The organism is uncultured Caulobacter sp., from assembly GCF_937900395.1.
Classification (GTDB): domain Bacteria; phylum Pseudomonadota; class Alphaproteobacteria; order Caulobacterales; family Caulobacteraceae; genus Caulobacter.
Window position 1 is genome coordinate 1 of sequence record NZ_CALCDX010000062.1, and the last position, 54,154, is coordinate 54,154.

General features: G+C 68.2%; 46 protein-coding genes and 4 pseudogenes. 28 read left to right on the top strand and 22 right to left on the bottom strand.

The window, feature by feature from the left end; translation table 11 throughout:
* From Q0379_RS05545 to Q0379_RS05560, 4 genes are all read left to right on the top strand, one after another.
* Window positions 1-475, top strand: a 475-nt coding sequence (locus Q0379_RS05545; RefSeq protein WP_299005409.1) for a carboxyl transferase domain-containing protein, incomplete at its 5' end; no start/stop codon positions are given.
* Window positions 476-492: 17 nt separating this feature from the next.
* Window positions 493-1,770 carry an MgtC/SapB family protein gene (locus tag Q0379_RS05550; RefSeq protein ID WP_299005412.1) on the top strand — a complete coding sequence of 426 codons (1,278 nt, stop codon included), beginning with the start codon at window positions 493-495 and terminating at the stop codon, window positions 1,768-1,770.
* Between the two features lie 773 nt (window positions 1,771-2,543).
* Entirely contained in the window at window positions 2,544-4,253 is a 1,710-nt protein-coding gene (gene metG / locus Q0379_RS05555) for a methionine--tRNA ligase (RefSeq protein ID WP_299005415.1), read from the top strand.
* A 1-nt stretch (window position 4,254) separates the two neighbouring features.
* Complete coding sequence (locus tag Q0379_RS05560) at window positions 4,255-5,472, top strand: major facilitator superfamily domain-containing protein 6 (RefSeq protein ID WP_299005418.1); 1,218 nt, start codon at window positions 4,255-4,257, stop codon at window positions 5,470-5,472.
* Window positions 5,473-5,531: 59 nt separating this feature from the next.
* Here Q0379_RS05560 and cysN read toward each other — a convergent pair whose 3' ends face one another.
* Together cysN and cysD are read right to left on the bottom strand one after the other, a co-directional pair.
* Window positions 5,532-7,439, bottom strand: a complete 1,908-nt coding sequence (cysN, locus tag Q0379_RS05565) for a sulfate adenylyltransferase subunit CysN (protein ID WP_299005423.1) — start codon at window positions 7,437-7,439, stop codon at window positions 5,532-5,534.
* Window positions 7,439-8,407, bottom strand: a complete 969-nt coding sequence (gene cysD, locus Q0379_RS05570) for a sulfate adenylyltransferase subunit CysD (protein ID WP_299005427.1) — start codon at window positions 8,405-8,407, stop codon at window positions 7,439-7,441. Before cysD ends, cysN begins: the two co-directional genes overlap by 1 nt.
* A 232-nt stretch (window positions 8,408-8,639) precedes the next feature.
* Here cysD and Q0379_RS05575 point away from each other — a divergent pair, with 232 nt between their 5' ends.
* The 3 genes from Q0379_RS05575 (at window position 8,640) to Q0379_RS05585 (ending at window position 12,236) form a co-directional block, all read left to right on the top strand.
* Window positions 8,640-8,849 carry a hypothetical protein gene (locus tag Q0379_RS05575; RefSeq protein WP_299005430.1) on the top strand — a complete coding sequence of 70 codons (210 nt, stop codon included), beginning with the start codon at window positions 8,640-8,642 and terminating at the stop codon, window positions 8,847-8,849.
* Between the two features lie 153 nt (window positions 8,850-9,002).
* Entirely contained in the window at window positions 9,003-11,660 is a 2,658-nt protein-coding gene (locus tag Q0379_RS05580; RefSeq protein WP_299005433.1) for a polar localization protein TipN, read from the top strand.
* A gap of 15 nt (window positions 11,661-11,675) precedes the next feature.
* Window positions 11,676-12,236: a sugar transferase gene (locus tag Q0379_RS05585; protein WP_299005436.1), complete on the top strand. Its 561-nt coding sequence runs from the start codon at window positions 11,676-11,678 to the stop codon at window positions 12,234-12,236.
* Here Q0379_RS05585 and Q0379_RS05590 read toward each other — a convergent pair.
* Together Q0379_RS05590 and Q0379_RS05595 are read right to left on the bottom strand one after the other, a co-directional pair.
* On the bottom strand, window positions 12,233-13,681 hold the full coding sequence (locus Q0379_RS05590; protein WP_299005439.1) for a mannitol dehydrogenase family protein: 1,449 nt from the start codon (window positions 13,679-13,681) through the stop codon (window positions 12,233-12,235). The two genes, Q0379_RS05585 and Q0379_RS05590, sit on opposite strands and share 4 nt — an antisense overlap.
* A gap of 83 nt (window positions 13,682-13,764) precedes the next feature.
* On the bottom strand, window positions 13,765-15,273 hold the full coding sequence (locus tag Q0379_RS05595; RefSeq protein WP_299005442.1) for an altronate dehydratase family protein: 1,509 nt from the start codon (window positions 15,271-15,273) through the stop codon (window positions 13,765-13,767).
* 159 nt (window positions 15,274-15,432) lie between these two features.
* Here Q0379_RS05595 and Q0379_RS05600 point away from each other — a divergent pair, with 159 nt between their 5' ends.
* The 3 genes from Q0379_RS05600 (at window position 15,433) to kduI (ending at window position 18,942) form a co-directional block, all read left to right on the top strand.
* Complete coding sequence (locus Q0379_RS05600; protein WP_299005445.1) at window positions 15,433-16,506, top strand: LacI family DNA-binding transcriptional regulator; 1,074 nt, start codon at window positions 15,433-15,435, stop codon at window positions 16,504-16,506.
* A gap of 108 nt (window positions 16,507-16,614) precedes the next feature.
* Window positions 16,615-18,078: a glucuronate isomerase gene (uxaC, locus tag Q0379_RS05605; RefSeq protein WP_299005448.1), complete on the top strand. Its 1,464-nt coding sequence runs from the start codon at window positions 16,615-16,617 to the stop codon at window positions 18,076-18,078.
* Between the two features lie 24 nt (window positions 18,079-18,102).
* Complete coding sequence (kduI, locus tag Q0379_RS05610) at window positions 18,103-18,942, top strand: 5-dehydro-4-deoxy-D-glucuronate isomerase (RefSeq protein WP_299005451.1); 840 nt, start codon at window positions 18,103-18,105, stop codon at window positions 18,940-18,942.
* A gap of 47 nt (window positions 18,943-18,989) precedes the next feature.
* Here kduI and Q0379_RS05615 read toward each other — a convergent pair.
* Window positions 18,990-19,070: pseudogene (locus tag Q0379_RS05615) on the bottom strand (hypothetical protein); the annotation flags it as partial.
* Window positions 19,071-19,092: 22 nt separating this feature from the next.
* Between Q0379_RS05615 and kduD the strand changes: the two are divergent.
* The 4 genes from kduD to Q0379_RS05635 all read left to right on the top strand — a co-directional run bounded on the left by kduD (window position 19,093) and on the right by Q0379_RS05635 (window position 25,225).
* Window positions 19,093-19,848: a 2-dehydro-3-deoxy-D-gluconate 5-dehydrogenase KduD gene (kduD, locus tag Q0379_RS05620; RefSeq protein WP_299005454.1), complete on the top strand. Its 756-nt coding sequence runs from the start codon at window positions 19,093-19,095 to the stop codon at window positions 19,846-19,848.
* Between the two features lie 174 nt (window positions 19,849-20,022).
* On the top strand, window positions 20,023-22,752 hold the full coding sequence (gene ppc / locus Q0379_RS05625) for a phosphoenolpyruvate carboxylase (protein ID WP_299005458.1): 2,730 nt from the start codon (window positions 20,023-20,025) through the stop codon (window positions 22,750-22,752).
* A gap of 685 nt (window positions 22,753-23,437) precedes the next feature.
* The gene (locus Q0379_RS05630) at window positions 23,438-24,112 is read left to right on the top strand and encodes a bifunctional 4-hydroxy-2-oxoglutarate aldolase/2-dehydro-3-deoxy-phosphogluconate aldolase (protein ID WP_299005460.1); all 675 of its coding nucleotides are present in this window, start codon (window positions 23,438-23,440) and stop codon (window positions 24,110-24,112) included.
* Window positions 24,113-24,118: 6 nt separating this feature from the next.
* Window positions 24,119-25,225, top strand: coding sequence for a sugar kinase (locus tag Q0379_RS05635; RefSeq protein ID WP_099538940.1), 1,107 nt, complete (start codon window positions 24,119-24,121; stop codon window positions 25,223-25,225).
* On the opposite strand, the gene Q0379_RS05640 is transcribed toward Q0379_RS05635, so the two are convergent.
* The 3 genes and pseudogenes from Q0379_RS05640 to Q0379_RS05650 form a co-directional block, all read right to left on the bottom strand.
* Window positions 25,215-25,460 (bottom strand): hypothetical protein, encoded by a 246-nt coding sequence (locus Q0379_RS05640; protein WP_299005466.1) that lies wholly within the window; start codon window positions 25,458-25,460, stop codon window positions 25,215-25,217. The two genes, Q0379_RS05635 and Q0379_RS05640, sit on opposite strands and share 11 nt — an antisense overlap.
* Before the next feature lie 392 nt (window positions 25,461-25,852).
* Window positions 25,853-26,001 (bottom strand): annotated as a pseudogene (locus tag Q0379_RS05645) (hypothetical protein); the annotation flags it as partial.
* Window positions 26,002-26,251: 250 nt separating this feature from the next.
* A complete protein-coding gene (locus tag Q0379_RS05650; RefSeq protein WP_299005469.1) occupies window positions 26,252-26,563 on the bottom strand; it encodes a DUF1244 domain-containing protein in 312 nt (103 codons plus the stop codon).
* Between the two features lie 71 nt (window positions 26,564-26,634).
* Between Q0379_RS05650 and Q0379_RS05655 the strand changes: the two are divergent.
* The 3 genes and pseudogenes from Q0379_RS05655 to Q0379_RS05665 all read left to right on the top strand — a co-directional run.
* Window positions 26,635-26,711: pseudogene (locus Q0379_RS05655) on the top strand (hypothetical protein); the annotation flags it as partial.
* Window positions 26,712-26,816: 105 nt separating this feature from the next.
* Entirely contained in the window at window positions 26,817-27,902 is a 1,086-nt protein-coding gene (pip, locus tag Q0379_RS05660) for a prolyl aminopeptidase (protein WP_299005472.1), read from the top strand.
* 82 nt (window positions 27,903-27,984) lie between these two features.
* Window positions 27,985-28,707, top strand: coding sequence for a hypothetical protein (locus tag Q0379_RS05665; protein WP_299005475.1), 723 nt, complete (start codon window positions 27,985-27,987; stop codon window positions 28,705-28,707).
* 3 nt (window positions 28,708-28,710) lie between these two features.
* Here Q0379_RS05665 and Q0379_RS05670 read toward each other — a convergent pair whose 3' ends face one another.
* Together Q0379_RS05670 and Q0379_RS05675 are read right to left on the bottom strand one after the other, a co-directional pair.
* On the bottom strand, window positions 28,711-29,211 hold the full coding sequence (locus Q0379_RS05670) for a PIN domain-containing protein (RefSeq protein ID WP_299005477.1): 501 nt from the start codon (window positions 29,209-29,211) through the stop codon (window positions 28,711-28,713).
* The gene (locus Q0379_RS05675; protein WP_299005479.1) at window positions 29,211-29,444 is read right to left on the bottom strand and encodes a type II toxin-antitoxin system Phd/YefM family antitoxin; all 234 of its coding nucleotides are present in this window, start codon (window positions 29,442-29,444) and stop codon (window positions 29,211-29,213) included. The genes Q0379_RS05670 and Q0379_RS05675 overlap by 1 nt, the downstream gene beginning before the upstream one ends.
* A gap of 206 nt (window positions 29,445-29,650) precedes the next feature.
* Between Q0379_RS05675 and Q0379_RS05680 the strand changes: the two genes are divergently transcribed.
* Complete coding sequence (locus Q0379_RS05680; RefSeq protein ID WP_299005482.1) at window positions 29,651-31,015, top strand: cation:proton antiporter; 1,365 nt, start codon at window positions 29,651-29,653, stop codon at window positions 31,013-31,015.
* 9 nt (window positions 31,016-31,024) lie between these two features.
* Here Q0379_RS05680 and Q0379_RS05685 read toward each other — a convergent pair whose 3' ends face one another.
* Window positions 31,025-31,252, bottom strand: coding sequence for a CsbD family protein (locus tag Q0379_RS05685; RefSeq protein ID WP_299005485.1), 228 nt, complete (start codon window positions 31,250-31,252; stop codon window positions 31,025-31,027).
* Window positions 31,253-31,317: 65 nt separating this feature from the next.
* Window positions 31,318-32,865, bottom strand: coding sequence for a tryptophan halogenase family protein (locus Q0379_RS05690; protein ID WP_299005490.1), 1,548 nt, complete (start codon window positions 32,863-32,865; stop codon window positions 31,318-31,320).
* A 181-nt stretch (window positions 32,866-33,046) separates the two neighbouring features.
* Between Q0379_RS05690 and Q0379_RS05695 the strand changes: the two genes are divergently transcribed.
* The gene (locus tag Q0379_RS05695; protein ID WP_299005493.1) at window positions 33,047-34,300 is read left to right on the top strand and encodes a Xaa-Pro peptidase family protein; all 1,254 of its coding nucleotides are present in this window, start codon (window positions 33,047-33,049) and stop codon (window positions 34,298-34,300) included.
* Window positions 34,301-34,309: 9 nt separating this feature from the next.
* Here Q0379_RS05695 and Q0379_RS05700 read toward each other — a convergent pair whose 3' ends face one another.
* Window positions 34,310-35,536, bottom strand: a complete 1,227-nt coding sequence (locus Q0379_RS05700; protein ID WP_299005496.1) for a PQQ-dependent sugar dehydrogenase — start codon at window positions 35,534-35,536, stop codon at window positions 34,310-34,312.
* A 97-nt stretch (window positions 35,537-35,633) separates the two neighbouring features.
* On the opposite strand from Q0379_RS05700, the gene Q0379_RS05705 reads away from it, so the two are divergent.
* Window positions 35,634-35,930, top strand: a complete 297-nt coding sequence (locus Q0379_RS05705) for a GIY-YIG nuclease family protein (RefSeq protein WP_299005499.1) — start codon at window positions 35,634-35,636, stop codon at window positions 35,928-35,930.
* Between the two features lie 170 nt (window positions 35,931-36,100).
* On the opposite strand, the gene Q0379_RS05710 is transcribed toward Q0379_RS05705, so the two are convergent.
* The 3 genes from Q0379_RS05710 to Q0379_RS05720 all read right to left on the bottom strand — a co-directional run bounded on the left by Q0379_RS05710 (window position 36,101) and on the right by Q0379_RS05720 (window position 39,345).
* A complete protein-coding gene (locus Q0379_RS05710) occupies window positions 36,101-37,144 on the bottom strand; it encodes an oxidoreductase (RefSeq protein WP_299005502.1) in 1,044 nt (347 codons plus the stop codon).
* A 71-nt stretch (window positions 37,145-37,215) separates the two neighbouring features.
* Window positions 37,216-38,490 carry an MFS transporter gene (locus Q0379_RS05715; RefSeq protein WP_299005506.1) on the bottom strand — a complete coding sequence of 425 codons (1,275 nt, stop codon included), beginning with the start codon at window positions 38,488-38,490 and terminating at the stop codon, window positions 37,216-37,218.
* Between the two features lie 30 nt (window positions 38,491-38,520).
* Complete coding sequence (locus Q0379_RS05720) at window positions 38,521-39,345, bottom strand: fumarylacetoacetate hydrolase family protein (protein WP_299005509.1); 825 nt, start codon at window positions 39,343-39,345, stop codon at window positions 38,521-38,523.
* A gap of 185 nt (window positions 39,346-39,530) precedes the next feature.
* On the opposite strand from Q0379_RS05720, the gene Q0379_RS05725 reads away from it, so the two are divergent.
* Window positions 39,531-39,902 (top strand): BlaI/MecI/CopY family transcriptional regulator, encoded by a 372-nt coding sequence (locus Q0379_RS05725; RefSeq protein ID WP_066680601.1) that lies wholly within the window; start codon window positions 39,531-39,533, stop codon window positions 39,900-39,902.
* Between the two features lie 4 nt (window positions 39,903-39,906).
* Here the strand turns inward: Q0379_RS05725 and Q0379_RS05730 are convergent, their stop codons facing one another.
* On the bottom strand, window positions 39,907-40,728 hold the full coding sequence (locus Q0379_RS05730; protein ID WP_299005513.1) for a DUF2306 domain-containing protein: 822 nt from the start codon (window positions 40,726-40,728) through the stop codon (window positions 39,907-39,909).
* Window positions 40,729-40,899: 171 nt separating this feature from the next.
* Here Q0379_RS05730 and Q0379_RS05735 point away from each other — a divergent pair, with 171 nt between their 5' ends.
* On the top strand, window positions 40,900-41,913 hold the full coding sequence (locus Q0379_RS05735) for an AraC family transcriptional regulator (protein WP_299005516.1): 1,014 nt from the start codon (window positions 40,900-40,902) through the stop codon (window positions 41,911-41,913).
* Here Q0379_RS05735 and otsA read toward each other — a convergent pair.
* From otsA to Q0379_RS05755, 4 genes are all read right to left on the bottom strand, one after another.
* The gene (gene otsA / locus Q0379_RS05740) at window positions 41,910-43,400 is read right to left on the bottom strand and encodes an alpha,alpha-trehalose-phosphate synthase (UDP-forming) (protein ID WP_299005519.1); all 1,491 of its coding nucleotides are present in this window, start codon (window positions 43,398-43,400) and stop codon (window positions 41,910-41,912) included. The two genes, Q0379_RS05735 and otsA, sit on opposite strands and share 4 nt — an antisense overlap.
* Window positions 43,397-44,182, bottom strand: coding sequence for a trehalose-phosphatase (otsB, locus tag Q0379_RS05745; RefSeq protein ID WP_299005523.1), 786 nt, complete (start codon window positions 44,180-44,182; stop codon window positions 43,397-43,399). The genes otsA and otsB overlap by 4 nt, the downstream gene beginning before the upstream one ends.
* 272 nt (window positions 44,183-44,454) lie before the next feature.
* Complete coding sequence (locus Q0379_RS05750) at window positions 44,455-47,322, bottom strand: TonB-dependent receptor (protein WP_299005525.1); 2,868 nt, start codon at window positions 47,320-47,322, stop codon at window positions 44,455-44,457.
* Window positions 47,323-47,427: 105 nt separating this feature from the next.
* On the bottom strand, window positions 47,428-49,227 hold the full coding sequence (locus Q0379_RS05755; RefSeq protein WP_299005528.1) for a glycoside hydrolase family 15 protein: 1,800 nt from the start codon (window positions 49,225-49,227) through the stop codon (window positions 47,428-47,430).
* A gap of 205 nt (window positions 49,228-49,432) precedes the next feature.
* Between Q0379_RS05755 and Q0379_RS05760 the strand changes: the two genes are divergently transcribed.
* The 4 genes from Q0379_RS05760 to Q0379_RS05775 all read left to right on the top strand — a co-directional run bounded on the left by Q0379_RS05760 (window position 49,433) and on the right by Q0379_RS05775 (window position 52,478).
* Window positions 49,433-50,932 carry a L,D-transpeptidase family protein gene (locus Q0379_RS05760; RefSeq protein ID WP_299005546.1) on the top strand — a complete coding sequence of 500 codons (1,500 nt, stop codon included), beginning with the start codon at window positions 49,433-49,435 and terminating at the stop codon, window positions 50,930-50,932.
* Window positions 50,933-51,006: 74 nt separating this feature from the next.
* The gene (locus Q0379_RS05765; RefSeq protein WP_299005531.1) at window positions 51,007-51,645 is read left to right on the top strand and encodes a DUF882 domain-containing protein; all 639 of its coding nucleotides are present in this window, start codon (window positions 51,007-51,009) and stop codon (window positions 51,643-51,645) included.
* 15 nt (window positions 51,646-51,660) lie between these two features.
* Window positions 51,661-51,999, top strand: a complete 339-nt coding sequence (locus tag Q0379_RS05770; protein WP_299005534.1) for a hypothetical protein — start codon at window positions 51,661-51,663, stop codon at window positions 51,997-51,999.
* A gap of 89 nt (window positions 52,000-52,088) precedes the next feature.
* Complete coding sequence (locus Q0379_RS05775) at window positions 52,089-52,478, top strand: GFA family protein (protein WP_299005537.1); 390 nt, start codon at window positions 52,089-52,091, stop codon at window positions 52,476-52,478.
* A 55-nt stretch (window positions 52,479-52,533) separates the two neighbouring features.
* On the opposite strand, the pseudogene Q0379_RS05780 reads toward Q0379_RS05775, so the two are convergent.
* Window positions 52,534-52,956: pseudogene (locus tag Q0379_RS05780) on the bottom strand (substrate-binding domain-containing protein); the annotation flags it as partial.
* 67 nt (window positions 52,957-53,023) lie between these two features.
* Here Q0379_RS05780 and Q0379_RS05785 point away from each other — a divergent pair.
* Window positions 53,024-53,764 carry a DnaB-like helicase C-terminal domain-containing protein gene (locus tag Q0379_RS05785; RefSeq protein WP_299005540.1) on the top strand — a complete coding sequence of 247 codons (741 nt, stop codon included), beginning with the start codon at window positions 53,024-53,026 and terminating at the stop codon, window positions 53,762-53,764.
* On the top strand, window positions 53,761-54,154 hold a 394-nt coding region (locus tag Q0379_RS05790), incomplete at its 3' end, for a LacI family DNA-binding transcriptional regulator (protein ID WP_299005543.1). The genes Q0379_RS05785 and Q0379_RS05790, both read left to right, overlap by 4 nt.

The window sequence follows — 54,154 nt, forward strand, 5'->3', positions numbered from 1 at the left end:
CCCGATCATCACCTTCGTCGACGTGCCGGGCTTCATGCCGGGCACCAAGCAGGAGTACGGCGGGCTGATCAAGCACGGCGCCAAGCTCTTGTTCGCCTACGCCGAGGCCACCGTGCCGAAGATCACCGTCATCACCCGCAAGGCCTATGGCGGCGCCTATGACGTGATGAGCTCCAAGCACCTGCGCGGCGACCTGAACTACGCCTGGCCGACCGCCGAGATCGCGGTGATGGGCGCCAAGGGGGCGGTGGAGATTATCTTCCGCCAGGAGGCCAAGGACCCAGAGGCCCTGGCCGCCCGCGAGGCCGAGTACAAGAACGCCTTCGCCAACCCGTTCGTCGCCGCCCAGCGCGGCTATATCGACGACGTGATCATGCCCCACGGCACCCGCCGCCGGATCGTGCGCGGCCTCAAGAGCCTTAAGGGCAAGGAACTCTCCAACCCCTGGAAAAAGCACGATAACATCCCGCTGTAGCAGCGGAGGCGACGCCCTTGTCGGAATGGATTCAGGCCCTGTCGCCCTTCGCCGGCGTGGGCCTGGCGTTCGCGCTGGGGCTGCTGATCGGCGTCGAGCGCGGCTGGTCGCACCGGGCGGAACCAGACGGCGCGCGCGTCGCGGGCATTCGCACCTTCGCGCTGTTGGGCCTAGCCGGCGGCGTAGCAGGGGAGGCGACGGCGCGGGTCTCGCCGCTGATCGGGTCGGCGATCCTGATCGCGGCGGCCGCGGCCCTGCTGATCGGCTATGCGCGCGCGGCCGCCAAGGACGACCTCAGCGCCACCACCACGGTCGTGGGCATCATCACCCTGGGCCTCGGCGCCCTGGCCGCCGCCGGCCAATGGACCCTGGCGTGTGTCCTGGCGGCGTTGACCACCTTGATCCTGGCGCAGCGCAAGCGGCTGCATGAGTGGGTCGAAGGGCTTAGTGAGCTCGAACTCCAGGCCATCGTCCGCTTCGCCCTGATCTCGCTGGCGATCCTGCCGCTGCTGCCCAACCACGCGTTCGGGCCGATGGACGCCTGGAACCCTCGCGAAATCTGGATGGTGGTCGTGCTGGTCTCGGGCCTGTCGCTGATCGGCTATGCGGCCAGTCGCAGGCTGGGCGCCGAGAAGGGCGTCTTGGCGACCGCTGCGGTCGGGGCGGTGGTCTCCTCGACCGCCGTCACCGCCACCATGGCCGCGCGCATTCGCAAGTCGGACGGCGAGACCACGGTGCTGGTCGCCGGGATCGCCCTGGCCTCGACAGTCATGATCGTGCGGGTGCTGGTCCTTGTCGCCGTGCTCGCGCCGTTCGCCTTGTCGGCCTTCGCGCTGGTGGCGGTTCCAGCGGGTCTGGTGGGCGCGGCCTATGTCGGCTGGGCGCTACGAATGAAGTCAGCGTCTACGAGCGATGGCCCCGCGCCATCGGTTCGCAACCCCTTCGACTTGGGGCCCGCCTTGCTGCTGGCGGGCCTGGTGATGGTGATCACGCTAGCTGGCCGCTGGGCTATGCAGGCTTTTGGCGGCGCGGGCCTCGCGACCGTTCTGGGGATTTCAGGCATGGTCGATGTCGACGCGGCCATCATCGCCATGAGCCGCCTGCCCGCGGGAAGCCTGACCCCCAAGCTCGCCGGCCTGATCCTGGCCGCCCCGATCCTGGCCAACACCCTGGTCAAGGCGGGCCTGGCCTTCACGATCGCGCGCGGCTCGGCGGGCGCGAAGGCGGCCGGGCCGCTCCTGGTGACTTTCGTCGCCGGCCTGGCGGGCGTCGCGGCGCTGGCGGTGGTGTTCTAAGCCGGCCGCCGCCGCAGGCCCCCACCTGACCTGCTTCGCAGGTCGTCCGCCCCCCGGAAGGGGCGGAAGGGAACGCGAGCCTTCTTCCCCCTCCGGGGGAGGAGCGCCGTAGGCGCGGAGGGGGCGAGTACGAGCGTTCGCGGCGCTCCATGATCCGCGTAGACGAAATCGAACCCAGCGATTTCAACGGCTTGTCACTTTTACGCGCCGCTCTGTGATCCGCGTTGAAACTGCCGCCATACTCAGAGCTGTCCCCGTCGCGGGGGAGGGCGTTTGGATCCGGCCCAATACGGCGGCGGGGATAGGCTGAGCGGGGCCGTTTTTGGTCCCCGTCCGTTTCGGCAGGTCGCGTGGCTTACTCTTTAGGAGCGCGCGCGGGTGGCGGGGCGAGGCGGGACAAGGCCGAGAGCGGAGCGACAGGGCGGTGATCGATAAAGCCGCCTATCGTGGATCGCCGAGCTGGAGACGGTAGAGCCGATCCAGTTGGTCCATGCCCGTCCGGGGGGAACGGAGGCCCGAGCAGATAACGCTCACGCCCGCCGTCCTCATGGAAACAACAGCCTGGCGGAGCGGTCGACGAGCCGAAACGCAAATCAAACCATACGGTCTCCGGGTTCGCCCGGCCGCTCCGTCGCCTCCCCAACACCTTCAGCGAGCGATCGCGTGAAGCGGCGAAGGCATGCGCCGTCGCCAAACCTTTCCCTCGCGGCCCGACCCTTCTATATGCGGACGCTTCTTTGCTTCGTCCGACTTGCCCGAAAGGCCGCGCCCGCATGGCTCGCATCCTGATCACCTCGGCCCTGCCGTACATCAACGGCATCAAGCACCTGGGGAATCTGGCGGGGTCGATGCTGCCGGCCGACGTCTATGCGCGCTTTCAGCGGGCGCGCGGCCATGAGACGCTCTACATCTGCGCCACCGACGAGCATGGCACGCCGGCTGAGCTGGCGGCGGCGGCCGCCAACCAGGACGTCGCCACCTACTGCGCCGAGCAGCACGTGCTGCAGCATGACGTTGGCCGCGCCTTTGGACTGTCGTGGGACTGGTTCGGCCGCTCCTCGTCGCCGCAGAACCATCGCCTGACCCAGCACTTCTGCCAGGCCCTGGAGGATCATGGTCTGATCGAGGAGCGGGTCGACCAGATGGTCTATTCGGTCGACGACAAGCGCTTCCTGCCCGACCGCTACGTCGAGGGGACCTGCCCCCACTGCGGCTTCGAGAAGGCGCGCGGCGACCAGTGCGACAACTGCGGCAACCTGCTGGACCCCACCGACCTGATCAATCCGTACTCGGTGATCTCGGGCTCGCGGAACATCGAGGTGCGTGACACCAAGCACCTCTACCTGCTGCAGACCAAGATGCAGGACAAGATCCGCGCCTGGGTCGACAGCCACGCCGACTGGCCGCAACTGGCGCGTTCGATCGCCTACAAGCATTTGGACGAGGGCTTGATCGATCGGGGCATTACCCGCGACCTGGCCTGGGGCATTCCCGTTGCCAAGGACGGCGTCCCGCGCCCCGGCTTCGAGGACAAGGTCTTCTACGTCTGGTTCGACGCCCCGATCGAATACATCGCCGCGACCCAGGAGTGGGCGGAAGCTCAGCCCGATCGCGACTGGAAGCGCTGGTGGCGCACCGACGAGGGCGCGGATGACGTCCGCTACGTCCAGTTCATGGGCAAGGACAATGTCGCGTTCCACACGGTCAGCTTCCCGGCGACCATCCTCGGCTCGGAAGAGCCGTGGAAGAGCGTCGACATGCTGAAAGCCTTCAACTGGCTGAACTGGTACGGCGGCAAGTTCTCGACCTCGAACAAGCGCGGCGTCTTCATGGACGCGGCTCTGGACATCCTGCCGCCCGACCTGTGGCGCTGGTACCTGACCGCCAACTCGCCCGAAGGCAGCGACACGGCCTTCACCTGGGAGCAGTTCGCCAGCGCCGTGAACCGCGACCTGGCCGACGTGCTGGGCAACTTCGTCAACCGCATCCTGAAGTTCACCGAAAGCAAGTTCGAGGGCGTCGTGCCCGAGGGCGGTCAGCCGGGCCCGCTGGAAGAGAAGCTGTTCGCCGACGTCTCGGCGCGCCTGGCGGACCTCGCCGAGCAGATGGACGCGATCGAGATCCGCAAGAGCGCCCAGGCGCTGCGGGCGCTGTGGGTGGTCGGCAACGAGTACCTGCAGGAGGCCGCGCCGTGGACCGCGATCAAGACTGATCGCGACCGCGCCGCCCTCATTGTCCGCACGGCCCTGAACCTGGCGGCGCTGTACGCCAAGATCTCGGCCCCCTTCATCCCGTTCGCGGCCGAGAAGATCAGCGAGGCGTTCAGCCTGGACTTCCCGGCGGCGTGGCCGTCGAACGACGCCGCCGCCGAGCTTTCCAAGCTGACCGTCGGCCAGGCGATCACGGTGCCCGATGTCCTCTTTAAGAAGATCGACGACGACCAGATCGCCGAGTGGACGGCCCGCTTCGGCGGCGCGGAATAGGGTGACGGCGGGGGCGGACAACACGACCGAGGGGAGGGGCCTCCCGACCCTGGTCCGGCTCTGCCTGTTCTACGCCTCGCTGTTCCTGGTCTCGGGCGTCAGCCTGCCTTACGCCGGGACCTTCCTGCGCGATCGCGGCATGAGCGGCGGCGCGATCGGCTTGATCCTGGCCGTGCCGCTGCTGCTGAAGCCCTTCACGGGTCCGGCGCTGGCGGTCTGGGCCGACGGCTTCAAGCTGCGGCGCACGCCGATGATCCTGCTGCTGATCGGCGCGGGCCTTGGCTATGCGGGTCTGCTGGCGGGCCATAACCTCTTGTGGCTGGTCCTGGCCTGGTTCGTCGGCCAGACCCTGATGTCCACGGTCTCGCCGCTCATCGATGTGATCACCCTGCGACGGGCGCGGGTCGAGGGCTTCAACTACGGCCTGGCGCGCGGCACGGGCTCCAGCGCCTTCATCGCCGCCAACCTGCTGATGGGCGCGATCCTGACCTTCGCCGCGCCGACGATCATCGCCCTCTGGATCGTCGCCACCTGCTTCATCGGCGCGTTGGCGGCCGCCTGGATGGTGCCGCCAGAGCGGGTTCACGCCGAGGGGGCCAAGCCGGGCCGGGCCGAGCGCTGGAAGGGGCTGGGCGACCTGATGCGCAACCGCACCTTCGTGCTGGCGGTTGTGACGGCGGGCCTGATCCAGGGCGCGCACGCCTTCTACTACGGCTTCTCGGCCATCCTCTGGCGCAAGCAGGGGATCAGCGAGCCGATGATCGGCGTGCTCTGGGGCGTCGGCGTCGCCGTCGAGGTGGGCTTCATGTTCTTCCTCGAACCCCTGCGCCGTCGCTGGGGCCCCGAGCGGTTCCTGGTCCTCGGCGCCCTGGCGGCGGTGGTCCGCTGGACCGCCTATGCGTTCCAGCCGCCCCTGTGGGCGCTGTTCCCCCTACAAGCCCTGCACGCCTTGACGTTCGCGGCCTCGTTCCTGGCCTCGTTGCGCCTGATCGAGAAGCTGGCGCCGCCATCGGCGGCTTCGCCGGCCCAGGCGATCAACTCGGCCCTGTCGTCAGGCTTCACGCTCGGCATCGCGACCCTGGCGTCGGGGCCGTTGTTCGACGCGTTTGGGCCCTTTGGCTATCTGGCCACGGCAGGCATGGCGGGTCTGGGACTGATCGGCGCGATCGTCCTGGCCCGCCAGTCCCGTAGCCTGTCTAACGACAGGCTACGATTCTGAGCTGCGAGCGTGATAGTCGCCGAAACCGGCATCCACTTTCGGCTATCACGCTCGGGGCGTCAGATCGTGTAGTCGATCTCGCGGCCTTCCAGCCACGCCACGATCCGCTCCGCCGCCTCGACGGGATCGATCGCGGTGGTGTCGATCCGCAGCTCGGGGCTTTCTGGCGCCTCATAGGGGCTATCGACGCCGGTGAAGTTCTTCAGCTGGCCCGAGCGGGCCTTCTTGTAGAGGCCCTTGACGTCCCGCGCCTCGGCCACGGCCAGGGGCGTGTCGACGAAGACCTCGATGAACTCGCCCGGCTCCAGGATGTCGCGCGCCAGCTGGCGCTCGGCCCGAAACGGCGAGATGAAGGCGGTCAGCACGATCAGGCCCGCGTCGACCATCAGCTTGGCGACCTCGGCCACCCGGCGGATGTTCTCGACGCGGTCCTCCTCGGTGAAGCCGAGGTCTTTATTCAGCCCGTGGCGGACGTTGTCGCCGTCCAGCAGATAGGTGTGGCGGCCCAGGGCGTGCAGGCGCTTCTCGACCAGATTGGCGATGGTCGACTTGCCCGCGCCCGACAGACCCGTCAGCCAGACCACCTGGCCGCGCTGGGACTTCAGGGCCGCGCGCGAGACCTTGGTGACGTCGGTGTGCTGCCAGTGAATATTGTCGGCCCGCCGCAGGGCGAAGTTGATCATGCCCGCGCCGACCGTGCGGTTGGACAGGCGGTCGATCAGGATGAAGCCGCCCATCTGGCGGTTGTCGGCATAGGCCTCGAACGGGATGGCCTGGTCGAGCGAGAGATTGCAGACTCCGATCTCGTTCAGCTCCAGCCGCTTGGCGGCCGTGTGCTCCAGCGTGTTGACGTTCACCCGGTGCTTGATGTCGGTGACGCTGGCGCCGACCGTGCGCGCGCCCAGCTTCAGAAGATAGGCGCGGCCCGGCGGCAAGGGCTCGTCGTCCATCCAGACAAGCGTGGCCTCGAACTGGTTGGCGACCGGAGCGGGGGCGGCGGCGGCGGCGATGACGTCGCCGCGCGAGATGTCGATCTCGTCCTCCAGCGTCAGGGTCACGGACTGGCCGGCCACCGCCCGATCGAGGTCGCCGGGCAGGGTGACGATCCGCGACACGCGGCTCTCACGGCCCGAGGGCAGGGCGCGGATGCGGTCGCCGGGCTTGATCGTCCCCGAGGCAATCAGGCCCGAGAAGCCGCGGAAGTCGAGGTTCGGGCGGTTGACCCACTGCACGGGCATGCGGAAGGCCTTGGCCTGAAGGTCGTCCTCGACCTCGACGCCTTCCAGCCAGTCCATCAGGATCGGCCCCTCGAACCACGGTGTCGCGTCGCTGCGGGTCGCGATATTGTCGCCGCCCAGGCCCGAGATCGGGATCGGCGTGAAGACCGTCAGGCCGATCTGGTCGGCGAAGGCGCGGTAGTCGGCGACGATGGTCTCGAAGACCTCCTGGTCCCAGCCGACCAGGTCCATCTTGTTCACCGCCAGCACCACGTTGCGGATGCCCAGCAGGCTGACGAGGTAACTGTGGCGACGGGTCTGGGTCAGCACGCCCTTGCGGGCGTCGATCAGGATCACGGCCGCGTCGGCGGTCGAGGCGCCGGTGACCATGTTGCGCGTGTACTGCTCGTGGCCGGGGGTGTCGGCGACGATGAACTTGCGCTTCTCGGTCGAGAAGAAGCGGTAGGCGACATCGATGGTGATGCCTTGCTCGCGCTCGGCGGCCAGGCCGTCGACCAGCAGGGCGAAGTCGATCGCGCCGCCTTGAGTGCCGACCTTCTTGCTATCGGCTTCGAGGGCCGCCAGCTGGTCCTCGAAGATCATCTTGCTATCGTACAGCAGACGGCCGATCAGCGTGGACTTTCCGTCGTCGACGCTGCCGCAGGTGATGAAGCGCAGCAGCGACTTGTGCTGATGCTGGTGCAAATAGGCTTCGATATCCTCGGCGATCAGGGCGGACTGGTGCGCCATCAGAAGTAGCCCTCCTGCTTCTTCTTCTCCATCGAGGCGGACTGGTCATGGTCGATGACCCGGCCCTGGCGCTCGCTGGTGGTGGTAAGCAGCATTTCCTGGATGACCTGCGGGAGGGTGGCGGCCGCGCTCTCGACCGCGCCGGTCAGCGGGTAGCAGCCGAGGGTGCGGAAGCGGACGCTCTTCATCTGCGGGACTTCGCCGTCGCGCAGGCGGAAGCGGTCGTCGTCGACCATGATCAGCGCGCCGTCGCGCTCGACCACCGGTCGCTCGGCCGCGAAGTAAAGCGGCACGATCGGAATGTTCTCCAGGTGGATGTATTGCCAGACGTCCAGCTCGGTCCAATTGGAGATTGGGAAGACGCGCAGGCTTTCGCCCGGATGCTTGCGGGTGTTGTAGAGGTTCCAGAGCTCAGGACGCTGGTTCTTCGGGTCCCAGCGGTGCTCGGCCGAGCGGAACGAGAAGACCCGCTCCTTGGCCCGGCTCTTCTCCTCGTCGCGGCGGGCGCCGCCGAAGGCCGCGTCGAAGCCGTATTTGGTCAGCGCCTGCTTGAGGCCCTCGGTCTTCCAGAGGTCGGTGTGCAGGGCGCTGCCGTGGTCGAACGGGTTGATCCCGCGGGCCTCGGCGTCGGGGTTCTTGTAGACGATCAGGTCGAAGCCCAACTCGGAGGCGATCCGGTCGCGCAGGGCGTACATGTCCCGGAACTTCCAGGTCGTGTCGACGTGCAGCAGCGGGAAGGGCGGCTTGCTGGGATAGAAGGCCTTGGCGGCCAGGTGCAGCATCACCGCGCTGTCCTTGCCGATCGAGTAGAGCATGACGGGGCGTTCGCACTCGGCCGCCACTTCCCGAAGGATGTGGATGCTCTCGGCCTCCAAGCGCTGGAGGTGCGTCAGGCGGGCCGGCGAGATCTCAATCGTCTTCATCGGTTCCGGCGGGAGCGCTGCGGGTGCGAATTCGGTAAGGGCCAAGGCGAGGTTCCGCAAAGGGAAAAATGTCCGGAGCCCTTCTGGTCGAGAAGAGCGGCGAACCTATGGTGGGACCTAGGCCTCGCCGACACGGGCGGCAACGCCGGAAATCTGGAGGCGCTGTCAGTTGGATTGGCGCCACACCTTCGCAAGCTTTGGCGTTCATGACGGAATTTTCACTCGCGCGACGCGCGAGAGTCTCGCATAACGCCGCTATCGGGTTTTGAGGCGGGTCATGGCCTTCTTGGCTGAAATGTTGGCGGTGGCGGTCGTTTGGCTGTCCTCTTTCGCGCTGTGCCAGTTTGGCGTGGCGACGGAGACGCACGCCCGCAAAGCCAACCATACCCACGCAGTGAAGACCGTGGCGCGCTCGCCGCGCGCGGAAGCCGCCAAGCCGCAGCCGGTCCCGACCGCCGCGCCCTCGACCACGCCCAAGGCCGCTTAAGCCGCGATTAGGCGTCGCACCTGTGCGAACGCAACCAAAGCCGCTTTTCGTCAAGGCTTTTCACCGTTAGGTTCATCCGACACGCGAAGGAGGGGCCGGCGCGCGAAGGCTGTCTCAGCGCCCCCCGCCGACGCCCTGGGACTCCGGCTGTGTATGAAGCCTAAGAAGCGACAACCGTTCGATTTCTCCGCGACGCCGACGGCTCCTCCCGTGGAAGAGAGCAGCGTCGCGCCCGAGCTTCCCGAATCGACGTCGTTTTCCGATCCTGTGATCGAACCAGCCTCCGCCGAGCCGCTGACCCTGAACGACGATCTGGATGTTCCGCCGCCGACGACCGTGCGGTCGCGACGCCGACGGGAGGCCGAGCCCGAACAGCCCAAGAATTTCGCCGAACCGGAGCTGAAGCCCGCGCCGTCGCTGTCGGTCTCTCAGCCCTTGGCGCCGATCGCCGAGCCCGAGCGCGCCGCGCCCGCCAAGGCGGAGAAGCGCGACGCTGCGCTTGATCTTCGCCTGCCGCCGGGCTCCACGCCGGTGACGCTCGAGACCGAAGATTCGCCGCGTCGCATGTCTGGCGCGCTGTTCTGGACCTTGGCCTCGGCGATCGCCGCCCTCTGGGCTTTGGCGCCGATCGCTTTTGCGTTCGGCTATGCTCGAGGCGTGCCGGCCTTTCAGGTCGAGGGTTTCGCCTTCACGGTCTTCGCCAGCCTGGCGATCGGCCCGGCTCTGATGACCTTGCTGGGCGCCTATCTGTTGCGGCAAGCGACGGGGATCTCCGACGAGTTGCGCCGGACGCGGACCGCGACGGACCGCATTGTAACGCCCGCCGCCCTGGCCGCCGTCGGCGCCTCCAGCGCCGTGGACGCCATGCGCCAAGGCGTCGATGAAGCCGCCGCCGCCGCCGAGCGCGCCCGCGAGCACATCATCTCCCTCCGCGAGGCCCTGGCCGAGGAGACCGCGCGTCTCGCCGAGGCGGCCGCCGAGTCGGCCCGAATGGCCAATCAGCTCGCGCAGGGGCTCGGCCACGAACGCACGGCGATGGAGACTCTTTCGCAGTCGCTGGACGCGCGTTCCACGGCGGTGGTCGACGCCATCGGCAGCCAAGCCCGCATGGTCGCCGAGGCCTCCGATCTGGCGGAGACCCAGTTGCGCGAAGCCGAGGCGGCCCTGGCCGCTCGCGCCGCCGACCTCGCCGCCGCCGCGGCGGAAGCTTCCGACGCGGCGCGCGTCGGGGCCGAGGACCTGTCGCGTCAGGTCGCTCGCCTGGAGAGCGCCGGCTTGGGCGTCAGCGACCAGGTCGCGGCCGTCGAGAAGACCCTGGCCGCCCAGCGCGCCGCCCTGCTTGAAGTCAGCCAGGCCCTGCGCTCCGAGCAGGAGGATTTCGCCGCCGAGGCCGAGACCCGCACCGCGCAGCTCACCGAGTTTGTCGCCTATACCCGCGTGGGCGCCACCGAGCTCTCCGACCAAGCCGCGATGGGCGCGGAAATCCTGCGCGGGCTGATCAGCTCCGCCGCCGACCAGTTCCGCGAGATGGCCGACAGCGCCAAGGCGCGTCAGGACGCCCTGGCGGAAGAGACCAAGAAGACGCTCGAGATGATTGGCGACGTCGCCGAGAACCAGCGAACCTTGCTTGAGGAAGAGCTGAAGGCAGCGATGGAGGCGATGGCCGACGCGGCCCTCAAGGCGGCTCAAGGCGTCGAAGCGCGGGTCGAGGCGGCTCGCAGCCGCGTCGACCAACTGAACGAGATCGCCTTCGCCGCCGGTCAGAAGGCCGATGCGGTCTTCGAGTCCCGGATGGAAGAGGCGCGCGACATCATCGAGCACTCGGCGCAGATGGTCGAACAGGCCGGCGCGCGGACGTCCCAGAAGCTGGCGGATTCGGTGCAAGCGGCGCGCGGCACGCTGGACGAACTGGAGGCGATGCTGTCGGAGATCGGCAAGCGCACCGCCGAACTGCCGTCGGAAGCCCTGATGAAGGCCGCCGAGGTTCGCGTCTCGATCGAGCAGGGCGTCGAGCAGCTGATGAACGCCGTGCGGCGTACGGCCGACGAGACCGCCGCCATCGATCAGGCGTTCCAGGAGCGCGTGCGCCGCAATTACGAGATGCTCAGCGAGGCGGCGGGCGCTGTCACCGCCGCGGGCGTGTCGACGGTCGCGGCCCGGGCGGCTTCGTCGTCAGCCGCCAAGGGCCGCGCCGCGCCTCCGCCGCCCCCAGCGGCCGCCAAGCCGTCCCAGCCCCAGCCTCTGCCGATGGCGGAATTCGATGACGAAGGAGACGCCCCGAACGATCGCCGCCGCCTGCGCCTGACGCCGACCGCGACGGACGAGGAGTTCCGATCGGTCTTCGAGAAAGCCAGCAGCCGTAAGGCCGCGCCCCCCGCCGACGACGGCGAAGGGCAGGGCGGCTGGAGCTGGCGCAACCTGCTGTCGGGCATCGAGAGCAGTTCGCCGGGCGACGCCGCCCTGGGCGAGAAGCTGGCGGCCGAGATCACGGCCATGGGCATCGATCCGCACGCCCTTCTGCCGCGTCCGCGCATCGACGAGATCGCCGCCGCCTTGCAGACGGGCGACGCCGGCGGCGCTCGCGAAGTGGTCAAGCGTTTAGCGCCGGCCGCCATTCGTCGCCTGGTTCGCCGCCTGTTCTCCGACTCGACCCTCAAGGGCAACGCCGAGCGCTTCATCAAGCGCTATGCCGGGATGGTCGAGGAGGCAGCCGGGCAGGATCGCGAAGGCTTCCTGATGGCGGCGCTGTTGTCCTCGGACGCTGGGCGGGCCTATCTGCTGCTCGACGCCGCCAGCGGCGACCTCGGCTAATTTCGGACGTTCGACTTGAAGCGCGCGTTTGACCTGCTGGCCTCGGCGGTCGGCCTGATCGTGCTGGGCGCGCCGATGCTGGCGCTATGGCTGCTGGTGCGGCTGACGTCGCCTGGTCCGGGCCTTTACTGGTCGCAGCGGGTGGGGAAGGGCTCGTCCCTGTTTCCGATGCCCAAGTTCCGCACCATGCGGATCGACACGCCCGAGGTCGCGACCCATCTGCTCGACGATCCCGATCGCTGGCTGACGCCGGTCGGGCCGTTGATGCGCAAGCTGAGCCTGGACGAGCTACCCCAGCTGTGGAGCGTGCTGGTCGGTCACATGAGCCTGGTTGGCCCGCGTCCGGCGCTGTTCAATCAGCACGACCTGATCGCGGCGCGCAGGGCGGCCGGCGTCGATGTCTTGCGGCCGGGGGTGACCGGCTGGGCGCAGATCAACGGCCGTGACGAGCTGGCCATTCCGGACAAGGTGGCGCTCGACGCCGAATACCTGCGCCGGCGCTCGTTCCTGTTCGACCTGAAGATCCTGGTCAGCACCGTCGTGCCGGTGCTGACCGCCAGAGGCGTCACCCGCTAGCCGAGGTCGGCGTAAGCCTTCTCGAGCGCCGCGACGAAGGTCGGGTTGCCCACGAGCGCCGCCGGGAAGACGGTGTCCAGCGCCAGGAAGGCCGCCACGTCGGTCTTGGCCTCCCCGGTCGCGGCGACGCCGAGCGCGGTCAGCGCCTCGGCCAGGGGATCGGTGATCGCTTCGCCGGCCTTGGCGCGCAGGGCCACGAACCGCATCCAGGCCGCCAGCGGGATCGCCAGGCGTTCGATCGAACGGCCGGCGTCCAGCGCCTCGGTCAGCGTGCCGAGGATGCGGAAGGGCAGTTTCTGCGAGCCGTCCCAGGCGATCTGCGACAAGTAATGGCGGATCTCGGGATTGCGGAAGCGCGCCAGGATGGCCTCGGCGTACTGGGCCAGATCCAGGCCGCGAGGCGCGGTCAGGGTCGGAATGATGTCCTTGACCATCATGTCGCGCGCCAGGGCTTCCAGCACGGGATCGCTGACCGCCTCGAACACCGTCTCGTGGCCGCGCAGGATGCCGGCATAGGCGAGGGTGGAGTGCACGCCGTTCAGCAGCCGCAGCTTGGCGCGTTCGAAGCCGCGGACGTCATCGGTCAGGATGACGCCAACGCTGGCGAGGTCCGGGGCGTCAGCCGGCAGAACATCCTCGACCACCCACTGGGTGAAGGCCTCGCGCTGGATCGGCCAGGCGTCCTCCAGGCCGGTCGCGGCGAGCACCCGGGCGCGCAAGGCGTCGTCCGTGGCCGGCGTGATGCTGTCGACCATCGTTCGCGGGAAGCTGCCCTCGCGCTCGATCCAGGCGGCGAGGTCGGCGTCCAGCTTGGCGGCGAACGCGACTACGGCCGCCTTCAGGCGCCAGCCGTTGTCGGCGAGGTTGTCGCAAGCGACCACGGCGTAGGGCGCCAGGCCCGCCGCGTGGCGTCGACGCAGGCCTTCGACGATGTAGCCAACGGCGCTCTTGGGCTCGCGGGGATGGGCCAGGTCATGAACGATATCGGGGTGGCTCTCGTCGAGCCCGCCCTCCGCCGACAGGGTGTAGCCCTTCTCGGTCACGGTCAGGGTCACCATGCGGGTGGCCGGCGCGGCGAGCCGGGCGAAGACCGACGGCGGATCCTCCGGCGCGACCAGAACCTCTTGGATGGAGCCGATGATCCGGAAGGTCGTCTCTGCGTCCAGCTGGGCCAGGGTGTAGAGGCCGTCCTGAGGCTCCAGGGCGTCACGGACGCCAGGGCTCTTCAGCGAGACGGCGCAGATTCCCCAGCGCGAGTCCTTGGCCAGCAACTGGTCGAAATAGAAGGCCTGGTGGGCGCGGTGGAAGGCGCCCGGGCCAAAGTGAACGACGCCAATCTGAACCTTGTCGCGGTCATAGGCGGGCAAGGCGACGCCCGGGATCGCGCCGGGATAGCTGGTGGCGCTCAGACGCAGGGCGGAAGAGGTCTCGGAGGAAGCGGTCAAGGGAAGCGCCTAGAGATCGAAGGAACGTTCAGGCCGTCTACATGCTGTAGTCTGGCCTCGGTGACAATTGGCTTGACCAATTTCTAAAGGGTCACGCCGGACTTCCAGATGGCGATCTCGCGTTCGCCGTTCAGCTCGGCCTTGGTCGGCTTGCCGGAAGCGGTTTCGACCACGAGGTCCATCAGCGCGTTCGCGGCGTCGTCCATCGCAACGCCGGCCAAGACCTGGCCCGCGTCGAAATCGATCCACCCAGGCTTGCGCTGGGCGAGGCCCGAGTTCGAGGCGATCTTCAGGGTCGGGGCGGGGAAGCCGAGCGGGGTGCCGCGTCCCGTCGTGAACAGGATCACCGTGGCCCCCGCCGCCGTCAGGGCCGTCGACGAGACCGCGTCGTTTCCAGGCGCTTCGAGCAGGGTCAGGCCGTGCGGTCCGACCCGCTCGCCGTAGCGCAGCACCTCGACCAGCGGCGCGCGGCCGCCCTTCTGCACCGCGCCGAGGGACTTCTCCTCCAGCGTCGTGATGCCGCCGGCGATGTTGCCAGGCGAGGGGTTTTCATAGATCGGCTGATTGTTGTCGATGAAGTAGCGCTTGAAGTCGTCGATCACGCAGACGGCCTGGTCGAACACCTCGCGGCTGGCGGCGCGGGACAGCAGCACGCCCTCCGCGCCGAACACCTCGGGGATTTCCGTGAGCACGGGCGTACCGCCGGCGTCGGCGACCTTGTCGGCGATGCGGCCGACCAGCGGATTGGCGGTGACGCCGGAGAAGCCGTCCGAGCCGCCGCATTTGAGGCCCACGACCAGCTCGGACACGGGGATCGGCTCGCGGCGATCGCGCTCGGCGATCTCGACGAGCGCCTCGACAGCGGCGAGGCCATCTTCGAGCTCGTCCTCGACCATCTGGGTGGTGAAGCTGCGCAGACGGTCGCGATCGATCTCCGGCGCGCTCTCCAGCAGGGCCTTCAGCTGATTGTTCTCGCAGCCCAAACCCAGCAGCAGGACGCCGCCCGCGTTGGGGTGGCTGGCCAAGGCCGCGATCAGCTTGCGGGTGTGGGTCAGGTCATCGCCCAGCTGCGAGCAGCCGAACGGGTGGGGAAAGGCGAAGACGCCGTCGACGCGGCCGGCGAAGCGCTGGTTGGCCTTCTCGGCGATGCGGCGGGCGGTGTTGGCGACGCAGCCCACGGTGCACAGCACCCAGATCTCGTTGCGCGTGCCCGCCCGGCCGTTCTTGCGCCGATAGCCCTGGAAGGTGCGCGGCGTCGCCTTCTGCCGAGGTTCGGGCTGGGCGGGCGTCCAGGCGAAGTCCTCGACGCCCTCAAGGCGGGTGGCGACGTTGTGGACGTGGACGTGATCGCCCACGGCGATATCGACGACGGCGCGTCCGATCGGCCAGCCATACTTCAGCACGTCCTCGCCAGCCTGGGCGGCGCGGATGGCGATCTTGTGGCCCTTGGGGATGTCCGCGCGCGCAACGATGGCATGGCCATGGAAGTCCACGGCCTCGCCAAGCGCGATGTCACGCAGCGACGTAGCGACGTGGTCGCGCGGGTCGACCGGGTGGATCGATTCGCGTTGCGGCTGGAGCGCATCAGTCATCGTGAAGTCTCGCCCTCGGGGCGGGGATCGCCAAAAGAAAAGATCAGTGACATGGTAACCGGTGTCAGATTGGCGGCAAGTCGATGTTTCGTCGTAGGTGGCGATCACCGTCTCGCTAGAGTATGACAAGCCAAAATAAACAATGCCGCTGGGAACGCCGTGACTGCTTCGAATACGCCTTCCTCGAATCCGGAAGAAAGCGAGACCGGCGTCGAGGGCGGACGCCGCCGGGCGACGATCAACGATATCGCGCGTCTGGCCGGCGTTTCGAAGAAGACCGTCTCGCGCGTCATCAACCAGTCGCCGTTCGTTCGCGACGAGACGCGCGAGCGGATCGAGGCGGTCATCGCCGAGTGGGGCTATGCGCCCGATCCGCAGGCGAGGGGCTTGGCGTTCCGCCGATCGTTCCTGATCGGCATGATCTACGACAACCCCAATCCGCAGTACGTCGTGAACATGCAGCTTGGCCTGCTGGACGGCTTGCGCGGGTCCGGCTTCGAGCTGGTGGTGCACCCTTGCGACCGCTCCAGTCCGACCTTCCTGGCCGATATTCGGGCCTTTGTGGAGCGCCAGAAGCTGTTCGGCGTGGTGCTGCCGCCGTCGGTCTCCGAGGACGATCGGGTCGCCAAGCTGCTCAACGAGATCGGCTGCGCCTACATTCGCATTGCCTCGGTCGAGCTGGACAAGCCCGAGCACATGATCGTTGGTCACGACCGGCTGGGCGGGGCCCAGGCCGCGCGGCACATCCTGTCGCTTGGGCACCGCCGGATCGCCTTCATCTCGGGTCCCGCCACCTTCCGCTCGTCGCACGAGCGGCGAGGGGGCTTCGAAGACGCCCTGGCCGAGGCGGGGCTGAAGCTGGCGCCGGAGGACATCGTCCAAGGCGGCTACACCTTCGAGTCCGGCGTGGCTTGCGGAGACATTCTTCTGGCGCGCAACCCGCGTCCGACCGCGATCTTCTGCGGCAACGACGAAATGGCAGCGGGCGTGCTGCAATCTGCCCGCAAGGCAGGTCTTTCGGTGCCGCAAGACGTCACCGTCGTCGGCTTTGACGACTTCCAGATCGCCCAGGCGGTGTGGCCGCCGCTGACCACGGTGCGCACGCCGACGCGCGAGATCGGCCGCATGGCCGCCGAGAAGCTGCTCGGCGTCGAACGGCCTGAGCCGCGCGACCTTACGACAACGGAGCCAAGCTTGGTGGTGCGCGAGTCCTCGGGCCCGGTTCCGGCGTGAATGCTCGCGGCCGCCTCCGGCTTGCATCGTGACATGACACCGGTTACCAAGCGGGCCGAAGCGGCTCGTCGCGAAGTCGCCGGTCAGATAGGGAGCAGACCTTAAGCCATGCCCAGGCCTCTGAATTTCCATGATGACCGGCTGTTTCCGGCCGATCCGACCACCCGGTCCTACGCCCGCGGCCTGTACGGCCTGGTCAAGAACCTGCCGATCATCAGCCCGCACGGCCACACCGACCCCAGCTGGTTCGCGACCAACGCGCCGTTCCAGGACGCCACCGATCTGCTGCTGGCGCCGGACCACTACCTGTTCCGGATGCTCTACAGCCAGGGCATCCAGCTCGACGCGCTGAAGGTGCGCTCGAAGGCCGGCGTTCCCGACACCGACCCGCGCGAGGCCTGGCGCGTGTTCGCCAGCAACTTCCACCTGTTCCGGGGCACGCCCTCGTGGGTGTGGCTGAACCACGTGTTCAGCAAGGTGTTCGGCTTCACCGAGTTCCTCGAAGCCTCGAACTCGGACGCCTATTACGACCGCATCACCGAGGCGCTGGCGACCGAGGCCTACCGTCCGCGCGCCCTGTTCGATCGCTTCAACATCGAGACCCTGGCGACCACCGAAGGGCCGCACGAGAGTCTCGCGCACCACAAGGCGATCCGCGAGAGCGGGTGGGGCGGCCACGTCATCACCGCCTACCGCCCCGACGCGGTGATCGACTTCGAGGATGAGCGCTCGCCGCGCGCCTTCGAGCGCTTCGGCGAGGTGTCCGGCCAGGACGTCTATAGCTGGAAGTCCTATCTCGAAGCCCACCGGCTGCGCCGCCAGGCCTTCATCGAGGCCGGCGCCACGTCGTCCGACCACGGCCACCCGACCGCCGCCACGGCCGACCTGAGCGACGTCGAGGCCGAGGCGCTGTTTGCCGATCTGGTGAAGGGCAATGTGACGCCGGCGAAGGCCGAGCTGTTCCGCGCCCAGATGCTCACCGAGATGGCCAAGATGAGCCTGGACGACGGGCTGGTCATGCAGATCCACCCCGGTTCGCACCGGAACCACAATGTCGGCCTTCTGAATTCGCACGGCCGCGACAAGGGCGCCGACATCCCGATGCGCACCGAGTACGTGGATGCGCTGAAGCCGCTGCTGACCCGCCTGGGCAACGATCCGCGCCTGTCGATCATCCTGTTCACGCTGGACGAGACGACCTACAGCCGCGAACTGGCCCCGCTGGCCGGCCACTATCCGGTGCTGAAGCTGGGCCCGTCCTGGTGGTTCCACGACAGCCCGGAAGGCATGATGCGCTTCCGCGAGCAGGTCACCGAGACCGCCGGCTTCTACAACACCGTCGGCTTCAACGACGACACCCGCGCCTTCCTGTCGATCCCAGCCCGTCACGACGTGGCCCGCCGCGTCGACAGCGCCTTCCTGGCCCGCATGGTCGCCGAGCACCGGATGGACCTGGTCGAGGCCGAGGAGCTGATCGTCGATCTGACGTACAACCTGCCTAAGAAGGCCTACAAACTCGACCAGCGTCCGGACTGGGCCCGTCCCGCCGCGCTGCGCGCCGCCGCCGAATAGAACACCCTTTCCGGAGACTCCCCGATGTTCGCCAAGACCTATCACGCCACTCATCCGGACATGATGTTCGCGGTCAGCAACGATGACCTGCGCGACCGCTACCTGATGCAGGGCCTGTTCCAGGACGGCCAGATCGTCTTGACCTACAACCACGCCGAACGCTTCGTCGTCGGCGGCGTCGTGGCGACCAGCCCGATCAAGCTGCCCGACCAGACCGAGCCCGCCTCGGCCGCCGGCCACCCGTTCCTGGAACGTCGCGAACTGGGCGTGATCAATGTCGGCGAGACCACCGGCAAGATCACCGTCGACGGCGTCGCCTACGAGATCGTGCCGCGTGACGGCCTGTACGTGACTATGGGCGCCAAGGAGGTCACGTTCGAAGGCGTCGACGGCGCCGCGCGCTTCTACCTGGTCAGCCTGCCGGCCCACGCCGCGTTCGAGACCAAGAAGCTGGCCTTCGCCGACGCCATTCCGCTGGAGCGCGGCGCGCTGGAGACCAGCAACGAGCGCACGATCTACCAGTACATCGTGCCGACCACCTGCAAGTCGGCCCAGCTGCTGCTGGGCATGACCGTGCTGAAGCCGGGCAGCGTCTGGAACACCATGCCGCCCCACCTGCACGACCGCCGCTCGGAAGCCTATTTCTACTTCGGCCTCGGCGAGAACGATCGGGTCTTCCACTACATGGGCGAGCCGGACGAGATGCGTCACATCGTGATCGCCAACGAGGAAGCCGTGATGAGCCCGCCGTGGTCGATCCACATGGGCTCGGGCACCGCCAACTACACCTTCATCTGGGCGATGGGCGGCGAGAACCTCGACTACACCGACATGAACGTGCTGGACATCTGCCAGCTGAAGTAGGGGCTTTGGCCACCGGGCTCCGGTGTCATCCCGGCCGGAGCGCAGCGTAGAGCCGGGACCCAGGGGCGGCCGCCTTGCCGCTGGCCCCTGGGTCCCGGATCGACCTTTCAGGTCGTCCGGGATGACACTCATTTTGGACAGGAACTGACAATGGCCAATCCGTTCAGCCTCGAAGGCAAGGTCGCGCTCGTCACCGGCGCCAACACCGGGATCGGGCAGGGGATCGCCATCGCCCTGGCCGCCGCCGGCGCGGACATCGCCGCCGCGGGCCGCAGCGAGCCGACCGAAACCCAGAAGGCCGTCGAGGCTCTCGGCCGCAAGTTCCTGTCGATCAAGGCCGACTTCGGCTCGACCGAGCCCGTCCAGCGCGTGGTCGACGAGACCGTCGCCGCCTTCGGCAAGGCCGACATCCTGGTCAATAACGCCGGCATCATCCGCCGCGCGGACTCGATCGAGTTCAGCGAGGCCGACTGGGACGCGGTGATGGACACCAATCTGAAGGTCGTCTTCTTCCTGACCCAGGCCTTCGCCAAGCAGGCGCTGAAGCAGGGTGGCGGCAAGGTGATCAACATCGCCTCGCTGCTGTCCTTCCAGGGCGGCATTCGCGTGCCGTCGTACACCGCCGCGAAGTCGGGTCTGGCCGGCCTGACCAAGATCCTCGCCAACGAGTGGGCGACCAAGGGGATCAACGTCAACGCCATCGCGCCGGGCTATTTCGACACCAATAACACCGAGGCCCTGCGCAACGACGCCGACCGCAACGCGGCCATCCTGGCGCGCATCCCGGCCGGTCGCTGGGGCCGTCCCGAGGACATCGGCGGCGCCGCCGTGTTCCTGGCCTCGTCGGCTTCGGACTACGTCCAGGGGATTACTCTGCCCGTGGATGGCGGCTGGCTGGCTCGCTGACGAAATAAAAGCACGCAATCGGTCGATGGTAGCGCAACCATCGTGCCGAGCGGGTTTTCTCGTCTGGTGAACAAGGCTAGAGGGCGCCCTGGCGTCAAGTCTCCCCGCCGCGACGCGCCCTCGAACCTTCTGTCTGCATGGGATCCCGCCGCTCGGGGTCCTCGGAGTCCGCGCATGCGCAACCCGGCCCTGTCGATCGACGTCGATCGTCCGACCAGCCACCACGTCCGCAAGAACGCCAATCTGCTGAGCGACTTGCTGGTCGAGGCGATCGCCTATCTGGAAGGCGAGGAGGCCGCCGCCCTGGTGGCCCGGGCCCGCAAGGTCGCCTCGCACGAGGATGTCGCCAACGGCGACGCCCCGGTGCTGGATCACCTGTTCTCCGACCTTTCGAAGGATCAGGCCGTGTTTCTGGCCCGCGCCTTCGCCAGCCACTCGCTGCTGGCCAATATCGGCGAGGACGTCGCCGGCCGCCGTCGACACGCCGAGGCCGACGCCCAGCCGGGCGACGCCCGTCCCCGCACCCTGGTCGACGCCGTCAAGCTGCTGAAGGCCCAGGGCAAGACCGACGAGGATCTGGCACGGACCTTCGGCGCGATGAACGTCGTGCCGGTGCTGACCGCCCACCCGACCGAGGTGCGCCGCCGCAGCATGGTCGACCGCGAGACCGAGATCTCGCGTCTGATGGCCCTGCGCCGCCACCACCTGCCGCCGGATCTGGACGCCGAGATCCGCGAGAGCCTGTTCCGCGAGATCGCCCTGATGTGGCGAACGCGCCTTTACCGGCCCGAGCGGATCACGGTGAAGGACGAGATCCGCAACGCGCTCTCGATCGTCCGCACCTCGATCCTGCCGGCGATCATCGACCTCTATGGCGACTGGACCGGCAAGATCGGCCAGCACGGCCATCTCGCGCCACTGCTGAAGCTGGGCTCGTGGCTGGGCGGCGACCGCGACGGCCATCCGGGCGTCAATGGCGAGACGCTGAAGCTGGCCTTCGCCAGCCAGTCGCGCGTGATCCTCGACTGGTACGCCGGCGAGGTCCGCAAGCTGTGGTCCAACCTCGCCGTCTCGACCGCCTATGCGCCGGTGTCGGAGGAGCTGCTGGCCCTGGCCGCCCAGACCCGCGATCCCTCGGTCCACCGCCTGGACGAGCCCTATCGCCTGGCCCTGGAGTTGATCTTCGACCGCCTGACCGCCGTCTCGCAGAAGCTGACCGGCCAGCCCGTGGCCTTCGCCACGGGCGTCACCAGCGTCGAGCCCTACGGCCATCCGGACGCCTTCATCGCCGACCTGTCGGTGATCATCGAGAGCCTCGAACGCAATGGTGGCGAGCGCCTGGTCGGCTCGGCCCTGCGCACGCTGGTCGAGGTGGCCAAGGCCTGCGGCTTCCACCTGATGAGCCTGGACCTGCGCCAGAACGCCGACGTCCATGAGCGGACGATCCACGAACTCTACGAGCGCGCCGGCTCCGGGGTCGCCTATCTGAAGCTCGACGAGGACGCACGCTGCAAGCTGCTGATCGAGGAGCTGTCGCACCAGCGGCCGCTGGTCTCGCCGTTCACCGAGTACAGCGAGGAGACGACCAAGGAGCTGGCGACCATGACCGCCGCCGCCCAGGCGGTGCGCGACTACGGCCACGGGTGCCTGGGGGCCTACATCATCTCGAAGTCGGCGACCCTGTCCGACATCCTCGAGCCGCTGGTGCTGCTGAAGCAGGTGGGCCTGGTCTGGGGCGGCGCGGCGCCGCGCGCCTCGGTCAAGGTCGCGCCGCTGTTCGAGACCATCGGCGACCTCGAGAACGGTCCCGCCGTCCTGCGCCAGTGGCTGGAGCTTCCGCTGGCCCGCTCGATCCTGGGCGATCGACCGGTGCAGGAGATCATGCTCGGCTACTCCGACAGCAATAAGGACGGCGGCTATGTCGCCAGCCGGCGGGGCGTCGCGGTCGGGGCCTCGGCCCTGGCCCGCGAGGCCGACCGGATGGGCGTCGGCTTGCAGCTGTTCCACGGTCGGGGCGGCAGCGTCGGGCGGGGCGGGGGACCGGCCGCCGAGGCCGTGCTGGCCCAGCCGGCCGGCACCGTCCAAGGCCGCATCCGGATGACCGAGCAGGGCGAGATGATCGCCCGCCGCTTCGGCGACCAGCCCACCGCGCGCCGCAATCTCGACGGCCTGGCCGCCGCCGTGCTGATCGCCAGCGACCGTCCGGTCCACGCGCCCGACCCGAAGATCGACGCGGCGATGACGGCCCTGGCCGACGCCTCGTTCCACGGCTTCCGCGCCCTGGTGTACGACGATCCGGCCTTCGAGGACTTCTTCTGGTCGGTCACCCCGATCAGCGAGATCGTCGGCCTCAACATCGGCAGCCGTCCGGCCAGCCGGACCGCCAGCCGCAAGATCGAGGACCTGCGGGCCATCCCGTGGGTGTTCAGCTGGTCCCAGGCTCGCTTCATGCTGCCCGGCTGGTACGGCTTCGCCTCGGGCGTCGACCGGGCGGGCCTCTCGGTCGAGCAGCTGCGCGACCTGGCCGGCAACTTCGACTTCTTCGCCTCCCTGCTGTCGAACATGGAGCTGGCCCTGGCCCAGAGCCACATGCCGATCGCCTCGCGCTACGTCGCGCTGTCGCCGGATAAGGAGAGCGCCCAGCGCATCTTCGCGACGATCCGGCGCGAGCACGAGCGGGCGGCCGAACTGGCCCTAGCCATTCGCGGCGGGACCAGCCTGCTCGACAACCAGCCCGACCTCGCCGAATCCGTCGCCCTGGCGGGCCGCGTCGTCGATCCGCTGAACCATCTGCAGCTGGAGCTGCTGTCGCGGCGCCGGGCGGGGGACCAGGACGATGAGCTGCGGCTGGCGATCCAGCTGACCGTCGCCGGCATCGCCGCCGGTTTGCGCAATACGGGGTGAGCCTCCTTGTCATCCGACCTCCCCGGCGAATGCCGGGGTCCAGGTCGAGCCCGCTGACCCAGCGGGACCGATGAGGGCGGAAGGCGCGTCATCCCAAGCCGTTCAGGCTGAATCTGGGCCCCGGCATTCGCCGGGGAGACCGGTTTGTTAAACGTCGTTCTTTCATTCCTGCAAAGCCTTTCGTTTTCAATCGGTTGTCTATCTCCAAAACCGAGGCTCGCGCCGCTTGCGCTCCCCGTCGCTTTCTGTTTATCTGCGCATGACACCGGTGGCTAAGTGGCCTGGCCACTTTCCCTCCTCTCGAGTGACACCGGTGTCATCACGTTTCGGCTCGACGTCGTGGTCGGTCCGTCTCGTTTGCGGCTCTTTGAGCTCGCTCCTGCGCAAACTCCGGGGCGTCGGGTCATGCCGGCGCCCTCACTTTTGCGTCGGCGGTCGGGTGAGGGGAGGCGCGGCAAAAGGTTTGGGGAAGGAAACGAGGACCAGTGTCTTTCACGCGGATCGCGAGCCCGGCGGCTCGGCCCCGCGTTCCGCCTTTTAGTTTGACGTAGCGGCAAGCCAGTTGTGGCGCCTGTCCGCAACGCGGTCTAAGGGAACGGCCTGAGCCGGCATCGGCGAAATTTTGCTCACGCGGCCGTCTTTCCGGCGCGCCGCGCAAGAACGAGCCTTCGGGAAGGAGTTTGAGATGGTGAAAGACCGTATGGCGGTGCTGACCGCCCTGATGGACCAGGGCGTGATCCCGGTGTTCTACCACCCCGACATCGAGGTCTGTAAGAACGTGATCCAGGCCTGCGCCGACGGCGGCGCGCCCTGCATCGAATTCACCAACCGCGGCGATTTCGCCAGCCACGTCTTCTACGAAGTCACCCGCTACTTCGATAAGGCCGATCCGCGCGTGATCATGGGCGTGGGCTCGATCGTCGACGCCCCGACCGCCGGCATCTACATCGCGAACGGCGCCAAGTTCGTCGTCGGCCCGATCCTGAACGCCGACGTCGCCAAGGTCTGCAACCGTCGCAAGATCCCGTATTCGCCGGGCTGCGGCTCGGCCTCGGAAATCTCGTACGCCGAGGAACTGGGCTGCGAGATCGTCAAGGTGTTCCCGGGTTCGTCGGTCGGCGGCCCCGACTTCGTCAAGGCGGTGCTGGGCCCGATGCCCTGGACCCGCATCATGCCGACGGGCGGCGTCGATCCGGACGAGGCCTCGGTGAAGAAGTGGTTCGGCGCGGGCATCGTCGCCGCCGGCATGGGCTCCAAGCTGATCACGCAAGAGCTGCTGGACGCCAAGGACTACGCGGGCATCTCCAAGAAGGTCCGCGAGACCGTCGATCTGATCAAGAAGGTTCGTGGGAAGGCCTAAGACCAAATGACCGACAACATCCTGAACATCCGCCCGGCTTCGGAAACGAAGTGGGACTGCGCCAGCTTCGGCGAAGTGATGCTGCGTTTCGACCCGGGCTTCGGCCGGGTCCGCAACGCCCGCCAGTTCAACGTCTGGGAAGGCGGCGGCGAGTACAACGTCGCCCGCGCGTTCCGGAAGTGCTGGGGCAAGCGCTCGACCGTCGTGACGGCCCTGCCGAACAACGATCTGGGCTGGCTGGTCGAGGACCTGATCATGCAAGGCGGCGTGGACATGTCCCACGTCATTTGGCGTGAGTTCGACGGCCTGGGCCGCAACACCCGCGTCGGCCTGAACTTCACCGAAAAGGGCTTCGGCGTCCGTCCGGCCCTGGGCTGCTCGGACCGTGGTCACTCGGCCGCCTCGCAGATCCGCCCGGGTGAAGTGAACTGGGAAAAGCTGTTCGGCGAGGAAGGCGTGCGCTGGTTCCACACCGGCGGCATCTTCGCGGCCCTGGCCAGCAACACCGCCGAAGCCGTGATCGAGGCCGTGGAAGTGGCCCGCAAGTACGGCACGATCGTCTCCTACGACCTGAACTACCGCGCCAGCTTGTGGAAGTCTCAGGGCGGCAAGGAAGGCGCCCAGAAGATCAACCGCCACATCGCCAAGTACGTCGACGTGATGATCGGCAACGAGGAAGACTTCACCGCCTGCCTCGGCTTCGAAGTGGAAGGCCTGGACGAGCACATCAGCTCGATCGACCCGGCCAACTTCAAGAAGATGATCGAGACGGCCGTGAAGGAGTTCCCGAACTTCAAGGTCGCCGCGACCACGCTGCGTAACGCCAAGACCGCCTCGGTCAATGACTGGTCGGCGATCCTGTACGCCGGCGGCCAGTTCTACGCCTCGATGATGCGCGAGAACCTGGAAATCTATGACCGCGTCGGCGGCGGCGACGGCTTCGCGTCGGGCCTGGCCTACGGCTTCATGGAAGGCAAGGGCCCGCAGGCCGCCGTCGAGTACGGCGCGGCTCACGGGGCGCTCGCCATGACCACCCCGGGCGACACCTCGATGGTGCGCGCGGCCGAGGTCGAGGCCGTGATGAAGGGCAAGGGCGCGCGGGTCATCCGCTAAGCGTCTCTCGTTCCCTGAAGAACAAGGAGAAGTCCTCGGTCGCAAGGCCGGGGACTTTTTCTTTGACGTAGGGCGGCCTGTATTCGTCCGCCTCATTACGTTCCTTCTCCGCGAGGATCTCGGCGAACCGCAGGAAGCGTTCCTGAAGCTTCCGGGTGAGCCAGGCTTGTTCATGCCGGCGACGCCGGGCCGAACGGGAGGCGCCTTTGCGCCGGGGTTTGCGAGGGGAGGGCATGGGGGAGCTCCTTTTAGGCCCCCTTCCCCCTTCATGGGGGAAGGGCCGGGGATGGGGGTGATCTGCTGAGCTGGTCGCCGAGCCGGTATCGACCGCCGTTGTCACCCCCACCCAACCCTCCCCCATCAAGGGGGAGGGCGCGCGGAAGCCTGCTCGGCGCTCCAGCGTCGAAGCTTGGGGAGGGATGCGGAGCGCCGGACCTTCGTCCGGAGTTCTGTTGTGTTGTTACCGTTTCGACGAAGACCGACGCTCCGCGCGATCGTTATCCGCCAGCCTCCCGTCAGGTGGCCCTGTTCAGGCCTTACCGGGACCCGAGCTTGCGAGTTTCCTCGAAGCCCGGCGGTCGGAGAGGACGAGCCACTACAGGCTAAGACACATCCTCTTGCCTCCAACCACGCCGACGGCGGGCGGGTCTGGCCAGCAACCAGATCCCCGGACCGTTCGAGTATCCCCCTCGAACCTGCCCCGCTCGACCGCCCCCCGAAGCCGCGAAGGTCGCTGGCCGCGCGCCCTCCCCAGTGCTTCGAAGTGAGAACAGGATAAGGCCGGTTTGGGAGGGGAGGATGACATCGCGGGAGCGCTCGTGAACATCCCTCTCTCTTGGAGAGAGGGAGGGGCCCATGCGCAGCATGGGAGGGTGAGAGGTTTCGCCCTTTCCGGACAAGGCAGGGAGCGGAAGGGTCTGAACAGGCTGAGGATTTACGGCTTGCCCCGTAACCTCTCACCCTCCCACGCCTGACGGCGCGGGCCCCTCCCTCTCTCAAAGAGAGAGGGAGTCCACGCCCGTTCCTTTACGGGCGTTCGCCGCGCAGCTTGGCGTTCAGCGCCAGGCTCTCTTCCATTCGCGCCAGCTGCTCGGGCGTGGCGGGCGCCTGATGCTTGGCCTTCCACTCGGCGGCGGGCATGCCATGGACCGCCGCGCGGGCGGCCTCCTTGCTGAGCGCGCCGTCCGAAGCCTCGCTGACCCAGTCGCCCAGGCAATTGCGGCAGAAGCCGGCCAGACCCATCAGGTCGATGTTCTGAGCGTCGGCGCGCATTTGAAGATGCTCGACCAGGCGGCGGAAGGCGGCGGCGGCGTAACGGTCTTCGATGTCGACGGTCATGGGCGTTTGTGTCCTGTGGGCGGCGCTAGTTGTCTCGTTCAGCACCGCTGAAAAGTCCAACACAACCTCGTCATCCCGGCCGCAGCGCAGCGGAGAGCCGGGACCCAGGGGCGGTGCGCGCCGCGCCTCGTCACCCCTGGGTCCCGGATAGCCTCGTCGAGGCTTCCGGGATGACGAGAGAAATGAGCAAAGGGCCTAGAGGCGGCCCACATTCAGCGCGAGAGTGCGCCGCCCCTTTCGACAGGATTCGACCATGGACTTCTCGCGGCTTCGCACGACCAGCAAGGTGACCACCGAGTGGACCTATCCGCAGGGCGCGCCGCTGCGCACCGGCTGGCTGCGGGTCGACACCGCGCCGGACCACGAGCTCTATTGGGAGGAATACGGCCGCGCCGACGGCGAGCCGGTGATGTTCCTGCACGGCGGACCGGGCGGGGCCTGCGCGCCGGTGATGTCGCGCTTCTTCGATCCCGACCGCTACCGCGTGATCCTGTTCGACCAGCGCGGCTGCGGGAAGAGCCGTCCCACGGTCGCGGCGGACGGCCCGGAGAAGGCGCTGGCGCACAACACGACGGACTATCTGGTCGCCGACATCAACGCCCTGCGCGACGCGCTGGGGATCACCGGCAAGATGCACGTCTTCGGCGGCAGCTGGGGCAGCACGCTGGCCCTGGTCTACGCGATCCGCAATCCGGACAAGGTCGCCTCGCTGATCCTGCGCGGCATCTTCCTGGGGTCCAAGGAGGACCTGCTCTACATGTACCAGGGCAACGCGGCGACCTTCGCCGAGGCGCCCTACGGCCTGACCGAGCCGGGCGCCTACATCGCCTATCCCGATGAATGGAAGGCCTTCGTCGAGGTCGTTCCGGCCGAGCTGCGCGACGACATGATGGGCGCCTACAAGGCGATCTTCGACAGCGTTCCGACCACCGAACCCGAGCGCCAGCGCCAGCTGCAGGCGGCCCTGGCTTGGTCGGTCTGGGAGGGGACGATCTCGAACATGATCCCGGCCGCCAGCGACCCCGGCAAGTTCGGCGAGGCCGAGTTCGCGCTGAGCTTCGCCCAGATCGAGGCCCACTTCTTCGCCAATGACCTGTTCCTGAAACCCGACGAGATCACGAACGGCGTCGGGGCGCTGAAGGACGCGCCGGTGCACATCGTCCACGGTCGCTTTGATCAGGTCTGCCCGCTCACCCAGGCCTCGCGCCTGGTCGAGGCGCTGGAGAGGGCGGGGACTCCGCCGGCGACCTATGTGATCACCGACGCCGGCCATAGCGCCATGGAGGGCCAGACGGTGCTGGCCCTGACGGCGATCATGGACGGGCTGCCCCGGATCTAGGATCACGAAGGCGCGCGCGACGGAACGAGCGAGGCCGTTCCGGGGTTGAACCGGCGTGGATCAACCTTGCGAGGTCAAGAGGATGTCGTCGCCAGTTCAAAAGCCCTCCGTCGGCGTCGCGCGCCGCTGCGGCGCGGCCGTGCTGGCGCTGTGCGTGGGGATGGGGGCGGCCGACACGGCGCTGGCGGGCAAAGAGCAAAAGGCCAAGGTTCCCCAGACCTCGGCCGAGGCCAATTCCGATAATCTGGGCTCGGCGGTGGTCGCGCCATTGCGCGACATCAATGTCGTTCGCTCCGAGATTCCGGACCTGCTGAAGAAGGCGGTGGTCGATCCCTACGCGCCGCCCAAGACGGGCTGCGCGCCGCTGAAGGCCGAGATCGAGCAGCTCGACGCGGTCCTCGGCGACGACTACGACGACCCCAAGGACGACAATGACGACGAAAGCGTCTCCCGGCCGGTTCTCAGCGTCGTGGCCAGCACCATTACCGACGTGATCCCGATGCGGGGCTGGGTCCGTCGCCTGACGGGCGCGGAGCGGCACGATCAGCAGGTGCGCGAGGCGATCAAGGCCGGCTTCGTGCGGCGCGGCTATCTGAAGGGCCTGATGAACGCCGGGACCTGCCAGGGCAATCGCACGGTCTACGTCTCGGCCAAGGCCGCGCCGAAGCCGCCGATGGTCGCCGCCGAGCCCGTCCCGGTTCTTGTCGCCGCCGCGCCGGCCGCGCCGCCGGTTCAGGTCCAGGCGCCGCTGGCGCCGTTCACGGCGATCGTGGCGGCGGCGGGCGACACCTCGGGAATCCAGTAGGCCTCACCCCCGCACGAAGATGTTGCGCAGCCACTGGGCGCCGGCCTTGGCGGCCTGGCCCCAGTCCTCGTCCTCGTCGACGACCTCCGGCTTGTAGGTCCACGGATTGAACAGCTTCAGGCGTGGGATCTTGGCGAAGGCCGCCGCGTCGCGGGTCGCCAGGGTCATGCCGTGTTCGAGCGCGGTGGCGGCCAGTAGGGCGTCTCGGCCGTCGGTCAGCGGCACGCTGGCGCGGCGGCGGACCACGGCGGCGTCGATCGGCAGGATGCGTCCCTCGAAGGCGCGGGCGACCCGGTTGTCCAGCCAGTCGCGCAGCGCCGCGCCCTGCGCCTTGTCCTTGCGCTCGGCGCGGGCGACCGCGGTCTCCAGTTCCAGCAGGGTCAGGGCCGAGACGAACAGGCTGGCCCGCGCCGCGCCGGACGCCCAGGCGGTCAGCGCCGCGTCGGCCCGGCCGCTCTTGGCCTCGCGCAAGGCGTAGACGACCTCGGTGTCCAGGAGGTGCATCAGCGCTCCCAGGTTTCGCGGGCGGCTTTGAGGTCCAGGGCGGGCAGGGGCGCCGGCATGGCCAGCAGGTCGACGATCGTTTCGGTCTGGCCGCTGAGCCGGCGATAGGTCTCGATGCTCATCAGCACGTGGGTGGGCTTGCCGCGGTCGGTGACGAACACCGGCTCGAGTCGGGCGGCGCGCTTGGCCTGGCTGACGTCCTGATTGAACTCGCGGCTGGTGAGGACCTTCATCGCGCGCTCGCTAGGCTGGAAATGACAGGGCTGTCTGTAGGTACGTTACTACATAGTGCTGTTCCAGCAACAGAAAATTCGCCAGCAAAAACAATCTGCTGACGCGCGCGTCAAAAACGCGATCCGGGGATTGCGCGGGCGGCGGTTCTCTGGTCGGCATGGCGACAAGGCGCAAAGCCAAGACGATCCATTAGGGGGCCTAAACTGTGTCAGACCTACTTGCCGACACGCTGAAGACAGCGTCCGAGATCCTGTCGCCGCACGGTCCGGCCACGGCGGCCGCGCCGCACAGCTACGCCCCGAACGACTTTTCCATCCACTTCTTCCTGCAGCTGGCGGTGATCCTGTTGGCCTGCCGCGTCGTCGGTTGGCTGGGCAAGAAACTCTTGGCCCAGCCGCAGGTCGTGGGCGAGATGATCGCCGGCGTCATCCTGGGCCCGTCGCTGCTGGGCCTGCTGTTTCCGGACTTCCAGGCGGCCCTGTTCCCCAAGGAGACCAAGAACGTCCTCTATGTCGGGGCGCAGCTGGGCGTCGGCCTCTACATGTTCATGGTCGGCACCAGCTTCCAGGCGGGGCACTTCAAGTCCAAGGCCAGGAGCGCGATGAGCGTCTCGTTCGCCGGCATCGCCGCGCCGTTCGTGATCGCCGCGATCATCACGCCGTTCCTGCTGAAGGTCCCGGGACTGTTCGCCCCGACCATCAGCCAGGCCAACGCCACCCTGTTCATGGGCGCCTGCATCGCTCTGACGGCCTTCCCGATGCTGGCCCGGATCATCAACGAGCGCGGCCTGGCCAAGACCTCGCTGGGCACGCTGTCGCTGACGGCGGGCGCCTTCGACGACGCGGTCTCGTGGTGCGTGCTGGCCCTGGTGCTGGCGACGTTCGGCGGCGGGCCGGGCTTGGCGGTGCTGGCGATCGGCGGCGGCCTGACCTACGTCGTCTTCATGGCGCTGTTCGGCAAGCGGATCCTCGCGCCGCTGGGCCGCATGGTCGAGCGCGACGGCGAGATGAGCCTGACCGTCATGGCCCTGACCCTGATGGCCTTCTGTCTCTCGGCCTTCCTGATGGACGCCGTCGGTATCCACGCCATCTTCGGCGGCTTCCTGCTGGGGGTCTTCATGCCGCGCGGCCTGTTCGTCGAGGAGCTGAAGAAGAAGGTCGAGCCGATCGCGGTCGTGCTGCTGCTGCCGATGTTCTTCACCTATTCGGGCCTGAACACCCGGATGGACATGGTCAACTCGCTGGAGCTGCTGCTGATCGCGCTCGGGATCCTGGTCGCCTCGGTGCTGGCCAAGTGGGGCGCCTGCTACGCCGCCGCCCGCCTGACCGGCGAGAACCACGCCACGGCCATGGGCATCGGCGCCCTGATGAACTCGCGTGGCCTGATGGAGCTGATCATCATCAACATCGGCCTGCAGAAGGGCATCATCGGCCCGACCCTGTTCTCGATGCTGGTGCTGATGGCCATCGTCACCACGGTGATGGCGAGCCCGCTGTTCGAGGTCGTCTACGGCAAGAAGGCCCGCGCCAGCGGCGAGCTGGGCGCGGTCCCGGAAGGCGTGGGGGCCTAAGGCTCCACGCTACTTCTTCGCTTCCTTCACGGCGTCCTTCAGCTCGCCCTGTTTCACATTGCCGGCGACCTGGTCCTTCTTGCCTTCGGCCTTGAGGTCCTTGTCGCCGACGATCTTGCCGGCGCCGGCCTCGACCTTGCCGACGGTCTCCTGCTTGCGGCCGGCCTCCTTGTCGCAGGCGGCCAGGCCCGCCACGGCGAAGGCGAGCGTCAGGGGAAGGAGAAGGCGGTGGGTCATGGGAGGGCTCCGAAGCTTGGGTGTGTCGTCCCCCACAACGCCGACGGAGCCGTAAGCGATCCCCGCTAAGCCAATACGCGCTCTTCGAAGCCGAAGCGGTTGATCTGGGCGATCAGGTCGCGGTGGTTGGGCAGGTCCTGGGTCGCGCGATCGGCGAAGCCGCGGATCTTGGCGAACAGCTTGGCTGCGCCGGCCGCGTCCGGGAACTCGTCCGCGCCGTCCGCCAGATCGGTTTCGAAGCCCATGCCGTACAGGATGTACTGGTAGTTGAAGAAGGCGAAGGTCTCGAGATCCAGGATGAAGTCGAACCGCGCCGGCGGCCGGTGCCGCCATTGTTCGAGAAGGTCCTGAAGGCGCTCGGGAATGGTCGCCGGGTCGGTGTTCTCGCGCCAGAACCGCTCGGGCCGGCGGCTGAGCGCGTAGTGCAGCTTCAGGAAGACGATGATGTTCTCGTAGCGCGCGGCCATCAGCTCGTTGAAGCGACGAGCCGGGGCGCTGACCGGCCCGGTGTGCGGGAAAAGCTCGGCGATCATCGCCACGGCCGCCTCGATCAGCACGACGCCGGTCGACTCCAGCGGCTCCAGGAAGCCGGCCGACAGGCCCACGGCCACGCAGTTGTCGATCCACTGCTTCTCGCGATAGCCGGCCTCGAAGGCGATGCGGCGAGTCTCGACTTCGGCGCCGACATAGTCGCGCAGGATGGCCTCGGCCCGGTCGTCGTCGATGTGGTCGCTGGAATAGACACAGCCCACCCCGCGCGCGCCGGACAGGCCGATGTCCCAGAGCCAGCCGGCCTCGTGGGCCGTGGCGACGGTATAGCTCTGGATCGGCGCGTCGGGACGCGCGTAGGGCGCGCGGCAGGCCACGGCCCGATCGGCGAACAGCACCGGGCGTGCAGACTTGAACGGCGCGCTCAGCGCCTTGCCGATCAGCTCGGCCCGGAAGCCGCTGCAGTCGATATAGAGGTCGGCGGTCAGGCCGCCGTGCTCGGGCGAGACGATGCGGGCGATGGCGCCGGTCTCGTCCAGCACGGTCTCGCCGACATGGCCCTGCAGGTGGCGCACGCCCAGCTCCCGGGCGCGCTCGGCCAGCACCTCGGCCAGCTTGGCGGCGTCGAAGTGGTAGGCGTAGTTCAGCGGGCCCGAAAAATCACTCTCGTGCGGGCGCTTGGGCGCGCGGGCCGCGTCGGCGACGCGGGCCTGGATGGTCACGGCCTCGGCGAACGGCGCGCGCGAGGCCTGGTCCTGCAGCAGCCAGTAGGGCGCGAGGCTGACCCCGTCGGTCGAGAACGGCGCCTCGAACGGGTGGAAGAAGCTGTGACGGCGGCCTTCGCTGGGCGCGTCGCCCCAGTCGACAAAGCGGATGCCCTGCTTGAAGGTCGCCGAGGTCTGACGAATGAACCGCGCCTCGTCGATGCCCAGGAACTGCAGGGTGTTGCGGATCGTGGGGAAAGTGGCTTCGCCGACGCCGATGGCGCCGATCTCGGGCGACTCCAGCACGGTGATCGACAGGTGCGCCTGCTCGGAGATCCGCAGGGCCCTGGCCAGATAGGCGGCCGTCAGCCACCCGGCCGTCCCGCCGCCCACGATCAGGATGCTCCGTCCGCGCTTCATGCGGGATAGATACCAGAGTTCGCGAACGGGGGAGGGGCTTTCGACGCGCGTCGAGCGAGCAGTCGCGCCCATCGGGCGATTGGATACGCGGCCAGGCTTGTCAGTGTCCCGGCCGATGGCCGACAAGTTCGAGGCTTGAGTCTGCGGCGTCGCCGGCTCGTGAGTTTCGGGGGGAAGCGTTATGGGCGTTCTGGATAAACTGGGTCGGCGCGGCTTTCTGGCCGGCGCGGCGGCGAGCGCGGTTGCCGTCGGCGGCCCCGCTTGGGCTCGGGACGCGGGCGTGAAGAAGCTGACCGACGGCCTCGCCCTGATCGGCCCCGCCGAGCGCCAGGCCCGGCTCGTGCGCGCCCAGGCGCTGATGGCGCAGCTGGGTCTTTCGGCCGTGATCACCGAGGCCGGCTCGTCGATGGACTATTTCACGGGCGCCCAATGGAGCCGCAGCGAACGGCCGACCCTGGCGATCCTCCCGCGCGAGGGGCAGGTCGGCATGGTGATGCCGAAATTCGAGGAAGGCTCGATCCGCCAGAGCCTGTCGGTTCCGGCCGAGGTCCGCACCTGGGAAGAGGACGAAAGCCCCTACGCGATCGCCGCCGGCCTGCTGGCCGACCGCAAGCTGGCCTCGGGCAAGATCGGCGTCGAGGAGACGATCCGGGATTTCATCGTCCAGGGGCTGGCCGGCGCCTTGCCGAACGCCAAGATCGTTCCCGGCGCGGCGGTGTTCCGCGGCTGCCGGATGATCAAGACGCCGGCCGAGATCGCCCTGATGCAGGTCGCGTCGGACATCACCGTCGCGGCCCTTCGCCATACTCACGCCAATGTCCGGGCCGGCATGGTTCCGCGCGACATCGCCGCCCTGATGGCCGAGCGGACCACGGCGCTGGGCGGACGGGTCAGCTTCAATCTGATCCTGATCGGCGAGGCCAGCGCCTATCCGCACGGCTCGCGTCAGCCCCAGGTCCTGAGCGAGGGGCAGGTCGTGCTGATGGACTGCGGCTGCAATGTCGGCGGCTATGAGTCCGACATTTCGCGCACCTTCGTGTTCGGCGAGCCCACCGCCCGCCAGCGCAAGGTGTGGACCGACGTCCAGCGCGGCCAGCAGGTGGCCTTCGAGGCCGCCCAGATCGGCGTCGAGGCCGGGTCGGTCGATCGCGCCGTCCGGGCCTACTACGAGAGCCTGGGCTGGGGCCCGCGCTACAAGCTGCCGGGCCTGTCGCACCGGACCGGCCACGGCATCGGCATGGACGGCCACGAGCCGGTCAACTTCGTGATGTCGGAGACCACCAAGTTGGCGCCGGGCATGTGCTTCTCGGACGAGCCGGGCATCTACATCCCCGGCGAGTTCGGCGTCCGCCTCGAAGACTGCATCTATCTGACGGCGCAGGGGCCGCGCTGGTTCAGCCAGCCGCCGCCGTCGCTGGACAAGCCGATGGGGTGAGGCCTCGCGTCACCCCTTCGGCGTGATCCGGATCACCTTGCCGTTGTCGTCGTCGGTCACGACGTAGATCGCGCCGTCGGGGTCGACCTTCACGTCGCGGACGCGGCCGCCGATGTCGGTGAACAAGCGCTCTTCGCCGACGACCTTGCCGTCCTTCAGCACCAGCCGATCGACATGCTGTTCGCGCAGCGAGCCGATCAGCAGGCTGCCCTTCAGCGCCGGGAACAGGCTGGCCTCATAGAAGGCCATGCCCGAGGGGGCGATCACCGGATCCCAGTAGTAGACGGGCTGCTCGAAGCCGTCCTTCTGGGTGACGCTGTCCGGGATGGGCTTGCCGGAATATTCCTCGCCATAGGTGACGACGGGCCAGCCGTAGTTCTTGCCGGGCTCTGGATGGTTCAGTTCGTCGCCGCCGCGCGCGCCATGCTCGATCGTCCAAAGCTTGCCGCTGGGATCGAGAGCCGCGGCCTGGATGTTGCGGTGGCCTAGCGACCAGATGTCGGGCTTGGCGCCGGCCGTCTTCACGAACGGATTGTCGGCGGGGATCGAGCCATCGGCGTTGATGCGGATGACCTTGCCCAGGGTGGCGTCCAGGTGCTGGGCCTGGACGCGGCCGGGCAGGATCGAGCGCTCGCCGGTGGTGATGAAGAGCTTGCCGTCGCGGGCGAAGACCAAGCGGCCGCCGAAGTGCAGGGCGCTGTCCATCTTCGGGGCCTGGCGCCAGATGACCTGGACGTTCTCGAGCTTCGGCGCGGCGCCCAGCACCAGCTTGCCACGCGCCACGGCCGTGCCGTTCACGCCGCCGTCAGCCTCGGCGTAGCTCCAGTAGATCAGGCCGTTGGTCGCGTAGGCAGGGTCCAGCGTCACGTCCAGCAGACCGCCCTGACCGGACGCGAACACGGCCGGCAGGCCGGCGACGGCGGGCGAGAGCTTGCCGTCCTTGGAGAGCACGCGCAGGCGGCCGGCGCGCTCGGTGACCAGGATCTCGCCCGAGGGCAGGAAGGCCATGCCCCACGGGTGGTCGAGACCGCTGGCCAGCGTCTGGTACTGGCCGACGGTGTTGGAGATCAGGCCCGGCGCGCGGGTCTGGTTGGCGAAGGCCGGCTTCTGCTCGGGCGCGTTGGCGGGGCGGGTCTCGACGGGCGCGCCGGCTTGGCCGGGCTGAGCTGGCGCGGGGCCGCAGGCGACGAGCGCGGCGGCAAGGGCGGCGGAGGCGGTGAGCAGGGTTTTGCGCATGGGGCGAGCTTAGGACGGTTTCCGGGGCGGGGGCTAGATCGCCCGCCTCGTTCGCGTGGATGTTGTTCTTTGTTTGTTCTTACGATCTACTGCGGTCATGCGAGAAGAGCGCTACGTCGCGGTCTACATCATGACCAGCCAGCGGCTGGGCACGCTCTACATTGGGGCGACGGGCTATCTCAATCGCCGGATCTGGCAGCACCGCGAAGGCCTGGTACCGGGGTTCACCAAGAAGTATGGGCTGAAGCGTCTGGTCTGGTACGAGCCTCATGACGACATGGTAAGCGCCTTCCAGCGCGAGCGCAGCCTCAAGCGGTGGCCCAGACAGTGGAAGATCAACCTGATCGAGCGGGAAAATCCGTACTGGGATGATCTCTACGACAGCCTGATCTAGCCCTTTATCTTTCGCCTTCCTGGGCCTTGTGCCCAGGACCCATGCGTCAACTCGCTTGGCCTCCGATGAGCGCGCGCCCACTTTGACGCCACTCTATCCGCATACGCCAAGCCTAGCGGCGCCATGGGTCCTGGGCACAAGGCCCAGGAAGGCGGATTTAACGGGTGATCCTATAGAGCAAGTTCCCGCCGCTCATCGCTGGCCTTCCGCGCCAGCTCCAGCAGGTCCATCACCCGCAAGGCCTCCCCCACCGGAACCGGCGAGGGGGCCCCCGTCACGATAGCCTCGCGGACGCCGGCGTAGAAGGCGCGGTAGTCGGCGGGTTCCGGGCTGACGTCGGCGTGGACCTGGACGTCGTTCTCCACCGTGGTCAGCACGCCGTGGCGGCTGTCGCGGCCATAGCTTGGCGCGCCCGGGATCATGCCGGCCTTCAGCTGGGCCTCCTGCGGATCGAGGCCGTGCTTGACGAAGCTGCCGGAGGTTCCGTGGACGGCGAGGCGCAGGTCGCTGGCGGCGGTCAGCAGGCTGCCGTGCAGGATCGCGCGTAGGGTTGGGTAGCGCAGGACCACATGGAAATAGTCGTCGGCGCCTGCGCCGGGGCGCTGAACGTCGATGTCGGCGGAGATCGCCAGCGGCTCGCCGAACAGCACGAGCGCCTGGTCCAGTAGGTGCGGCCCCAGGTCCATCCAGGCGCCGGCGCCCGGACCCGCTCGTTCGCGCCAGCGGTCGCGGACGACGGGCCGGAAGCGGTCGAAGTGGCTCTCGTACTGGACGACCTGGCCCAGGACGCCCTCGGCGATCAAGCGCTGCAGAGTGAGGAAATCGCTGTCCCAGCGCCGATTGTGAAATACGGTCAGCAGGGCTCCAGCGCGCTCGGCGGCGTTGGCCATGGCGCGGGCTTCGGCGGCGCTCAGGGCGAAGGGCTTGTCGACCACGACGTGCTTGCCGGCCTCCAGCGCGGCGATCGCCTGCGGCGCGTGGAGGGCGTTGGGCGTGGCGATGACCACCAACTCGATCGCGGGATCGGCGAGGGCGGCGTCCAACTCGTCGACGACGCGGACGTCCGGGTGATCGGCGGCGACCTTGGCCGGGTCGCTGGACACCACGGTCGCCAGGGCCAGGCCCGGCGTCGCGGCGATCAGCGGGGCGTGGAAGGTCCTGCCGACATAGCCGTATCCGACTAGGGCGACGTTGAGGATGCGCGAGTGAGGCATGGCGTAGCTGTAAACGAAAAGGGCCGGGGATTGCTCCCCGGCCCGGATCGCGATCGCGTGAAGCCAAGCGGCTAGATCTTCACCGGCTCCATTTTGGGCGTCAGCAGGTGGACCACCAGCAGGGCGATCAGATAGGCGCTGCCGGCCACCAGGAAGATCGGGGCGTAGGTGCCGATGCTGTCCAGCACATTGCCGATGTACTTGGAGAACACCATGCCGCCGAACGCGCCCAGCATGCCGCCGATGCCGACGACCGAACCCACCGCGCCGCGCGGGAAGACGTCCGAGGGCAGGGTGTAGAGGTTGGCCGAGAAGCCCTGGTGGGCCGCGGTGGCGACGCCGATGATCAGCACCGCCAGCCAGACCGAGCTGGCGTACGAGGCGAAGATCACCGGCACGGCCAGCAGGGCGCAGACCAGCATGGTCAGCTTGCGCGCCTTGTTGATGCTGGCGCCGTTTTTCATCAGGGTCGAGGACATCCAGCCGCCGGCCACGCTGCCGACGTCCGACAGCAGGTAGATGGCGATCAGCGGCGGGCCGAAGGTCTTCAGGTCAAGGCCGTAGCGCTTGCCCAGGAAGTCCGGCAGCCAGAACAGGAACATCCACCAGATCGGGTCGATCAGGAACTTGCCCAGGGCGTAGGCCCAGGTCTCGCGCTTGGTCAGCAGCTTGGTCCAGCCGATCTTCTCGACCGGGTCGGCCGGATCCTGCTCGATGTGGGCCAGTTCGGTCGCCGACAGACCCTTGGCCTCGCGGGGGCGGCGATAGACGATCAGCCAGATCGGCAGCCAGACCAGGCCGGCGACGCCGGTGACGATGAAGGCCATCTGCCAGCCGAAGGCCAGGACGATGCCCGGAACGACCAACGGGGTGACGATGGCGCCGATATTGGTGCCGGCGTTGAACAGGCCCGTGGCGAAGGCGCGCTCCTTCTTGGGGAACCACTCGGCCACGGCCTTGATGCCGCCCGGGAAGCCGCCGGCCTCGCCGATGCCCAGACCCATGCGCGCGGCGATGAAGCCGGTGATGTGGCTGGCGCCGGCGTGGGCGATGTGGGCGACCTGCCAGATCAGGAAGGCGATGCCGAAGCCCCAGCGGGCCCCGATCTTGTCCATGATCTTGCCCCACGCCAGATAGGCGACGGCGTAGGCCAGCTGGAAGTAGAAGACGAGGTCGGCGTAGTGGGTCTCGTCCCAGCCGAACTCCTTGGAGAGGTCCGCCTTCAGAAGGCCGATCGTCTGGCGATCGACATAGTTGATCACCATCGCCGCGAACAGCAGGCTGACGACGATCCAGCGATAGCGTCCGATCTTCTCGGATGGCTCGGGCGCCTTCGAAACGTCCATGGACCTTGGCCTTCCTTCCCTAGAGTTTTCTTATTTCGCCGGGACGGCGATGCAGTCCACGGTTCCGAACGGGCCGAAATCGACGTGGGCCACATCGCCCGCCACCACGTCGTGAATGCCCGTGGTCGCGCCGGTCGTGACGATCATGCCTTTCTTCAACGGCTTGCCGCGCGCGGCGACCGCGCCCAGCAGGAAGGCCAGGGCCGCCAGCGGCGAGCCCGGAATGGTCGCCGCGGTGGCCTTGCCCACCGACTTGCCGTTGATGAGGGTCTCGACCGGCATATCCTCCCAGGCGATGTCGCGCCAGTTGGAAATGGCCTGACCAATGATCTGACCATCGTTATTGCCGAAATCCGAGGCCACGACCGTGGGGCCCAGGGCGTTGATGGTCTTCAGCGGACTGCCGGCGATCTCGACGCCGACCAGCAGCTCGCCCACGTAGTCGGCGGCCTCCTCAGCGGTCCACTGGATCTTGTCGGCCGGGGCGTCCTTGCCAAGTCGGATGATGAACTCGGCCTCGACGGCGCAGAAGCCGCCCTCTATGGCGCGGAACGTGTTCGGCTGGCCGTCGGTGCGGGCCTCTTGAACCTTGGACTTGAAGATGCAGCCGGCCAGGCGCTCCGCGCCCAGACGCTCGCGATGCTGCGGCGGCACCAGGCCCACCTTCCAGCCGACCAGCTCGTCGGGCCACAGATCGATGGCGATGTCCTGGACCGCGTAGCCGTCGGCCATGGTCGGGGGAATCACGTCGCCCGGATAGCCGGGGACCGAAACGCCGTTCTGGCGGGCCTTGACGAACTGGGGAGCGATAGCCGCGGGGGCGAACGCCTCGCTTTGGGCCTCAGAAACGGTCACGCCGCGGATCCTCCCTAGAATTCGGCTCAAGCCCGGCTTGGCGGGTTTGCCCGAGTCTCTAGTGGAAACCGGTGTCATTGACAATGAGGGGGTAAGCCCGTCGCGGCGCGATTGTACGGGTTTCCCGCGGCTTGACACCAGCGACAGCGCGTATAGCGTCGCCGAGAATTACGGACGTAAGCGCCATGCACATCACCGCCGCCGAAGCTCATGTCATGGAAGCGCTCTGGCGCCGCGCGCCCCTGTCGGCCGACGAGCTGGTCGCTGAGGTCGGCGGCGCCCAGAACTGGGGCGAAGCCACCGTCAAGACGCTGATCAATCGCCTGCTGAAGAAGAAGGCGATCAAGTCCGAGCGCGCCGAGGGCCGCCACGGCTATCGGCCGCTGGTCGACCGCAGCGCCTATGTCCAGGCCGAAAGCCAGGGCCTGCTGGACCGCCTGTTCGACGGCCAGCTGGCCCCGCTGATCAGCCACTTCGCCCAGCATCGTCCGCTGAAGGCCGAAGAGGTCGAGCGCCTGAAGAAGCTGATCGACGGCCTGGAAGAGGCCAAGCCGTAAGCCTCTATAGATACGGCCCCCACATCATCGCGACCGCGCCGAACACGCCGGCGGCCACATAGGCCGTCGAGACGAGGATCACCCCCGCGGCGGCCAGCTTCGGCGCTGGTTTGGCGCTGCGTTCGGCGGCGAAGTAGAGCTCCAGGATCGCCAGGGGGATCAGGTAGCTGCCGAAGGCCAGGACGACGTCGGCGGGGCCGGTCATCTTGCTGGTCATGCCGACGGGACGGCCGTTCAGCACGATCCAGCCCATCAAGCCGACACGCAGGAACCACACGCCGCTGACCGCCATGAAGGTTCGCATGGCCCAGCGTCGATGCCGCTCGAAACGCCGGACCAGCGCCTCGCGCCAAGCCAGGCCGGCGAACACCAGGATAAGGACGGCGTCCAGCCCGATCGCGACGGCGGAGACGAGGGACAAATAGGACCCGCGCGCCAGCGTCATCCACAAGCCGCTTACGGCCGTGACGCAGGCGGTCGCCAGGAAAACCCGGCCGCTCCAGCGGTGCAGGGCGGGGGCCGCGCGCCGCAGCGCCGGGACCAGCTGGGCCAGACCCGCCAGCGTCACGATCGCGGCCAGCAGGACGTGGGCGGCGAACATCGCGTTGCCGGCGGCGTCGCCTTCCACATAGCCGGTGATCAGCGGCTTGTCGTTCCAGGCGGCGAAGTGTCCGGACACCGTGCGGGTCCCGTAGAACGCGATGATGAAATAGATGAACGCGGCTTGGCCCAGCGCCGCGACGACGAACCAGAGCCGGGCCGTCCAACCCAGGACGCCCGCCGCGTCCACGCCTCTCTCGCGCGCTGAAACTTCGGTGCTCGACATGTGACCTCCTTCGGCGGCCGGCGACGCGCCGGTCGTCGAAAGGCCGATGAGGCGACGGGCGGTCAGCCGTCTCGCCGATTTGGAAATCGGCCAAAGATTCCCAGGCCGATGCGCTGGACAACGGTCGGGCAAACTGCGTCGATGATGCGAAGCGAACCGGCTAAATGGCGCATGGACCTGACGCTCACCTCATTGACCGCGGACACCGCCGCCGACATCGCGCCGAAGCCGCCCGGACGGCTGCGCGTCCACTGGGCCCTGACCACCGGCTCGCTCGCCTGCTTCATCCTGAGCCAGCTGCTTGGCGCGCGCGCGGGCGTCTGGGCGACGCCGCTGGCCATCGGCGGCGTGGCCGGATGCGGGTTCTCCTGGCTGTTCACACGCGCGGTTTTCGATCCGGCTCCGCGTGACGCCCGCTGGTCGCGGATCGTCGTCCTAGTCGTCTTCCTGACGGGCGTCGTGATGGTCCTAGGCGATGGGCTGGCGGCGCCGATCCCGCGGATAGTCCAGAACACGCACGTCCTCGTCAGCTCGACGGTCCTGATGCTGACCTTCGTCGAACCCTTCAGCGGCTACCGTCGCGACCTGTCGAGCCCCGAGAAGCGGTTTCGTATCGCCTATGTCGCTCTCTACGGCGCGTTGATGGGCAGTTCGGTTCTGGCCGTCAATCAACCCGGCGCGGGGGCAGCCGATCGCGAGCTCGCCGAACTGGTCAAGACGACCTGTGCGTCGCTGGCGCTGTTGCTCTGCGGCGCGGCGACGTGGTTCCGCGCCCGCCATCCTCTGGCCGCGCCTGGCGGGCGGCGGGCGGCGCGCACGAGCCAGGGCGCCGAGGACGCCGACCTGGCCCGCCGCATCACATGGCTGCTGCGCGAGGAGAAGATCCACGCCTCGCCCAATCTGAAGGTCGCCGATCTGGCGCGCCGGCTGGGCGAGCCGGAGTACAAGGTCACGCGCTGCATCACCGCGTCGCTGGGCTTTGGCAACTTCAACCAGATGGTCAACACCCACCGGATCGCGCGCGCCCGGCAGATGCTGGCCGATCCGGCCCTTCGCAGTCGGCCGATCCTGCTGATCGCCCTGGACTGCGGCTTCGGCTCGATCGGACCGTTCAACCGGGCCTTTAAGGCGGGTGTCGGGATGACGCCGCGCGCTTTCCGCGGCGCCACCCTAAGAGACACCTAGGCGCGCATCGCCGTCGCCTCGGGGCCTTGCGCTCTCAGCGCCTTGGCCGCCACGTCCAGCGTGCGCACCGGCGGCTCTGGAACTTCGTCGCCCTCATCGTCTGGCCCCCCACGCGCGCGGAGCGCGGCCACGAAGTTGTCGCGCCAGGCGGTGACGTCCTCGCGACGCACGTTTTCGAACAGGGCCGTCCAGCGACGCTTGCGCTCGTCCAGGCTCATCGACAACGCCCGCTCGAGCGCGTCTGAGATCTCTTCCGGGCTGTTCGGATTGATGATCAGCGCGTCCTTCATCTGCCGCGCCGCGCCGGCGAAACGCGACAGGATCAGCACGCCGGGATCATCCGGATCCTGGGCCGCGACATATTCCTTGGCGACCAGGTTCATGCCGTCGCGCAGCGGCGTGACCAGGGCCGCCTTGGCCGCGCGATAGACGCCGGCCAGCTCGTCGCGCCGGTAGGAGCGGTTCACATAGCGGATCGGCGTGAAGTCCATCTCGGCATAGGCGCCGTTGATGCGGCCGATCAGCCCGTCTAGCCGGCCGCGCAGGTCCTGATAGGCCTCGACCTGGTCGCGCGAGATCGGAGCGATCTGCAGCAGCATCACCTCGCGCCGCATCTCGGGATGGTCGTGCAGGAACCGCTCGTAGCCGACCAGCCGCTCTTCGAGCCCCTTGGAATAGTCCAGGCGGTCGACGCCCACGATCATCTTGCGAAAGACGCTGTGGGCCATCATCCGATCGTAGGTCTTCCGGGCGTTCTCGCTCTTGACGATCTCCGCGAAGTCCTGAGCGTCGACGCCGATCGGGAAGGCGGCGGCGCAGGTGCGCCGGCCGAACGCGACCAGCTCGCCCCGGGCGTTCTTCGAACCTTGCACTTCCGAGAACACGTACCCCTCGAAAGCCTGCAGGGACTCCTCGGTCTGGAAGCCGATCAGATCGTAGTCGAACAAAGCCTCCACCAGCTGACGGTGGCGGGGCAGGGTGACGACCAGCTGATGCGCCGGCCAGGGGATGTGCAGGAAGAAGCCGATGCGGTTGGTGATCCCCATCCGCCGCAGCTCTCGGGCCACTGGGATCAGGTGATAGTCGTGGACCCAGACGATGTCGTCCGGCTCGATCAGCGGGGCCAGGGTCTCGGCGAAGCGGCGGTTGACGCGATCATAGCCCTCGCCGAACGACCGGTCATAGGCCGTCAGGTCGACGCGGTAGTGGAACAGGGGCCATAGCGTCTTGTTGGCGTAGCCGTTGTAGTACTCCTGGTAGTCGGTCTCCTCGAGATCGACGGTGGCGACCGTGACGCCCTCGATCCGCTGCATGTTCAGCTGGCCGGTGAACTCCGGAATGGTCTTGCCGCTCCAGCCGAACCAGATGCCGGAATATTCGCGCAGGGCCGCGGCCAGGGCCATGGCCAGGCCGCCGACGCTGCCTTCGCCGCCCTCTGCGGGGTTCGGCGGATTGACGCGGTTCGAGACGACGATCAGGCGGCTCATGCATGGACCTCCGCCGTTTCCGTAAGACGTTCCAGCCAGTCGAGGACCTCGCCTGGGCCATTCAGGTGGTAATGCGCCTCGGTGGGTCGCGGCGGGCCGGCCAGCACGCCGAAGCCTCCCTGGCGACGCGCGGCGGCGAAGCCGTCCTCGTCGGTGAGATCGTCGCCGACGAAGATCGGGGTCGCGCCGACGAACGGCGCCTCGCTCAGGAAAGCGGCGACCGCCGAACCCTTGTCGGCGCCCGGCGTACGCAGCTCCGCGACCATGTCGCCCAGCTGCAGGACGAGGCCGGTGGCCTGCGACAGGCGTTCAGCCGCCTCGATCACCGCCTCGGCGCAGGCGGGGGCGTTGCGATAGTGCAGGGCGACGCTGAGGCTCTTGTCCTCGAACAGCAGGCCGCGCTCGCAGTCGGCGAGTTCGCCGAGAATCCGGCGGGCGTCCTCCAAGCCCGGATGCGGCTTCAGGTCCACGACGGCGCCGCCGGCGGTGCGACGCACCAGGCCATGGATCGCGCCGATCGCGGCCACGCCGCCGCCCAGGATGTGGTCGAGGTCCGGCAGAGAGCGGCCGCTGACCACGGCGACGCGATCTTCGAAGCGGTCGCGCAGGCGCGCGATCACCCGGGCGCGGCGCGCGTCGGGACCCACGTCATCGGGACGCGGCATGATCGGCGCCAGGGTGCCGTCGAGATCCAGAAACAGCGCCGTACGGCGGGCGAGATTGAGCGGCGGGGGCGAGAGATCCACGGACTCCGCCCGCACGACCGGCGTAGCCGCGGTCATGACGAGAACCCCCTCATCTGTAAGCAACATGCGCCAAGAACGCCGTAAGGCCCGGTTCGATCCCCCGTTCACGCTGAAGGTCACGGGTTTGTGCGGAGGATGTGAGGGCGTTTCCGGCTCGGCGGCAAATCACCCGATCTTCCCGGCGAATGCCGGGACCCAGATCGAACCCACTCAGCTGAACTTGAAGGCGCCGAGCGGTGGCGCTTCATTCCCTAGACGTTCAGGCTGGATCTGGGCCCCGGCATTCGCCGGGGAAGTCGGTGGAAGAGTTAGAACAGTAACTTCCGCACGCTGAACTGCACGACCCGTCCCCGCGGATCCAGATAGTCAGGCTGATAGGTCACGGGGATGACGCCAGTGGCGTCGCGGACGGTCTGCTTCTCGTCGAACAGGTTGTTGACCGCCAAGGTCAGCCGCGTGCCGCGCAGGATCGGATACTTCTGAACCAGGTCGCGGCGGACGCTGAGATTGGCGAATAGGCGCAGGTTGACGGTCGCCAGGCTGGAGAAGTCGAGGTCCGTCGTGGCGCCGCCGACGCCGCTGTCGACGTGCGTGCCGCTCTTCCAGTTGGCCGAGAGCCGCGCGCCCAGGCCATAGCGGGTGATCCCCGCCTGGGCCTCGACCTCGTTGCGCGCCTGGCCGCCGCCCGAACCGATCACGTCGCCGTTCAGGAGGTCGAGGACCGGAATCCCGTCGGCGATCGTCACGCGCTCCTTCAGGTGGACGGTATGGAACAGCGCCAGCTGCAGGCGGGTGGCGCGTGGATTGCCGCCGCCACGACCACCGAAGCCGCCGCCGCCAAAACCGCCGCCAGGACCGCGCGCACCGTCGCCGCGTCCGCCGCCGTCAAAGCCGGTGCGCGGGACGGTGTCGCCGACCGCAGGCGCCTGAGCCTGCTGCTGTTGGGCGTTGGGATCGGACGGCGTATCGCTGGGCGGCGTTTGCGGACGATCCGTGGGGTCCGCGCTAGGCCGCTCGCCTTGTGCGCCGCCGAAGCGGGGACGGAAGTCGCCAGGCTGGGGCGGCGGCGTCTTGCCGATCTGGCGCGAGAAGTTGAAGCCCCAGCGGAACTGCTCGCTCTCGCGCTTGGCGAAGTTCACCGGGCGGGTGTCGATACGGGTCAGAACGCCGTTGGCGTCGCGCGTGAACCGGTCGGGGAAGGCCGCCTCAACCGCCGCCGTGGCGGCGGGGAAGCTGGCGACCGGGTTGTCGATGCGCACGCGGCTGTAGTTGGCGGTCAGGGACAGGCCCTGCACCTGCTCGGGCTTCCAGGTCGCGCCCAGGCGCAGGACGTTGCGGGTCTCGGCCCTCAGGTCGGCGTTGCCGCCGCTGATCCGGGTGACGTCGACGCTCTGGCCGCGCACATAGTCGAAGACCTGGGCGTTGGGCGTGGTGATCAGCGGATTGCCCAGCTGGCTGATGCTGGGGGCGTTCTCCTGGCGGGTCGCCGAGACGATGAAGCTGACCGGCTTGATCGGCGACCAGTTCACGCCGCCGCCGATCGTGGTCAGGCTGCCGAAGTCCGAGACTGAACGAATGGCGAGGTTCAGGTTGGTCGAGAGATCGCCGATCCCGGCGCGCACCCCCTTGCGGCGGCTGGCCAGCGGCAGGTCGAAGCTGACCTGGGCGTTGGCGTCGCCGCGCGACAGCTCGCTGTCGCTCTCGACGCCCGAGCGGCGCGAGGTGGCGGTCAGGCGCGAGCCGGTGACGCCGAGCTTCAGCGTGGTCGACAGGTCGCCCGCGCGGAGTTTGGCCAAGGCGCCGTTGGCGACGAACTGCAGGTCGCCGCTGTCGGTGGTCGAGCGGGCGCGGTCGGTGTTGACGGAGAGGCCTGTCAGCGGCGCGAACGGATTGAGCGTGGGATCCAGCGCGGTCAGTCGCGTCTGCACCGCCGTGACGTCGACGCCGCGGTCGGTCTCGGTCTTGCTGATCGCGTGGTCGTAGTTGCCGGTCAGCGACAGCCGCAGGTCCTCGGTGTCGCGATTCAGGGTGAAGCCGGCGTGGCCCGAGAGGTTGCGGTTCGTCTGGCCCAGGGCGTCCTGGTCGCCGAGATAGCGATACAGCGCCACGTCCTGGCCGAAGGGCGAGAACGGATCGGCGGCGGGGATCACCAGGCGTGCGCGGGCCGGACCCTGCAGGGAGTCGCTCTGCGACGCGGTCAGACCCAGGTTCAGCGTGGCCGAGACATTGTCGAGGATGGTGCGGTTGGTGACGCTGTTGATCGACAGTTGCCGGCTGCGCGGCAGCAGGGTGCGGTCGTCGGTGATGTCGCTGGCGTTGGCGCGGTTCGCGCCCGGCAGGAAGGCGGCGAGGGCTTGAGCGCCGCTCGCGGCGGAGGCGGGGACGCCGACGACCGTCACCGGCGTTCCGGCCAGGGCGCTGAGGCTCGTCAGCGGGCCGCCGTCGACCGAGGCGATGTTGCCGGTGAAGTCGTAGAGCCCGCTAGTGCCGCGGCTGACCAGATCCCGATCGCTCTCCAGCAGCTGGTCGCTGTTCTGGATCTTGATGGCGAGGTTCGTCCGACCCTCGCGGTTCAGCCGCAGCTGGCTCCAGTTCAGCTGCTCGCTCGTCTGGCCGCCCTCGGTCGAGCCGCCGACCGTGGCGTCGACCGTCGAGGCGCGGAAGCGCTGGCGCAGCACGATGTTCACGACCTTCTGGTCGGCGGTGTAGCCGTACTTGAGCGCCACTTCCTCGGGCAGGATCTCGACCCGCTGGATGGCCTCGGTCGGGATGTCGCGCATTTCGCCCGGCCCCGAAATGCGCCGGCCGTTCAGCAGCACGACGGGAGCGCCGCCAAGACCGCTGGTGGTCTGCGGCGTCAACTCGGTCAGCAGATCCTCCATCGACGAGACGCCGAAGGACCGCACGTCGGCGGCGGTGAAGGTCTCCTCCGGCGGGATATCGCCCAGCACCGCGCCGAACGGCTTGCCGCTGGCGGTGATGGTGATGGCCTCGACCTCGGTTTCAGGATCCTCGGGCGTCGCCGGCTTTTGAGCGGCTTGTGGAGCGCGCTGCGGGACCGGCGCGGCGGGGGTGGCTTGCGAGGAAGGGGCGGGGGGCTTGGCGTCTTGAGCCTGGGCGCCGCCGGCGGCGACGCATCCCAGGAGACCGACCAGGGCCAGCTTACGACTCGTCAAAAGTCACTCCGAAGTCTCGATGTCCCAGCATCGCCAATGGCTGCGGGATATGGCGTATGGATTTCAATGTTTGCTGAGCCTGCAACATCCCGGCCTTGCGATCGCCTAACGAACGGATGTCCAAGGCCGGCTCAGCAGCACCGCGCAGTTGATCAGCCCGACCAGCGAATAGGTCTGCGGGTAGTTCCCCCAGAGCTCGCCGTCCGCGAAGCCGATGTCCTCCGACAGCAGGCCCGCGCCGGTGCGACGGCTCAGCATGTCCTCGAACAGCTCCCGCGCCTCGTTAGAGCGGCCCTGCAGGTGCAGCGCCTCGATCAGCCAGAAGGTGCAGATGTTGAACGCCGTCTGGGGCGAGCCGAAGTCGTCGGGGATGGCGTAGCGCAGCAGATAGGCCCCGCGCCGCAGCCCTTCCTCCACTGCTTTCAGGGTGGCGACGTTGCGCGGGTCCTCGGCCTTGTGGAAGCGCAGGTCGACCAGCTGCAGCAAGGAGGCGTCCAGTTCGTCGCCCTCGAAGGTGGCGGCGAAGCGGCCCAGCTCGGCGTTCCAGGCGCGATCCTCGATCACCTTGCGCACGTGCGCGGCGCGGCCGTTCCAGAAGGCGGCCTTCTCGGTCAGGCCCAGCTTCTCGGCGGCGTTGCCCAGGCGATCGCAGGCCGCCCAGCACATGGCCGAGGAATAGGTGTGGACGTTGGCGCGGCCCCGGAACTCCCAGAGGCTGGCGTCGGGCTGGTCGTGCAGGCGGAAAGCCTGCTCGCCGACCGGTTCCAGCGCCTCGAAGTCGTCGACCGTGGCGGGACGCAGGAGCCGCTCGTCGAAGAAGGCCTGCACCGTCGACAGCACGATCTGGCCGTAGACGTCGTTCTGGATGTGCTCGAAGGCCTGGTTGCCCACCCGCACCGGTCCCATGCCGCGATAGCCGGGCAGGTCGGGGGCGAAGCGCTCGGTCAGCACCTCCTCGAAGCCGACGCCGAACAGCGGCTGGATGTGACCGCCCTCGGCGCGATCGACGATGTTGCGCAGATAGCCGAGATAGTTCTCCAGCACGTCGACCGCGCCCAGCCGGTTCAGGGCCTGGACCACGTAATAGGCGTCGCGCAGCCAGCAGTAGCGGTAGTCCCAGTTGCGGCCGCTGTCGGCGTGTTCGGGGATCGAGGTAGTGAGCGCCGCGACGATGGCGCCGGTCTCCTCGTGCTGGCAGAGCTTCAGGGTGATGGCCGCGCGGATCACCGCCGTCTGCCATTCCAGCGGCACGGCCAGGCCGCGGACCCAGTGTTTCCAGTAGCTCTCGGTCTCGCGCAGCATGCGCTCGCAGGTGGGGCCCACCGGGGCCTCGAAGCCTTCGTCGGCGCCCAGGAACATGGCGATCGGCTTTTCCAGGCGGAACGTGCGCTCTTCCAGGATGTGTGAGACCGGCGCGTCGGTGGTCAGCCGCATCGTCATGTCCGAGCACAGGTAGCGGATGTGGTGCGAGCCACGGGTGTGCTCGGCGACCTTGGCGCCCCAGCTCGCCGTGGGCCGCAGGCGCAGGGTGATGCGGGCCACGCCCACCAGCGGCCGGATCAGGCGGATGAAGGCGGTCGGGCGGAAGATGCGGCCGAACTGCTCGTAGCGCGGGGCGAAGTCGATGATCTCGATCCGCGCCCCGTCCAGGTCGGCGATCTCGGTGCGCAGGATCGGGGTGTTGCGGATATAGCCCTGGCGGACCTCGGCCCGGCGATCGACCTGGACGTCCCACAGGCCCTTGGCGTCCTGGCCGTCGGGATCGGCGTCGTCGAGCAGGGCGCTGAACACCGGATCGGAGTCCACGCGCGGCGCGCAGGCCCAGACGAAGCGGCCGGCGGTGTCGATCAGGGCGCTGACCGCGCAGTTGCCGATCGGAAAGAGGTCGAGCGTCTTCTTTTGCAAGGTCTTGTTCCCTGTCGCCCCCAGCGGCCCCGGTCGCCGTTTGAAACCAACAGTGTGGCTTGCGGGTTCCTGTCTTCGAGAAATCCGTCGCGATTGTGTGGCGGAAGGGTGGGGCGCGGTTCCGTCGCGTTGACGGCGCAGGTCCAGGCGACCATCTGAAATGGACGACGCGGCGTGGCCGCGCGAGACGACGGATAGTGTGACGGTGAAGCGAGTCTTGAGATCCTGCGGCGTCCTGGCGGCGGCGCTGAGCGTGCTTCCCGTCTCGCCGGTCCTGGCCCAATCCCAGAGCCCGCCCGTCGCCGCCGGTCGCCAGGTGCAGGCGGTTCCGATGGTTCCCGCCAAGCCGGCGGTCGACCTGGCCGCGCTGTCGCTGAACGCCAGCCAGGCCGACGCCCTGGCCCAGGCGCTGCGCGGCGCGGACGCTCACGGATTGCCGCCGGAGAAATTCGCGCCGGACGCGGCGATGGCCCTGATGGCCGGCCAGGACCCGGCGGGACGCGCCATGGGCCAGGCGCAGCTGATCGAGCTGACCCTGGCCTACGCCCATGCGGTCCATGTCGGACGTCTGCCGGTCAGCGGCTTCATGACCGAGTGGGGGTTGCGGCCGGACGCCTATGATCCCGCGCCTGACTTCGCCGCCGCCGTCCAGCAGGACCGGCTCGCCGCCTGGCTGGCCAGCCTGCCGCCGCCCTATACGGGCTATCAGACGTTGATGACGGGCCTGGCGACCTATCGCGGTCTCGCGGCCAAGGGCGGCTGGGCCGTCACGCCCTCGGGACCCAGCCTGACCGAAGGCATGACCGATCCGCGTGTGAAGGCTTTGCGGGCGCGTCTGTCGGTCGAGGATCCGACGGTCGCCCGGACCGGCAGCGACGTCTACGACCCGGCGTTGGTCCAGGCCGTGCAGCGGGCGCAGAAGCGTTTCGGCCTCGATCCCGACGGCGTGGTCGGGCCCGGAACCCTGAACGCCCTCAATGTCCCGATCCAGCGGCGCATCGACCAGATCGTGGCGAATATGGAGCGCTGGCGCTGGCTGCCGCAGACGCTGCCGGCCGACCGCATCCAGGTCAACGTCGCCGCCGCCGTCATGTCGGTGTTCCAGCAGGACGCGCCGACCCTGACCATGCGGGCGGTCACCGGCCGTCCGGGCGACGAGACACCGATGCTGTCGTCGATGATTCACAGCGTGGTGCTGAACCCGCCCTGGAATGTGCCGCAGTCGATCGCGACCAAGGAGCTCTGGCCCAAGGAGAAGGCCAGTCCCGGCTATCTGGCGCGTAACGACTTCATCGTGATCCCGACAGGAGACGGCGGCTCGCGCCTGCAGCAGAAGGCCGGCCCCAAGGCGGCGCTGGGCCAGGTGAAGTTCGATTTCGACAATCCCTATGGCGTCTATCTGCACGACACGCCCAGCCGCTCGAAGTTCGACAGCTTCAGCCGCCTGGCCAGTCACGGCTGCGTGCGCCTGCAAAAGCCGATCGAGCTGGTGAAGCTCCTGATGGCCGGCGACCCTGTCTGGACGCCGGAAAAGATCGACGCGACCCTGGCCTCTGGCGACACCGTGCGCGCCAAGCTGCCCCAGCAGATGGCGGTCTTCCTGCTATACTGGACGGCCTATGTGACGCCGGACGGGCAGGTGAACTTCCGCGACGATCCGTATGGCTGGGACAAGGAGCTGGTGCAGCGTATCGCCGCACTGTGACCCGGCTCAGCTTGCATTCTTAACGTTCTTGCGGTGTCCTGCCCGCACTTCAGTGTCGGGTAAGGGCGTAACGCATGCATCGACGTAAGCTGCTCCAGTGGGGGCTGGGCGCTTTTGGGGCCGGACTTCTGCCGCTCGCGGCGGCGCGCGCCGACGATGACATCATCGGCGCGATCCTTCAGGGGAAACATCCGACGCCGGCTCCGGTTCCCGCGCAGCCCGTCCTGCGCGCCACGCCGGCGGTGGCCCCGGCTCCCGTCGAGACCCGCTGGGTTCACCTGCACAACGTGCACACTGGCGAGAAACTGGAAGCGGTTTACTGGGAGAACGGCGAGTATGTCCCGGACGCGGTCCAGGCTCTGAACAAGGTGCTGCGGGACTACCGCAACGACCAGGTCCACCCGATGGACCCGGGCCTCTATGACATCCTGGGCAAGATCCAGGCCCGCACCGAGGCCAAGTCTCCCTTCCAGGTGATCTCTGGCTATCGCTCGCCGGCGACCAACAAGATGCTCGCCAATCGCAGCGGCGAAGTCGCCAAGCACAGCCTCCACATGGAGGGCAAGGCGATGGACATCTATCTGGAAGACGTCGCCCTCGAACACGTAAGAGCGGCCGCCCTGGATCTCGGCATGGGCGGCGTGGGTTATTATCCGCAGAGCCGGTTCGTCCACGTGGACGTGGGCCGGGTGCGCCAATGGAAAGGCGCGTAACCCAGGCGAGGTAGAATGAGCGAGCGTCGCGGCGGCCGGTTCGGCTGGATCTTTATCGGTTTCGTCCTCGGCGTCCTCACCACCTTCGTCGCGATCTTCTTTCTGAACCTGGCGGATGAGGGTGGCGCCGGGGATTATATCGAGCCAACCACCAGCGCTGCGGAACGCGCCGCCGACGCGGCCATGCTCGGAGCGCCAGCCTCGGAAACGCCTCCGCCCGCCGCTCCGGCCCCCGCGACCGCGCCAACGCCCGAAGCGCCTCCAGCGGCCGCGCCGCCGCCCGCCCAACTCGATCCGCAGATCGCCGAGGACGCCGCCGCCGCAGGCATGACGTCCCGAACGCGACCGAATTAATCCGCGACAACCCGCCGCGCCATGCATCCGCGGGCTGCTGACACCGCGGTGGCGGCAGGAGAGGCGCAGTTTCCCTTGGATCCAAGGAGATGCGCTTGACGATCAAGGGAAGCTGCGTGTGCGGAGGCGTGCGGTTCGAGCTCTTCGAGCCGCCCGCCATGATGGGCGCCTGCCATTGTTCGCGATGCCGCAAGGCGGGTTCGGCCACCTATGTCTATGTCCGCGCCGAGGCCTTTCACTGGCTGGCCGGCAGGTCGCTGCTGACCCGCTACAGACCCAGGCCGCCGTTCCGCTTCACCCGGACCTTCTGCCGTCGCTGCGGCACCGCGTTTGGCGATCCCGAGACAGGGCGGGTGGTCGCTGTCGCCGCCAGTTGTCTGGACGACGATCCGTGCGTTCGAGCGACTTTCCATGAATATGCGCCTGACGAGGCGCCCTGGGCTCGCGGCTGCGAGGACGCGCCATTCGGCCCCAAATGAAAAGGGCGGCGACCCGGAAGGTCGCCGCCCTTCAAGAAGGGACGCGTGTGAGCGCTTATTCCTTCGGCATCGGCATGGCGGGCAGGGCGCCGGCCTTGCCCTTCATCGCCTGATGCTGGGCCGGGGGCAGCGGGATCAGGCCGCGACCCTGCAGGTAGCCGCCGCGACCGGTGGCGGCGTCCGACACGAATTCGGTGACGAACTCCTTCAGGCCCGGCGTGACGCCGACCTGCGACTTCTTCACGTAGATGTAGAGCGAGCGCGACAGCGGATACTGGCCGCTGGCGATCGTGGCCGGAGTCGGCTTCACGCCGTTGATCGAGGCGCCCTTGATGCGCGAGGCGTTCTCTTCCAGGAACGAGTAGCCGAACACGCCCAGGGCGTTCGGGGTCTTTTCGATCGTGCCGACAATGGCGTTGTCGTTCTCGCCGGCGTCGACCCAGCCGCCGTCGGTGCGCATCGGCGAGACGGTGGCCTCGGCCCGTGAGCGCGTCGAGGCGCGCGGGTCGGGCGCGGAGAAGCCCGTGCCTGTGCCGTGGCCCACCGTGGCCGACGCGCTCGGCGGCGGACTGTGGCCGGGACTGCATGTGCTCGCGGGCGAAGGCGACCGCTCATCGTGGGCGGTCGAGGCTGTGGTTCACGCGGCATCGGACGGCGTGCCGGTGCTCTACCTCTCGCCGGAGCTCGACAGCCTCGGACTCCACTGCCGCGCCCTCTCGACTCTCGCGCGGCTGCGGTGCAGCGCCGACGTGGCGTGGTCGGATGCCTACGTGGGGCGTAACCGCTTCCCAGACGGCGTCGCCGAAGCCCTCGAAGCCATGCCGATCTACTTCCCCGAACTGGACGCGGTCGGCTTCACGGGCGCCGCCATCCTCGGCGCCGTCAACGCATTCCGCGAACTCCACCCCCGCGCCGAGCACCCACGCGCGCTCGTGGTGGTCGACTCCCTCCAGATGGTCGCCTCGCCCGACGGCGTGAGGGAGGAGGCGCGGGAGCGCGTGGGGCGGGCGGCGGCGACGTGCCTGACCGCTGCGAGGCGCCACGAAGCGGCGGTGCTCGCGCTCTCCTCGGTGTCGCGTCGAGGTGCCGACGACGCGCGGGAGGCGCCCGTCGCATCCATGTGGCTGTGCATGGCGGTCGTGGGCGGCGCGATCGTGCCGGTGGCGACCGGCGCGCTGGCCGATATCGTCACCCTGCTGCCCGCGCTCATATTGCCCGCAGCCTGCTATGCCCTTATCGCGCGGTTCGCCCTGCTCTGCGCCCGAACACTGGAAAATCCGGCATGAAGACCGTCACGATCAAGGATGTCGCGGAACGCGCCGGCGTGTCGCCCAAGACGGTGTCGCGCGTCATCAATGGCGAGGATCATGTGCGCCCGGAAATCCGCGAGGCGGTGCAGCGGGTGGTCGCCGAGCTGGATTACCGTCCCAACGCCTTCGCACGCAGCCTGTCCAGCTCGCGCTCCTATCTGATCGGCTTGTTCATCGACGATCCGGTTTCGGGCTATGCCGCCGACGTGCAGCACGGCGCGCTGCTGCGCTGCCGGCAGCGCAGCTATCATCTGGTGGTGGAGCCGGTGGACCTTGGCCAGCGCGGGTGGCAGGACCATGTCCGCTCCAGCATCGACAGCCTGCGTCTGGACGGCGCCATCATTGCCCCGCCGATCTGTGACGAGG

Coding starts and splice junctions, on each gene's coding strand:
- Q0379_RS05715 (WP_299005506.1), bottom strand. CDS start 38,490: ATGGACGTTTCGAAGGCGCCCGAGCCATCCGAGAAGATCGGACGCTAT.
- Q0379_RS05775 (WP_299005537.1), top strand. CDS start 52,089: ATGCGCTTGACGATCAAGGGAAGCTGCGTGTGCGGAGGCGTGCGGTTC.
- uxaC (WP_299005448.1), top strand. CDS start 16,615: ATGCCCAGGCCTCTGAATTTCCATGATGACCGGCTGTTTCCGGCCGAT.
- Q0379_RS05705 (WP_299005499.1), top strand. CDS start 35,634: ATGCGAGAAGAGCGCTACGTCGCGGTCTACATCATGACCAGCCAGCGG.
- Q0379_RS05710 (WP_299005502.1), bottom strand. CDS start 37,144: ATGCCTCACTCGCGCATCCTCAACGTCGCCCTAGTCGGATACGGCTAT.
- Q0379_RS05730 (WP_299005513.1), bottom strand. CDS start 40,728: ATGTCGAGCACCGAAGTTTCAGCGCGCGAGAGAGGCGTGGACGCGGCG.
- Q0379_RS05575 (WP_299005430.1), top strand. CDS start 8,640: ATGGCCTTCTTGGCTGAAATGTTGGCGGTGGCGGTCGTTTGGCTGTCC.
- kduI (WP_299005451.1), top strand. CDS start 18,103: ATGTTCGCCAAGACCTATCACGCCACTCATCCGGACATGATGTTCGCG.
- cysN (WP_299005423.1), bottom strand. CDS start 7,439: ATGGCGCACCAGTCCGCCCTGATCGCCGAGGATATCGAAGCCTATTTG.
- Q0379_RS05670 (WP_299005477.1), bottom strand. CDS start 29,211: ATGCACCTCCTGGACACCGAGGTCGTCTACGCCTTGCGCGAGGCCAAG.
- Q0379_RS05725 (WP_066680601.1), top strand. CDS start 39,531: ATGCACATCACCGCCGCCGAAGCTCATGTCATGGAAGCGCTCTGGCGC.
- Q0379_RS05770 (WP_299005534.1), top strand. CDS start 51,661: ATGAGCGAGCGTCGCGGCGGCCGGTTCGGCTGGATCTTTATCGGTTTC.
- Q0379_RS05630 (WP_299005460.1), top strand. CDS start 23,438: ATGGTGAAAGACCGTATGGCGGTGCTGACCGCCCTGATGGACCAGGGC.
- Q0379_RS05685 (WP_299005485.1), bottom strand. CDS start 31,252: ATGACCCACCGCCTTCTCCTTCCCCTGACGCTCGCCTTCGCCGTGGCG.
- Q0379_RS05650 (WP_299005469.1), bottom strand. CDS start 26,563: ATGACCGTCGACATCGAAGACCGTTACGCCGCCGCCGCCTTCCGCCGC.
- Q0379_RS05665 (WP_299005475.1), top strand. CDS start 27,985: ATGTCGTCGCCAGTTCAAAAGCCCTCCGTCGGCGTCGCGCGCCGCTGC.
- Q0379_RS05580 (WP_299005433.1), top strand. CDS start 9,003: ATGAAGCCTAAGAAGCGACAACCGTTCGATTTCTCCGCGACGCCGACG.
- otsA (WP_299005519.1), bottom strand. CDS start 43,400: ATGAGCCGCCTGATCGTCGTCTCGAACCGCGTCAATCCGCCGAACCCC.
- Q0379_RS05735 (WP_299005516.1), top strand. CDS start 40,900: ATGGACCTGACGCTCACCTCATTGACCGCGGACACCGCCGCCGACATC.
- otsB (WP_299005523.1), bottom strand. CDS start 44,182: ATGACCGCGGCTACGCCGGTCGTGCGGGCGGAGTCCGTGGATCTCTCG.
- ppc (WP_299005458.1), top strand. CDS start 20,023: ATGCGCAACCCGGCCCTGTCGATCGACGTCGATCGTCCGACCAGCCAC.
- Q0379_RS05690 (WP_299005490.1), bottom strand. CDS start 32,865: ATGAAGCGCGGACGGAGCATCCTGATCGTGGGCGGCGGGACGGCCGGG.
- Q0379_RS05695 (WP_299005493.1), top strand. CDS start 33,047: ATGGGCGTTCTGGATAAACTGGGTCGGCGCGGCTTTCTGGCCGGCGCG.
- pip (WP_299005472.1), top strand. CDS start 26,817: ATGGACTTCTCGCGGCTTCGCACGACCAGCAAGGTGACCACCGAGTGG.
- kduD (WP_299005454.1), top strand. CDS start 19,093: ATGGCCAATCCGTTCAGCCTCGAAGGCAAGGTCGCGCTCGTCACCGGC.
- Q0379_RS05675 (WP_299005479.1), bottom strand. CDS start 29,444: ATGAAGGTCCTCACCAGCCGCGAGTTCAATCAGGACGTCAGCCAGGCC.
- Q0379_RS05765 (WP_299005531.1), top strand. CDS start 51,007: ATGCATCGACGTAAGCTGCTCCAGTGGGGGCTGGGCGCTTTTGGGGCC.
- Q0379_RS05640 (WP_299005466.1), bottom strand. CDS start 25,460: ATGCCCTCCCCTCGCAAACCCCGGCGCAAAGGCGCCTCCCGTTCGGCC.
- Q0379_RS05635 (WP_099538940.1), top strand. CDS start 24,119: ATGACCGACAACATCCTGAACATCCGCCCGGCTTCGGAAACGAAGTGG.
- Q0379_RS05700 (WP_299005496.1), bottom strand. CDS start 35,536: ATGCGCAAAACCCTGCTCACCGCCTCCGCCGCCCTTGCCGCCGCGCTC.
- Q0379_RS05595 (WP_299005442.1), bottom strand. CDS start 15,273: ATGACTGATGCGCTCCAGCCGCAACGCGAATCGATCCACCCGGTCGAC.
- metG (WP_299005415.1), top strand. CDS start 2,544: ATGGCTCGCATCCTGATCACCTCGGCCCTGCCGTACATCAACGGCATC.